Annotated in this window: 56 protein-coding genes and 4 pseudogenes (2 of these 60 cut by a window edge); 31 read left to right on the top strand and 29 right to left on the bottom strand. The window is 65.7% G+C overall.

Going from position 1 to position 54,926, the window contains the following annotated elements; all coding sequences use genetic code 11:
* The 3 genes from ACP99_RS06910 to ACP99_RS06920 form a co-directional block, all read left to right on the top strand.
* Window positions 1–498 carry the final stretch of an ABC transporter substrate-binding protein gene (locus tag ACP99_RS06910; protein ID WP_049985900.1) on the top strand. Its footprint begins 714 nt before the window's first position, so only the last 498 of its 1,212 coding nucleotides appear in the window; the start codon falls outside the window, past its left edge; its stop codon occupies window positions 496–498.
* A 132-nt stretch (window positions 499–630) separates the two neighbouring features.
* Window positions 631–1,410 (top strand): ABC transporter permease, encoded by a 780-nt coding sequence (locus tag ACP99_RS20430; protein ID WP_331280761.1) that lies wholly within the window; start codon window positions 631–633, stop codon window positions 1,408–1,410.
* A gap of 43 nt (window positions 1,411–1,453) precedes the next feature.
* Window positions 1,454–2,203: an ABC transporter permease gene (locus ACP99_RS06920; RefSeq protein ID WP_049985902.1), complete on the top strand. Its 750-nt coding sequence runs from the start codon at window positions 1,454–1,456 to the stop codon at window positions 2,201–2,203.
* 316 nt (window positions 2,204–2,519) lie between these two features.
* On the opposite strand, the gene ACP99_RS06925 is transcribed toward ACP99_RS06920, so the two are convergent.
* Window positions 2,520–2,897 (bottom strand): cupin domain-containing protein, encoded by a 378-nt coding sequence (locus ACP99_RS06925; RefSeq protein ID WP_049985903.1) that lies wholly within the window; start codon window positions 2,895–2,897, stop codon window positions 2,520–2,522.
* Between the two features lie 184 nt (window positions 2,898–3,081).
* On the opposite strand from ACP99_RS06925, the gene ACP99_RS06930 reads away from it, so the two are divergent.
* Complete coding sequence (locus ACP99_RS06930) at window positions 3,082–3,816, top strand: IclR family transcriptional regulator (RefSeq protein ID WP_049985904.1); 735 nt, start codon at window positions 3,082–3,084, stop codon at window positions 3,814–3,816.
* 13 nt (window positions 3,817–3,829) lie between these two features.
* Here ACP99_RS06930 and ACP99_RS06935 read toward each other — a convergent pair whose 3' ends face one another.
* The 4 genes from ACP99_RS06935 to ACP99_RS06950 all read right to left on the bottom strand — a co-directional run bounded on the left by ACP99_RS06935 (window position 3,830) and on the right by ACP99_RS06950 (window position 5,578).
* Window positions 3,830–4,243: a hypothetical protein gene (locus tag ACP99_RS06935; protein ID WP_049985905.1), complete on the bottom strand. Its 414-nt coding sequence runs from the start codon at window positions 4,241–4,243 to the stop codon at window positions 3,830–3,832.
* 9 nt (window positions 4,244–4,252) lie between these two features.
* Window positions 4,253–4,486: a DUF2249 domain-containing protein gene (locus ACP99_RS06940; protein WP_049985906.1), complete on the bottom strand. Its 234-nt coding sequence runs from the start codon at window positions 4,484–4,486 to the stop codon at window positions 4,253–4,255.
* Between the two features lie 80 nt (window positions 4,487–4,566).
* On the bottom strand, window positions 4,567–4,839 hold the full coding sequence (locus ACP99_RS06945; RefSeq protein ID WP_049985907.1) for a DUF7521 family protein: 273 nt from the start codon (window positions 4,837–4,839) through the stop codon (window positions 4,567–4,569).
* A gap of 100 nt (window positions 4,840–4,939) precedes the next feature.
* A complete protein-coding gene (locus tag ACP99_RS06950) occupies window positions 4,940–5,578 on the bottom strand; it encodes a helix-turn-helix domain-containing protein (RefSeq protein ID WP_049985908.1) in 639 nt (212 codons plus the stop codon).
* Window positions 5,579–5,698: 120 nt separating this feature from the next.
* Between ACP99_RS06950 and ACP99_RS06955 the strand changes: the two genes are divergently transcribed.
* Window positions 5,699–6,376, top strand: coding sequence for a halocyanin domain-containing protein (locus ACP99_RS06955; RefSeq protein ID WP_049985909.1), 678 nt, complete (start codon window positions 5,699–5,701; stop codon window positions 6,374–6,376).
* A 22-nt stretch (window positions 6,377–6,398) separates the two neighbouring features.
* On the opposite strand, the gene ACP99_RS06960 is transcribed toward ACP99_RS06955, so the two are convergent.
* Window positions 6,399–6,767 carry a winged helix-turn-helix domain-containing protein gene (locus ACP99_RS06960; RefSeq protein ID WP_049985910.1) on the bottom strand — a complete coding sequence of 123 codons (369 nt, stop codon included), beginning with the start codon at window positions 6,765–6,767 and terminating at the stop codon, window positions 6,399–6,401.
* Between the two features lie 208 nt (window positions 6,768–6,975).
* Here ACP99_RS06960 and ACP99_RS06965 point away from each other — a divergent pair.
* The 6 genes and pseudogenes from ACP99_RS06965 to ACP99_RS06990 all read left to right on the top strand — a co-directional run bounded on the left by ACP99_RS06965 (window position 6,976) and on the right by ACP99_RS06990 (window position 13,643).
* Window positions 6,976–8,126, top strand: a pseudogene (locus ACP99_RS06965) (multicopper oxidase domain-containing protein).
* Between the two features lie 166 nt (window positions 8,127–8,292).
* Window positions 8,293–10,575: a nitric-oxide reductase large subunit gene (locus tag ACP99_RS06970; RefSeq protein ID WP_049985911.1), complete on the top strand. Its 2,283-nt coding sequence runs from the start codon at window positions 8,293–8,295 to the stop codon at window positions 10,573–10,575.
* A gap of 157 nt (window positions 10,576–10,732) precedes the next feature.
* Window positions 10,733–11,092: a hypothetical protein gene (locus ACP99_RS06975; protein WP_049985912.1), complete on the top strand. Its 360-nt coding sequence runs from the start codon at window positions 10,733–10,735 to the stop codon at window positions 11,090–11,092.
* Window positions 11,093–11,356: 264 nt separating this feature from the next.
* Window positions 11,357–12,433 carry a copper-containing nitrite reductase gene (gene nirK / locus ACP99_RS06980; protein WP_049985913.1) on the top strand — a complete coding sequence of 359 codons (1,077 nt, stop codon included), beginning with the start codon at window positions 11,357–11,359 and terminating at the stop codon, window positions 12,431–12,433.
* Window positions 12,434–12,520: 87 nt separating this feature from the next.
* A complete protein-coding gene (locus ACP99_RS06985) occupies window positions 12,521–13,219 on the top strand; it encodes a YqjF family protein (protein ID WP_231554232.1) in 699 nt (232 codons plus the stop codon).
* A gap of 1 nt (window position 13,220) precedes the next feature.
* Complete coding sequence (locus ACP99_RS06990) at window positions 13,221–13,643, top strand: thiol-disulfide oxidoreductase DCC family protein (protein WP_049985914.1); 423 nt, start codon at window positions 13,221–13,223, stop codon at window positions 13,641–13,643.
* On the opposite strand, the gene ACP99_RS06995 is transcribed toward ACP99_RS06990, so the two are convergent.
* On the bottom strand, window positions 13,640–13,945 hold the full coding sequence (locus ACP99_RS06995; protein ID WP_049986181.1) for a cupin domain-containing protein: 306 nt from the start codon (window positions 13,943–13,945) through the stop codon (window positions 13,640–13,642). The genes ACP99_RS06990 and ACP99_RS06995 overlap by 4 nt on opposite strands.
* A gap of 163 nt (window positions 13,946–14,108) precedes the next feature.
* Here ACP99_RS06995 and ACP99_RS07000 point away from each other — a divergent pair, with 163 nt between their 5' ends.
* The 3 genes from ACP99_RS07000 (at window position 14,109) to ACP99_RS07010 (ending at window position 17,680) form a co-directional block, all read left to right on the top strand.
* The gene (locus tag ACP99_RS07000; RefSeq protein ID WP_049985915.1) at window positions 14,109–14,906 is read left to right on the top strand and encodes an SDR family oxidoreductase; all 798 of its coding nucleotides are present in this window, start codon (window positions 14,109–14,111) and stop codon (window positions 14,904–14,906) included.
* A gap of 19 nt (window positions 14,907–14,925) precedes the next feature.
* On the top strand, window positions 14,926–16,422 hold the full coding sequence (locus tag ACP99_RS07005; RefSeq protein WP_049985916.1) for a TrkH family potassium uptake protein: 1,497 nt from the start codon (window positions 14,926–14,928) through the stop codon (window positions 16,420–16,422).
* 133 nt (window positions 16,423–16,555) lie between these two features.
* Entirely contained in the window at window positions 16,556–17,680 is a 1,125-nt protein-coding gene (locus ACP99_RS07010; protein ID WP_049986182.1) for an MFS transporter, read from the top strand.
* Window positions 17,681–17,698: 18 nt separating this feature from the next.
* On the opposite strand, the gene ACP99_RS07015 is transcribed toward ACP99_RS07010, so the two are convergent.
* From ACP99_RS07015 to ACP99_RS07025, 3 genes are all read right to left on the bottom strand, one after another.
* On the bottom strand, window positions 17,699–18,937 hold the full coding sequence (locus ACP99_RS07015; protein WP_049985917.1) for an MFS transporter: 1,239 nt from the start codon (window positions 18,935–18,937) through the stop codon (window positions 17,699–17,701).
* Between the two features lie 90 nt (window positions 18,938–19,027).
* Window positions 19,028–19,438 carry a desampylase gene (locus ACP99_RS07020; protein ID WP_049985918.1) on the bottom strand — a complete coding sequence of 137 codons (411 nt, stop codon included), beginning with the start codon at window positions 19,436–19,438 and terminating at the stop codon, window positions 19,028–19,030.
* Window positions 19,439–19,494: 56 nt separating this feature from the next.
* Window positions 19,495–19,824: a rhodanese-like domain-containing protein gene (locus ACP99_RS07025; RefSeq protein ID WP_049985919.1), complete on the bottom strand. Its 330-nt coding sequence runs from the start codon at window positions 19,822–19,824 to the stop codon at window positions 19,495–19,497.
* A 109-nt stretch (window positions 19,825–19,933) separates the two neighbouring features.
* Between ACP99_RS07025 and ACP99_RS07030 the strand changes: the two genes are divergently transcribed.
* The 3 genes from ACP99_RS07030 (at window position 19,934) to ACP99_RS07040 (ending at window position 21,559) form a co-directional block, all read left to right on the top strand.
* Window positions 19,934–20,419 (top strand): dihydrofolate reductase, encoded by a 486-nt coding sequence (locus ACP99_RS07030; protein WP_049985920.1) that lies wholly within the window; start codon window positions 19,934–19,936, stop codon window positions 20,417–20,419.
* Between the two features lie 223 nt (window positions 20,420–20,642).
* On the top strand, window positions 20,643–21,179 hold the full coding sequence (gene msrA, locus ACP99_RS07035) for a peptide-methionine (S)-S-oxide reductase MsrA (protein WP_049985921.1): 537 nt from the start codon (window positions 20,643–20,645) through the stop codon (window positions 21,177–21,179).
* A 47-nt stretch (window positions 21,180–21,226) separates the two neighbouring features.
* A complete protein-coding gene (locus ACP99_RS07040; protein WP_197052373.1) occupies window positions 21,227–21,559 on the top strand; it encodes a hypothetical protein in 333 nt (110 codons plus the stop codon).
* Here the strand turns inward: ACP99_RS07040 and ACP99_RS07045 are convergent.
* The 7 genes and pseudogenes from ACP99_RS07045 to ACP99_RS07075 form a co-directional block, all read right to left on the bottom strand.
* Window positions 21,556–22,923, bottom strand: a pseudogene (locus tag ACP99_RS07045) (glutamate-5-semialdehyde dehydrogenase); the annotation flags it as partial. The gene ACP99_RS07040 and the pseudogene ACP99_RS07045 overlap by 4 nt on opposite strands.
* A gap of 15 nt (window positions 22,924–22,938) precedes the next feature.
* Entirely contained in the window at window positions 22,939–23,766 is an 828-nt protein-coding gene (proB, locus tag ACP99_RS07050) for a glutamate 5-kinase (RefSeq protein ID WP_049985923.1), read from the bottom strand.
* A complete protein-coding gene (gene proC / locus ACP99_RS07055) occupies window positions 23,763–24,536 on the bottom strand; it encodes a pyrroline-5-carboxylate reductase (protein WP_081927232.1) in 774 nt (257 codons plus the stop codon). The genes proB and proC overlap by 4 nt, the downstream gene beginning before the upstream one ends.
* A gap of 242 nt (window positions 24,537–24,778) precedes the next feature.
* Entirely contained in the window at window positions 24,779–24,997 is a 219-nt protein-coding gene (locus tag ACP99_RS07060; RefSeq protein ID WP_049985925.1) for a YgaP family membrane protein, read from the bottom strand.
* A gap of 266 nt (window positions 24,998–25,263) precedes the next feature.
* Entirely contained in the window at window positions 25,264–25,749 is a 486-nt protein-coding gene (locus ACP99_RS07065; protein ID WP_156105624.1) for an Hsp20/alpha crystallin family protein, read from the bottom strand.
* An 8-nt stretch (window positions 25,750–25,757) separates the two neighbouring features.
* The gene (locus tag ACP99_RS07070; protein WP_156105625.1) at window positions 25,758–27,071 is read right to left on the bottom strand and encodes a hypothetical protein; all 1,314 of its coding nucleotides are present in this window, start codon (window positions 27,069–27,071) and stop codon (window positions 25,758–25,760) included.
* A gap of 287 nt (window positions 27,072–27,358) precedes the next feature.
* Window positions 27,359–28,639, bottom strand: coding sequence for a CARDB domain-containing protein (locus tag ACP99_RS07075; protein WP_049985928.1), 1,281 nt, complete (start codon window positions 28,637–28,639; stop codon window positions 27,359–27,361).
* A 213-nt stretch (window positions 28,640–28,852) separates the two neighbouring features.
* On the opposite strand from ACP99_RS07075, the gene ACP99_RS07080 reads away from it, so the two are divergent.
* Window positions 28,853–29,785, top strand: coding sequence for a DUF4397 domain-containing protein (locus tag ACP99_RS07080; RefSeq protein WP_231554233.1), 933 nt, complete (start codon window positions 28,853–28,855; stop codon window positions 29,783–29,785).
* A gap of 92 nt (window positions 29,786–29,877) precedes the next feature.
* Here the strand turns inward: ACP99_RS07080 and ACP99_RS07085 are convergent, their stop codons facing one another.
* Complete coding sequence (locus ACP99_RS07085; RefSeq protein WP_049985929.1) at window positions 29,878–30,057, bottom strand: DUF7511 domain-containing protein; 180 nt, start codon at window positions 30,055–30,057, stop codon at window positions 29,878–29,880.
* Between the two features lie 314 nt (window positions 30,058–30,371).
* On the opposite strand from ACP99_RS07085, the gene ACP99_RS07090 reads away from it, so the two are divergent.
* The 4 genes from ACP99_RS07090 to ACP99_RS07105 all read left to right on the top strand — a co-directional run bounded on the left by ACP99_RS07090 (window position 30,372) and on the right by ACP99_RS07105 (window position 34,107).
* Window positions 30,372–30,650, top strand: a complete 279-nt coding sequence (locus ACP99_RS07090; RefSeq protein WP_049985930.1) for a winged helix-turn-helix transcriptional regulator — start codon at window positions 30,372–30,374, stop codon at window positions 30,648–30,650.
* 1 nt (window position 30,651) lies between these two features.
* Window positions 30,652–32,112, top strand: coding sequence for a hypothetical protein (locus tag ACP99_RS07095; protein ID WP_049985931.1), 1,461 nt, complete (start codon window positions 30,652–30,654; stop codon window positions 32,110–32,112).
* Window positions 32,113–32,260: 148 nt separating this feature from the next.
* Window positions 32,261–32,638, top strand: coding sequence for a hypothetical protein (locus ACP99_RS07100; protein ID WP_049985932.1), 378 nt, complete (start codon window positions 32,261–32,263; stop codon window positions 32,636–32,638).
* The gene (locus tag ACP99_RS07105; RefSeq protein ID WP_049985933.1) at window positions 32,635–34,107 is read left to right on the top strand and encodes a DUF6541 family protein; all 1,473 of its coding nucleotides are present in this window, start codon (window positions 32,635–32,637) and stop codon (window positions 34,105–34,107) included. The genes ACP99_RS07100 and ACP99_RS07105 overlap by 4 nt, the downstream gene beginning before the upstream one ends.
* A 103-nt stretch (window positions 34,108–34,210) precedes the next feature.
* Here the strand turns inward: ACP99_RS07105 and ACP99_RS07110 are convergent, their stop codons facing one another.
* A complete protein-coding gene (locus ACP99_RS07110; RefSeq protein ID WP_049985934.1) occupies window positions 34,211–34,423 on the bottom strand; it encodes a hypothetical protein in 213 nt (70 codons plus the stop codon).
* A 10-nt stretch (window positions 34,424–34,433) separates the two neighbouring features.
* A complete protein-coding gene (locus tag ACP99_RS07115; protein ID WP_156105626.1) occupies window positions 34,434–36,344 on the bottom strand; it encodes a right-handed parallel beta-helix repeat-containing protein in 1,911 nt (636 codons plus the stop codon).
* Window positions 36,345–36,822: 478 nt separating this feature from the next.
* On the opposite strand from ACP99_RS07115, the gene ACP99_RS07120 reads away from it, so the two are divergent.
* Window positions 36,823–38,292 carry a flippase gene (locus ACP99_RS07120; RefSeq protein WP_049985936.1) on the top strand — a complete coding sequence of 490 codons (1,470 nt, stop codon included), beginning with the start codon at window positions 36,823–36,825 and terminating at the stop codon, window positions 38,290–38,292.
* Window positions 38,293–38,321: 29 nt separating this feature from the next.
* On the opposite strand, the gene ACP99_RS07125 is transcribed toward ACP99_RS07120, so the two are convergent.
* Entirely contained in the window at window positions 38,322–39,668 is a 1,347-nt protein-coding gene (locus tag ACP99_RS07125) for an MBL fold metallo-hydrolase (protein ID WP_049985937.1), read from the bottom strand.
* A 132-nt stretch (window positions 39,669–39,800) separates the two neighbouring features.
* A pseudogene (locus ACP99_RS20810) lies at window positions 39,801–40,939 on the bottom strand (glycosyltransferase family 2 protein).
* 114 nt (window positions 40,940–41,053) lie between these two features.
* Between ACP99_RS20810 and ACP99_RS07135 the strand changes: the two are divergent.
* Window positions 41,054–41,581, top strand: a complete 528-nt coding sequence (locus tag ACP99_RS07135; RefSeq protein WP_081927244.1) for an acyltransferase — start codon at window positions 41,054–41,056, stop codon at window positions 41,579–41,581.
* Between the two features lie 52 nt (window positions 41,582–41,633).
* Here the strand turns inward: ACP99_RS07135 and ACP99_RS07140 are convergent, their stop codons facing one another.
* Together ACP99_RS07140 and ACP99_RS07145 are read right to left on the bottom strand one after the other, a co-directional pair.
* Window positions 41,634–42,584: a Gfo/Idh/MocA family protein gene (locus ACP99_RS07140; protein ID WP_049985938.1), complete on the bottom strand. Its 951-nt coding sequence runs from the start codon at window positions 42,582–42,584 to the stop codon at window positions 41,634–41,636.
* Window positions 42,585–42,753: 169 nt separating this feature from the next.
* Window positions 42,754–43,851, bottom strand: a complete 1,098-nt coding sequence (locus ACP99_RS07145) for a DegT/DnrJ/EryC1/StrS family aminotransferase (protein WP_049985939.1) — start codon at window positions 43,849–43,851, stop codon at window positions 42,754–42,756.
* A 222-nt stretch (window positions 43,852–44,073) separates the two neighbouring features.
* Here ACP99_RS07145 and aglF point away from each other — a divergent pair, with 222 nt between their 5' ends.
* The 3 genes from aglF (at window position 44,074) to ACP99_RS21170 (ending at window position 45,347) form a co-directional block, all read left to right on the top strand.
* Window positions 44,074–44,811 (top strand): UTP--glucose-1-phosphate uridylyltransferase AglF, encoded by a 738-nt coding sequence (gene aglF / locus ACP99_RS07150; protein WP_049985940.1) that lies wholly within the window; start codon window positions 44,074–44,076, stop codon window positions 44,809–44,811.
* 63 nt (window positions 44,812–44,874) lie between these two features.
* Window positions 44,875–45,168 (top strand): HalOD1 output domain-containing protein, encoded by a 294-nt coding sequence (locus tag ACP99_RS19890; protein ID WP_197052374.1) that lies wholly within the window; start codon window positions 44,875–44,877, stop codon window positions 45,166–45,168.
* Window positions 45,169–45,218: 50 nt separating this feature from the next.
* The gene (locus ACP99_RS21170; RefSeq protein ID WP_269319653.1) at window positions 45,219–45,347 is read left to right on the top strand and encodes a hypothetical protein; all 129 of its coding nucleotides are present in this window, start codon (window positions 45,219–45,221) and stop codon (window positions 45,345–45,347) included.
* A 205-nt stretch (window positions 45,348–45,552) separates the two neighbouring features.
* On the opposite strand, the gene ACP99_RS07155 is transcribed toward ACP99_RS21170, so the two are convergent.
* Window positions 45,553–45,834, bottom strand: coding sequence for a winged helix-turn-helix domain-containing protein (locus ACP99_RS07155; protein WP_049985941.1), 282 nt, complete (start codon window positions 45,832–45,834; stop codon window positions 45,553–45,555).
* A 10-nt stretch (window positions 45,835–45,844) separates the two neighbouring features.
* Entirely contained in the window at window positions 45,845–46,399 is a 555-nt protein-coding gene (locus tag ACP99_RS07160; protein WP_156105629.1) for a DUF7344 domain-containing protein, read from the bottom strand.
* 289 nt (window positions 46,400–46,688) lie between these two features.
* On the opposite strand from ACP99_RS07160, the gene ACP99_RS07165 reads away from it, so the two are divergent.
* From ACP99_RS07165 to ACP99_RS07180, 4 genes and pseudogenes are all read left to right on the top strand, one after another.
* Window positions 46,689–47,687, top strand: a complete 999-nt coding sequence (locus ACP99_RS07165; RefSeq protein ID WP_081927248.1) for a DUF1616 domain-containing protein — start codon at window positions 46,689–46,691, stop codon at window positions 47,685–47,687.
* Window positions 47,660–48,268, top strand: coding sequence for a metal-dependent hydrolase (locus tag ACP99_RS07170; RefSeq protein ID WP_197052375.1), 609 nt, complete (start codon window positions 47,660–47,662; stop codon window positions 48,266–48,268). Before ACP99_RS07165 ends, ACP99_RS07170 begins: the two co-directional genes overlap by 28 nt.
* Window positions 48,269–48,474: 206 nt before the next feature.
* A pseudogene (locus ACP99_RS19055) lies at window positions 48,475–49,479 on the top strand (DegT/DnrJ/EryC1/StrS family aminotransferase); the annotation flags it as partial.
* Window positions 49,480–49,555: 76 nt separating this feature from the next.
* A complete protein-coding gene (locus tag ACP99_RS07180; RefSeq protein WP_231554234.1) occupies window positions 49,556–50,500 on the top strand; it encodes a Gfo/Idh/MocA family protein in 945 nt (314 codons plus the stop codon).
* Window positions 50,501–50,549: 49 nt separating this feature from the next.
* On the opposite strand, the gene ACP99_RS07185 is transcribed toward ACP99_RS07180, so the two are convergent.
* The 3 genes from ACP99_RS07185 to ACP99_RS07195 form a co-directional block, all read right to left on the bottom strand.
* Entirely contained in the window at window positions 50,550–53,537 is a 2,988-nt protein-coding gene (locus ACP99_RS07185) for a PKD domain-containing protein (protein WP_049985945.1), read from the bottom strand.
* 234 nt (window positions 53,538–53,771) lie between these two features.
* A complete protein-coding gene (locus tag ACP99_RS07190; protein ID WP_049985946.1) occupies window positions 53,772–54,767 on the bottom strand; it encodes a GNAT family N-acetyltransferase in 996 nt (331 codons plus the stop codon).
* A protein-coding gene (locus tag ACP99_RS07195) for an alkaline phosphatase family protein (protein ID WP_049985947.1) crosses the window boundary here: on the bottom strand, window positions 54,764–54,926 show its final stretch. Its footprint extends 1,469 nt past the window's final position; the window shows 163 of its 1,632 coding nt (coding positions 1,470–1,632); its start codon lies beyond the right edge, outside the window — the gene reads right to left on this strand; it ends in the stop codon at window positions 54,764–54,766. The genes ACP99_RS07190 and ACP99_RS07195 overlap by 4 nt, the downstream gene beginning before the upstream one ends.

Genomic DNA, 54,926 nt, shown 5'->3' on the forward strand with positions numbered 1-54,926 from the left:
CCTGGAATCCAAGAGCTCTACGACGAGGGATCTCATCAGGCGGTTCTCGATCGGCTTCGCCAGTTTGGACAGAACGTTGAACTCTGGACCGGCTCCTTCGCTGAGATCGAAACAAGCCTCAAACAGGGAATCATCAATCTCTCGATGTGGTACTCCGGGATGGGCAACGCCGCAGCGGCCCAACAGGAACAACTCGGGTTCGCAACGCCCGAGCGGACCGCTGGCTACCTCGACCACTACTGCCCGGTTCGGGGATCCGAAAAGACGCAGATGGCTCACGACTTCCTCAACCACATGATCGACCCCGCCGTTCAGTCCGAGTGGGCCAAGACCGGCTACGTCTTCACAACCAACCAGGAGGCCACGTATCCGGAGCGGACACAAGGTCAGTATCCGAGCAGCAGTTCGGAGTGGGAAAAAATCAGTATCGCAGATTTCACACAGTTGAGCGAGTACTCCTCGATGTTCTCGAACGAGTTCCAAGAAATCAAGGGGTAACGTATGGCAGCTATCGAACAAACGGATACCCTATCCGCGCTGAAAACGGTTCGCGAGCGCGTATACCGTCCTGAGTTGCTAGTCGCACCGCTGGTCCTCTTCGAGCTGGCGTTCTTCGTCGTACCGCTGATTATGCTTGTTCGGGTTTCGCTCTTCGAACAAACGACTTCAGGGGCCTATGTCGCCGGCACGTTCACGTTAGCTAACTACCAAGAGGTGCTCTTCTCGCGCCACTTTCAGGAAATCTTGTTTTTCTCGTTCAAATTCGCGGTCCTGGTCACCGCTATCGCGACTGTGCTCAGCGTCTTCTTTGCGTACGCCATTTGGCGAGCCGACGGTATGCTGAAGAACGCGCTCCTCTTCATTGTCGTGGTGACGCTGTTGACGACGCTCGTGGTCCGGTTGTTCTCGATCCTGATCATCCTCTCACCGAACGGACCGTTCAACCAGCTACTGGTCGCGATACAGGTGTTGCGTGAACCTACCCTGCTCGTGACGAACCTCTTCGGCGCGACAGTCGGACAGGTGTACACGATCTTTCCTTACACAGTCCTCTCGATCTACAGCGTCCTTTCTATCCTGGATTGGACCAAGGTGGAGGCTGCCCGCGACCTCGGTGCGACCGAGATTGGATCGTTCCGAGAGGTCGTACTCCCGCAGATCACTTCGGGGATTCTCGTCGGTGCTGTGATCAGTTTCGCTTGGTCGTTCGGTGCCTACGCCGCGCCGTTCCTGCTCGGATCCTCCGGTCAGGACACGGCCGCGATGGAGGTGTATCGCCTGATGGTCACTCGGTTCAACTGGCCGCTGGCGACCGCGCTCTCGTTCGTCGTCCTCTTGGTCGTGCTTGCGTCAGTGAGCCTCCTGTTCTTCGTGACGGACGACAACTTGGGTGATGCCTATGGTGCGTAGACGAACAGTTCAGACCGCGGCGTTCCGACTGGGATATGGGACGATGTTCCTGTTGTTGGTCGCTCCGTTGGTCGTGCTGATTACGACCTCCTTCGCCGGCTCGACCTCGTTCCAATTCCCGCCGCAGGAGTTGAGTCTCCAGTGGTACGTCGAGTTCGCACAGAGCCAGACGTGGATCACCGCCGTCAAAAACAGCATCATCGTCGGTACGGGAACGATCATCCTCTCGACGACCCTTTCGCTTCTGGCTGCCTTCGGCGTCCGGCAGAGTGACGTTACGTGGGTCGCTCGACTGGTTCCGGTGACGTTAATGCCGCTCTTTTTGCCGCCGGTGGTACTCGGAGTGGCGTTGCTTTCGTTCTTCGGGAGCTACAATCTGCATCAGACCTACGGGAGTATTATTGTGGCCCACGCACTCTGGGCAACGCCGATTTCGTTCCTCATTATTCAGTCGGTGATGACTCAAGTAAACTGGGGACTACAGGACGCAGCACTCGATCTCGGCGCTTCGCCGCTTAAAACCAAATTTGAAGTCATCTTTCCGCAGATCAGACAGGGGCTCTTCGCGTCTGCGCTGATCGCGTTCATCATCAGCCTCCAAGAGTTCATTATGGCTCTCTTTCTGTCGGGCCAAGATACTCGGACTATCCCTGTTCTCGCCTGGACCGCTATCAGTCAGATGCTGGATCCGATCGTGAACGTGGTTTCGACGCTGCTCATCACGCTCGTCGTAGTCGCGCTCGTCCTATCTGCATTCTCGATCGGATTAAACCGCCTCGCACGGCAACTCTGAGGTTTTAGGTCGTCATTTTTTTATGTTGGCCGCGGTATCGAACGTGGGATAGTGGGTGAGACGACTGCTGCTCGGGAATTCTGTTTATGAGCCACGGATTCGACATATTATAAATATATTTCTAATTTAATATTATATTACATACCTATAGAATTGATATATTAAACATACTATAAATGCAGATTAGAATACATTACATCTATTACATCCCAATAGTACAAGTATACGTACTAATCTATTACATAATTTCTATGTGATATTTGAAATCGTATTTGTTTAGTTATTTAATAATGTTGAGTGTTATGCGACCGACGCGTTACTCGCGGACGGTGATCTGATCGGCCCCTTTCGGTACGACACAGAGAAACGACCCGCGGTCGTCGCCGTCGTTTCGGTACCAGTGTTCGACACCCGCGGGAATCAGGAGTGAATCACCCGCCGAAACCGTGTGGGTCTCCTCGTCGATTCCGACTTGGTATTCGCCCTCGACGACGAACTGTTCGTGTTCGACCTCGTTGGTGTGCCGCGGGACGCGTGCGCCCGGTGCGAGGACGAAACGCCGCATATTGAAGTTCGGCGTCCCGTCCTCGTCGCCCAGCAAGACGCCTTTCCGGAGGCCCTCGGCCAACTCGACGGTGTCGTATTCGACGTCCGAGGCCCGGCGGAGGATCGGTTTCGGGTCAGTAGTCGTCATCACTCGTTGATTCGTGGGCGACACCTTGGGTTTGTTCACTAGATCATCAGCCGGTGCCGTAAGCGACGAAGGCAGGTCTTCGGGGATGCCACACGAACGGCACGTGGTGCAGACAGGAAGTATATCCGAACCCGACCTGTCGCCTCAGGCGGAGGTTTATTTCAGTCGGTCACGACGCACCCGTATGACCGGGAACCTCGTCGGGGCCGACGAGACGCTCTTTCGGATCGTCGAGGCGATGGCCGGGGCCGATTCGATGGGCGTGACCGAAGTTGCGGCCGAACTCGACCTCACAAAGAGCACGGCGCACAGGCACTTACAGACGCTCGCGGCGCACGGGTACGCCGTCAACGACGGCGGAACGTACCGCCTGTCGCACCAGTGGTTCCACCTCGGCACCGACGTGAAGTCCCGCAACCCGTTCTACCTGGCGTCCCGGCGGGAACTCGTGGTCCTCGCGGAGCGAACGGGACAGACGGCCTGGGCGGCCATCGAGGAGATGGGCGGGCTGATGTTCGTCAACGGAACCGGGGCGCGTCCCACGCACAACCCCGACCTGCTCGTCGGCAACTGGTCTTCGATCACGGAGACGGCCGCGGGGAAGTCGATCCTCGCGGCCCTCCCCGAGGAGCGTGCGGCCGAGATCATCGAAAACGCGGACGAGGCCGAGAAATCCCCGGAGGACGTTCGAACCGAACTCGAATACGTCCGAAACCGCGGCTACGCGATCAACCTCGGCGAACGCATCTCGGGCATCTACGCAATCGGGATGGCCGCCGTCGTCGACGGCACCGTCTACGGGGCGATGTCGCTTTCGAGCCCGTCCGACGACCTGATAACGTCCGACCGCGAGAGCGCGTTGGACGCCCTCTCGGCGGCCGTCGAACGCGTCGAACGGAAGCTCGCCGAGAAGAATTGACCGAACGCGCCCGTCAGGTGTCGTTCCCGCGGAGGTACGCGAACTGGGCGTTCAGTTCCCGACGTCGCTGCCGCTTTATCACCGTCTCGTCGAGGACCGAGCCGACGACGGCGACGCCGAGTGAGAACTCCGTCTCCGCCTCCACTCTCGTCCCTCCGTCGACGGCGGTCACGGTGTAGGTGGTGTCCATTTCCTCGAAGATCCCCTCCTCTTGGCGGTACGCCAAGTCGGCGTCGGGGTCGTCGAACAGTTCGAGCGAGAGCTCGATGGTGGCCGGCCCGACGGCGTTTTCGATCGTGAGGTGCGATCCCTCGCGACGGACCGCGTCGAACCCCGCCGCACGCATAAACGGCTCGACCTCCCGCATCCGCTGGCGGACCGTAGCCGCGTCCTCGTCGAGGACCGCCGTCACTGAGACGCTCGTCATCGATTCGGGCTACTTCTTCGGGAGTTGGGCGACGAACTCGCCCGGTCCACGCCGTTCGACCTCGTACCCCTCGGCGTCGAAGGAATCGACTTCCGCCTGCATCTCGTAGAACAGCGGTTTCGGGTCGTGGTCGTTGACCAGTTCGAGCGTCTCGCCGCTCGCTAAGGACTCGAACGTATCGTGAATTTTCGGGTGTCGGTCCGCCGGCGGGACGTCCCTGAGATCGAGGGTCGTTGCTGCCATACGAACGAAGGTCGGTGTCGGACCCACGAGTTTCTTCGGACGAATATGTTCGGACCTCGACGGTCTGTCCGCGCACACCGCTACTCGACGTACAGCGAGTAGAGGATGACGCCGAACCCGGCCGTGGTGAAGAGGCTCTCGACGACGAGCGCGACGCTTGGATCCAGCGGCGAGAACTGGTCGACGACGCCCGCGAACAGGGCACCGACGGTCACGACGCCGAACCCAATGGTGAGCGCCCGGAGCGCGGCCGATCGGGTCCGCCGAAACGCCCTGAACGAGTAGAGGGTGATCGACCCCCCGAGCACGAGCGTCAGCGTTTTCAGCGCGACGGCGACCGGTGTCACGCTCATTCGATCCGCCTCCCTGACGCTGTCCCTGCTGCGTACATATAGTGGATGCCGATACTCGGCGGCGTGGCGTGTGTTTCGCGCCGAACATATTCGCCCTCGCTCACGCCGACTCGTCCTCGGTCGAGACGAACTCCTTGATGACCTTTCCCTCCGCGCGGTGGAGTTTCTCGCTCGTCGTCGACTTCGCGAGGCCGACCGCCTCCGCCAGTTCGGTGAGCGTGCTCGTCCGCGGCGTGTCGTAGTAGCCGCGCTCGACAGCCGTCTCGAGGAGGTCGTACTGCTCGTCGGTGAGGAGCGTCTGCGTGTCGATAGACTGCGTGATCGAGACGAGGTCGAACGGGATCCCGAACTGTTCGAGCAGCGCGCCGAGCTCGGAGAGCTTCTCCCGAGAGGCGGTCAGTTCGACGGTCACTTCGCCGTCGACGATGGTTATCGGGAGTTCCAGCGGGATCCCGGCTTCGCTCAGCGAGCGGATCAACAGCGGTTCCGTCGTCTCGAACTGCACGAGGGCTCGATCGGCCTGTGCTTCGAGGATCGTCACCGACGTGACGCTCTCGTAGCCGTCGATCGTCGTCACGATCGGCTCGATGTCCGCGGCGGTCACCTCGACGAGACCGACGCCGGCGTCGCCCGAGGGCATCGCGGCGAGCACCGTGAACTCGGCGTCGGGGTACTGCGAGGAGAGCGCGGAGACCCACACCTGTTCTGGGAGATCCAACGAGAGTGTCGCTCGGGGCATACCAGATGCTTGATCGAGCGCGGAGAGTAAAGTACCCACGAATATGTTCGCCACCGACTCACTCCGCCGGGAACGGCCGCGTCGTGTTTTCTGCGCGGGAGTCCACGCTCCGACTGTACTATGAACACGACGGACAATCGCGTCGAAGGCGGCAGCGAGCGGACACTCTCACGTCGCGGTGCGCTGCGGGCGCTCGGCGGGGCCGCGGCTGGCGGGGCGGTGCTCGGAGCCAGCGCGACAGGCGCACGGGCGCAGTCGTCCGGTGAGGACCTCGACTCGTGGCTCGGGGACGTCTCGAACTACGACGGCGTCGACGACCAGACGGGCAGCGGTTCGGTGGAAGTCGAAGTCGGTGCCGAGGCGAACGGCGGCGCGTTCGGGTTCGGCCCGGCCGCGATACGGATCGATCCGGGGACGACGGTCACGTGGTCGTGGACCGGGAAGGGCGGCTCGCACAACGTGGTCGACACCGACGGGAGCTTCGAGTCGGACCTCGTCGACTCCGCGGGCCACACGTTCGAGCACACCTTCGAGAGCGAGGGCACGTACACCTACTCCTGCGTGCCGCACGAGTCGATGGGGATGAAGGGAGCCGTCGTCGTCGGCGGCAGCGGCGGGGGCAGTGACGGCAGTGGAGGCGATGGAGGCGGCTCCGGGGCGGACCTCGCAGCCCCCTTCGGCGACGACGCGACGCGGAACGCGGGCGGGCTCGCGCTCGGCGGTGTGTTCGCGGCCGCGTTGGCGTCGCCGGGGCTCTTCGGCGCGTTCCTCTGGCTCAAAGAGCGCGGCGAGGAGTGACCCGCCGCCTCGGGGCCCGCGGTCAGTCCGGGCTGGTTTCCGCCCTGACTTCGCCCCACATGTCCGAGAGCTGGTCGGCGGCCGAGCGCGACGGCGAAACGACACTCAGTTCCAACTCGCCGTCCGAGCGCCTGACGACGACTTCCTCGAAGTCGATCACGTACCGCGCGGCGTCTGCGCGCTGTTGCTTCCGAAGGAGACCCGCTTCGACCATCGCTTCGAGCTTCTGATACGCTGTCGAACGGGGGATGTCGCACGCCTCGGCGATCTCCGCGGCCGTCAGTGGCCGGTCGAGAGACCGGAGGACGGTCCAGCACTGCTCGCTCGCGAGGGTGTCGAAAACCGTCTCGAAGTCGGGTTCGAGCGCGTTAGCGAGGGGGTTCGAGGACATCTCAGATCGTGTGGGTTCCGGCGCGGTCGGTTCGATATGCGGCTCTGTCGTCTGCGTTTGTAAACACTCCGCTCCGTACCCCACGTCGCATAGGCTGGTCTTGCCCCTCGGACGGGTTGCGCTCTGTCCCGAATATGTTCGATCCCGTCCACGGCCCCAAGAACCGAATCGACCTTATAGGGGGATTACTCCCCGAGGCCAACGTGTAATGACCACCTACGGTGCACCCGGTTCGACGATGTCTCGTCGCGAGTTCCTCGCTGCCAGCGGGAGCGCGGGACTCATCGGCGCGGCTGGCTGTACGGCACCGACGAACGAGCGGACGCGAACAGCGATGGGAGACGACGGAACCGCCGCAGCGACCCAGAACAGCTCACTCCCGGAGACCAGTCCCCCTGAGGTCGTCAACGTCGACGAACAGGGCGGGTCGGTGACGCTGAAATCGCGCCCCGCGCGACACACGGCGCACCCGCTGGAAACGATGGGCGGCCCGGTCGACATTCCCCAAGTGTGGGCGTTCCAGACGGAAGACGGCGACCCGAGCGTCCCCGGTCCGATCCTGCGAACGACCGAGGGCGAGGATATGGAGGTCACGCTGGACAACACTGAGGGGATGCGGCCGCACACGCTGCACTTCCACGGCGTCCGGAAGGCGTGGGCCGACGACGGCGTTCCCACGACGACGGGGATCCGCGTCGACCCCGGAGAGAAACACACCTACACGATCCCCGCGAACGTGCCCGGCACGCACCTGTATCACTGCCACTACCAGACGCACCGGCACATCGAGATGGGGATGTACGGGATCTTCCGCGTCGACCCCGAGGGCTACGAGCCCGCCGACCGGGAGTACTTCATGACCGTCAAGGACTGGGACTCCCGACTGCCGCGGCAGATGGCCGGCGAGGACGTGCGCTACGACCCCCGGAACCGCAACCCCGACATCTTCACCATCAACGGCAAGAGCGCGCCGCGGACGCTGCACCCCGAGGACGGGTCACCGATCATCGTCAGCGAGGGCGATCAGGTCCGGATCCACTTCGCGAACAACGGCTACATGAGCCACCCGCTTCACATCCAAACCATCGGTTCAAGCGGGTCGAGAAGGACGGCGGGCAGATTCCGGAGGCCGCCCAACACGAGATGGACGTCACCAACGTCGCGCCCGCGGAACGACACACGATCGAGTTCACCGCCGACGCCGAGCCGGGTATCTACCTGCTGCACTGTCACAAGGTGAACCACGTGATGAACGGCGGCTTCTACCCCGGCGGGATGCTCGGCGGCGTCGTCTACGAGAGCGCGATGGACACCGACATCTTCGCGCAGTTGATGGAGTACGCCGGCTACGAGGGATAGAAGGGACGGAGGTCGACGAATGCGACGTCGGCAAACGTCCTTCGCCGACGTCACGATCGGCGCGGATTCTCGCCGCGTTCGATCGGCCGAACATATTCGTCCGCACTGAGCCGCTTCGGGAACGGGCGGGACCGCTCTTTTGTGGGTGGCGTCTACGACCGCCCGTATGCAGATACGACGTAAGACAATCGCGAAAGTGATCGCCGTCGTGTTCATCTTCAACCTGGTGGTGATGGGCACGGGTGCGTGGTTCGCCTATCAGGAAGCGCCGCCGATCCCCGAGGAGGTCGTCGGTCCCGACGGCGACGTCGTCGTCACCGGTCAGGAGATCCGCGACGGCAAGCGGACGTTCCAGCGGAACGGGCTGATGAACCACGGCTCGATCCTCGGTAACGGTGCCTACTACGGGGCCGACTACACCGCCGACGCCCTGGAGTTGAAGGTCCAACACATGCGCGATTACTACGCGCAGGAGCGCTACGGCAGCGCGTACGCCGACCTCAGCTCCGAACGTCGAGCCGCGATCGCGGACGTGGTGAAGCAGGACCTCGAGGAGTCCTACGAAGGCGGCGCGATCGAGTACTCCGAGGCGGAGCTGTACGCGCACGAACAGGTTCGAGAGGAGTACGTGCAGCGGTACCACGAGGGCTCACACGAGCGAGGGGTGGGCGCGGGCACGATCGAGTCCGCCGAAGACGCCCGACAGTTCGCGGACTTCGCGATGTGGACCGCGTGGTTCTCTCACACCGACCGCCCGGGAAGCTCTCACTCCTACACCAACGACTGGCCGTACCAGCCCGGAGCGGGTAACGACGCCACGCCTGCCGCGATGACGTGGAGCGTCATCGCGATGGTGCTGCTCGTCGCCGGCGCGGGTGCCGGGATCTGGCTCTACCGAGCCGTCGAACTGCCAGAGCCCGAAGCGGCGGGCCTCTCGGTTCCCCAGCCCGGAGACGTCAGCGTCTTCCCGAGCCAGCGCGCCGCGCTCCGGTTCGTTCCGGTCGCCGCCGGGCTGTTCCTCGCGCAGGTCCTCTTGGGCGGCTTACTGGCGCACTTCTACATCGAACGCGCCGGGTTCTTCGGCGTCGAGGAGATCTTCGGCGTCCACATCCTGCAACTGCTCCCGTTCTCCATCGCGAAGACCTGGCACATCGACCTCGGGATCCTCTGGATCGCCGCGACGTGGTTGGGCGCGGGGCTGTACCTCCCGCCGCTCCTGACCGGACACGAGCCGAAGCGGCAGTCGACCTACGTCAACGGCCTGTTGGCCGCGATCGTCGTCGTCGTGGTCGGCGGCCTCGCGGGGATCTGGCTCGGATCGAACGGCTACTTCGGCGATCAGCTCTGGTGGCTCCTCGGCAACGAGGGCCTCGAGTACCTCGAGGTCGGGAAGATCTGGCAGTTCGGCATCCTCGCCGGGTTCGGCATCTGGGCCGTGCTGGCGATCCGTGGACTGAAACCGCTCTTGGACCGCGAACCGGTCTACGGGCTCGCGCACATGATCCTCTACGCCGGCGGATCGATCGCGCTGCTGTTCACCGCCGGGTTCCTCTTCACGCCCTCGACGAACATCGCAGTCACCGAGTTCTGGCGCTGGTGGGTCGTCCACATGTGGGTCGAGGGGGCCTTCGAGTTCTTCATCGTCGCCATCATCGGGCTCACGCTCGTCTCGATGAACCTACTCTCGCGGCGCAGCGCCGAGAAGGCCGTGATGCTGCAGGCGCTGCTCGTGATGGGGACCGGCGTCATCGGCGTCTCGCACCACTACTGGTGGGTCGGGATGCCCGATATGTGGGTGCCCATCGGGAGCGTGTTCTCGACGCTCGAACTCATCCCGCTGGTGTTCATCCTCTACGAGGCGCTGGGGCAGTACAGCGCGATGACGGTCGACGAGTTCCCCTACCGGCTCCCGTTCCTGTTCATCGTCGCCAGCGGCGTCTGGAACTTCGTCGGCGCGGGCGTCCTCGGCTTCTTCATCAACCTCCCGCTGATCAACTACTACGAGCACGGGACCTACCTCACCGTCGGCCACGCCCACGCCGCGATGTTCGGCGCGTTCGGGTTCCTCGCGCTCGGGATGGTGACGTACATGCTCCAGCTCTCGATCGATCCCGAGCGCTGGGACGGCTCGTGGCTCCGGGCGGCGTTCTGGTGCTGGAACGTCGGCCTCGCGCTGATGGTGTTCGTCTCCGTCCTGCCGGTCGGCTTCCTCCAGTTGGAAGCCGTGTTCACGCAGGGGTACGCCGCGGGACGAAGTCTGGCCTTCTACAACCAGCCGCTCGTCCAGAACCTCTTCTGGGCGCGACTCCCGGGTGACACCCTGATCATCGTCGGCACCGCGATCTACGCCGCTGACCTCCTCAGAAAGCGCTTCGTCCTCCGCCGCTCGGAGGACGACCCGTCAGTCGAGGATATGGCCGTCGCGGAGGGCGTCCTGAGCGACGACTGACGCCGACGGACGAACCGTTTCGCCCGGGTGATCTTTGTGCGTTCCACCCCCCGAACTCCCCCCTCCTGTGTGCCGTCTACTCGTCCATACTGGTGCATATGTGGCCTTCCGAGCGTACGGTGGCGTTAACAAAACGCCCGTCCGACGCAGATCCGGTATGGCGCTCATCGACTCCGCGATCGTGTTCGTCGTCAGTCTCCTCGTCGGCGGGCTCGGCATCTACGTCGGCGCGCGCATCGTCACGGGCGAATCCGACTACACGTACGCCATCGTGACCGCGTTGCTCGGTGCGATAATCTGGGCCGTCGTCGGCCTCCTCTTCGGCTGGATCCCGCTTCTCGGACCGCTTCTCGTCCTCGTCGCCTACGTCGCGGTGCTAAACTACAGGTACCCCGGCGGGTGGCTCAAAGCCGTCCTGATCGCGCTGGTCGCGTGGCTCGCGACGGTCGTGGTCCTGTACGTCCTCGCCGTCCTCGGGTTCGGCGGCTTCGAGGCCGTCGGTATCCCGGGCGCGTGAGACCGGGTCATCACCGCCGGATCGACGTCGCCTCGGGATCTGAGCCGTCAGCGCGTCCCCGAGGCTATCGGTGGGTGACGGCTCGAACAGCGCCGCTGCAGCACCGGTACTCGTTCTGACTATCCCGAACCGATTCGTACAGCAGAGGCGCGTCTGAGTAAACGTTCGACCCTGAATATGTTCGTCCGGTGTACAGGTGCGAAATAATCGCCGCCCGCTTATACCCGGTTCGGGGGCCTTCGTCCAACTGGAGGATGAAGGACAATGCTCGCTACGACCCGGCGACGGACGTTGAAAGCACTCGGCCTCGGAGGGGCCGCATCGCTCGCAGGCTGCGTTAGCTCCGCACCGACAGCCAACAACGCGGCCGCGACCCAAGAACCGACGGAGGCCGCCGCGGCGCAGTCTGTCGACGTCGACAGGATCGCCGCCGACCCGACCGACATTCCCGATCCGATCGATCGGGACTCGCCCGCGGAGGTCGACGTGACGCTGCACTCCGAGGAGGCGGTCGCCGAGATCGAGGACGGAGTCACGTTCACCTACATGACCTACAACGGGCAGGTTCCCGGCCCGTTCATCCGCGTCCGACAGGGTGACACGGTGAACCTGACGTTCGAGAACGACGAGTCGAACTCGCTGCCGCACAACGTGGACTTCCACGCGGTCGCCGGTCCCGGCGGCGGCGCGGAGGCGACGACGACCGCGCCCGGCGAGTCCGCCGAACTCCGGTTCAAGGCGACCTACCCCGGAGCGTACATCTACCACTGCGCCGTCCCGAACATGGACATGCACATCAGCGCGGGGATGTTCGGCATCATCCTCGTGGAACCGCCGGAGGGGATGCCCGAGGTCGACCACGAGATCTACATCGGCCAGCACGAGCTCTACACGGACAAACCGACCGGCGAGGAGGGCCACCACAAGTTCGATATGGACTCGATGCGCAGCGAGGAGCCCTGCTACGTGCTGATGAACGGCGAGAAGTACGCCTGGACGCCGAACGGGTACGGCCCCGCGGTGACCGCCGGGACCGACGAGACCGTCCGGGTGTTCTTCGTCGACGGCGGGCCGAACCTCTCCAGTAGCTTCCACCCGATCGGGAGCGTCTGGGAGACGCTGTACCCCGACGGATCGCTTAGCACGGAGCCGCAGACGCACATCCAGACGCGGCTCGTCCCGCCGGGCAGCACGACGGTCGCGACGATGAACTCGCCGGTCCCTGGCGACTTCAAACTCGTCGATCACTCGCTGTCGCGGGTCGCGCGCAAGGGCTGTATGGCGGTCGTCCGAGCGGAAGGCGAGGAGCGGCCGGACATCTTCGACGCCGACCCCGCCTGACCCGTCTCGGGCGCTGCGACCCGCCGTTGCCCGCCGACCGACCGCAGCGAGGCAAAGGTACTTTTCCGCGAGGATCCGAGAGCCGCTATGGTCCCCTTGGAGATGGGCTGGCGGCACCTGTTGTTCGAGAACTGGCCGGTCGATCCGGACCTGCTCGACGCGCACCTCCCGGCCGCGTTGGAGCCAGACCAGTTCGACGGCTCGGCGTGGCTCTCCGTGATCCCGTTCACGAACGTCGACGTCAGACCGAAGGGACTCCCTCACCGCCTCGGCGTTCGACTCCCCGAGATCAACGTCCGAACGTACGTCACCCGCGACGGCGTCCCCAGCGTCTACTTCTTCAGTCTGGACGCCCAAGGGGTCGCGAGCGTCGTCGGCGCGCGGCTGTTTCAGCACCTGCCGTACTACTACGCGCGGATCTCGCTCACCGGCGCGGACGGCAGCGTCGACTTCAGCAGTCGCCGCCGTCACCCCGGGGCGCGGCCCGCGCGCTACGAGGCCACCTACGGACCGACCGGCGAACCGTTCGAGGCACCCGCAGACCCCCTCGCGGCGTTCCTCGTCGAGCGGTACCGGTTCTACACCGAATCGCCCGCCGGCGACCTCCGGTACACCGACGTGAGCCACCATCCGTGGACGCTGTACCCGGCCGAGGCGAGCGTCGAGACCGACACGTTGCTGTCGGCCGACGGGTTCGATCGACCCGAGGAGGAGCCCGTGTACTTCTACAGCCCGGGGCTCGACGTCGTCGCCTCGCGGAGCAAACGGGCAGCCGAGGAGGTGTGAGATGGCCGACAGCGACCCCGATACCTCTGAGCACCCTGTCGTCCTCTTCGACGGCGTCTGTAACCTCTGCAACGGCGTCGTGAGCTTCCTGATCCCGCGCGATCCAGAGGGTCAGCTCCGGTTCGCGTCGCTGCAGTCGGAGGTCGGCCGCGCGCTCCTCGCGCGCCACCACCTCCCGGCCGACGACCTCGAAACCGTCGTGCTCGTGGATGGCGACAGCGCGTACACGAAATCAGACGCGGCGATCCGGATCGCGGAGCTGCTCGGGTGGCCCTACCGGCTTCTCACGGTCGGGTGGGCCGTCCCGCGCGGCGTACGCGACGGGCTCTACGACCTCGTCGCCGAGAACCGCTACGAGTGGTTCGGACGGAAAGATCAGTGTATGGTCCCCGACGAGGACGTCAGCCACCGGTTCCTCGATTAGTCGTCGGCGCGTCGGGCGAGGACGAGAAGCGCCGTGCTGGGTTCGCGCGCGACCGGAGAGATCTCGCGTTCCCCGGCGAAGCGAGCGACGTCGCCGACGTCCAAGGAGTGCGTCTCGTCGTCGAGGTCGAGGTCGACCGCGCCGTCGACGACGTAGAACACGATGTCCCTGCCGGGGTGAGTGTGCGGTGCGATCCGCTCGTCGGCGTCGAGCGAGAGCCGGACGGTCTTGGGTTCCGCCCCCGGAAAGACGGCTGCGTGCGGGTCGCCTTCGAGCGCCGAGAGGGATTCGACGGTAGCCATAGTCGGACCGAACGCGGCCAGCGTCCTAACCCTCTCGACGAACATATTCGCACCGTGGTCGTCGGAACGACGCGCCCCACTCGTCGGCGACCCCCGTTCGAGCCCGGTGACGCCCCACACCCGCGCTGTCAACGCTTTTGTTCCCGCCCCGACATCGACGGGTATGGACCTACACCTGGAGGGCGACTCGGCGCTCGTGACCGCGTCGAGCAGCGGCCTCGGGAAGGCCTCCGCGCGGGCGCTCGCTGCCGAGGGGGCGAACGTCGTGCTCAATGGACGAGACGAGGAACGCCTCGAAGCGGCCGTCGCTGAGGTCCGCGAGGACGCGGCCGCCGAGGCGAGAGTCGTCGGCCACGCGGCGGACCTGACCGACGCCGAGGCGGGCGAGTCGCTCGTCGAGCGGACCGTCGAGGAGTTCGGCGGCCTCGACCACCTCGTCACGTCCGCGGGCGGACCGCCGGCGAAACCCTTCCTCGAAACGACGGACGAGGAGTGGTACGCGGCGTTCGACGGGCTCGTGATGAGCGTCGTCCGGACCGTCAGGGCCGCCGAACCGCACCTCCGCGAGTCCGACCACGGAACCGTGGTCACCATCGCGTCGGTGAGCGTCAAGGAGGCCGTCGACGACCTCGTGCTCTCGAACGCCGTTCGGGCTGGCGTCGTCGGACTGGAGAAGACGCTCTCGAAGGAACTCGCCCCGGAGATCCGTGCGAACGCGGTTCTCCCGGGGACGCACGAGACCCCCCGCGTGGAGGCGCTCGTCGAACAGGGCGTGCGGGCGGGAGCGTACGACTCCTACGAGTCGGGGCTCGCGGATTGGGCCGGCGAGATCCCCGTCGGTCGGATCGGCGACCCGATGGAGTTGGGACGGACGGTCGCCTTCCTCTCGTCGCCGCAGTCGGCGTACATCTCGGGCACGGCGATCCCTATCGACGGCGGCGAGAGCGCGTCGAATCTATGAACACGGGGGCGGGGTTCCGATGACGCTCCGGGTCGACTGGCGCGTCAGCGTGGGCCTCGTCGGGACGATCCTCAAGTGGCTCTGGGTCCCGCTCTCGATGCCGCTCGCGGTCGCCCTGTACGACGGGACCCCGCTGCTGCCGTTCCTGATCCCGATGGCGGGCACCGCCGCCGTGGGTGCTGGCCTCGAACGGCTCCCGGAGACGCGCGAGCTACGGGCCAGAGAGGCGTTCCTGATGGTCGCGCTGACGTGGCTGAGCATCGCGCTCGTCGGGACGGTGCCCTTCCTGCTCGCGGGCAACGGCGTACTCGCCGCACCGGTCAACGCGCTCTTCGAGAGTATGAGCGGGATCACGACGACCGGCGCGACCGTGATCGTCGACTTCGGGGCGCACTCGCGGGCGATTCACCTGTGGCGCTCGACGCTGCAGTGGCTCGGCGGTCTCGGGATTCTCGTCCTCGCGACCGCGCTGCTCTCACAGCTCTCCGTCGGGGGCGCACAGCTGATGGAGACGGAGACGCAGACGCAGGACTTCAACAAGCTGACGCCGCGGATCTCCGAGACGGCGGCGGTCCTCTGGAAGCTCTACGTCGGCCTCACGGGCCTGATGATCGTCGTCCTCGTCGGGCTCCGCCTCGTCGGACTCGCCCCGGAGATGACGGTCTTCGACGCCGTGGCCCACGCCTTCACGGCGGTCTCGACGAGCGGGTTCTCTCCCCGCGGGGACAGCATCGCGGCCTTCTCCCCGGCGGTCCAGTGGGCGGTGATCCCGTTTATGGCGCTCGGTGCGACCAGCTTTATGCTGCTGTACTTCGTCCTGCAGGGGGACTTCTCGCGGCTTCGTCAGAGCGACGAGTTCCGGTTCTACCTCACGGTTCTCGGCGTGTTCACCGTCGGCATCGCCGCAGTGCTCCTCACTAGTGCATCACCGGTGTTCACCGCCGAGGAGACGCTCCGGCACTCGCTGTTTCAGGTCGTCTCGATCGTGACGACGACGGGCTATGCGAGCGTCGACTTCGACCTCTGGTCGCCGGCGGCGAAGCACCTGCTGTTCGTCGGGATGTTCATCGGGGGGATGGCCGGCAGCACGACCTGCTCGATCAAGGCGCTCCGCTGGCTGGTCGTGCTGAAGGCGTTCCGTCGGGACCTGTTCGTCGCGACGACGCCGAGCGCGATCCGTCCGGTCCGGCTGAGCGGGCGGGCCGTCGACGAGGAGACGGTCCGAGACATCTACGCGTACACGCTGGTGAGCCTCGTCTTCTTCATCCTCGGCACCGTGTTCGTCGTCGTCGACGCCTCGCGCGTGCAGGTCGCCGTCACCGAGTTCGAGGCGATGAGCGCGGTCGCGGCCACGTTCTTCAACGTCGGCCCCGCGTTCGGAATCGCCGGACCGCTCGCCAGCTACGAGCCGTTTCCGACGTCGACGAAGCTCGTGATGGTCTTTCTGATGTGGATGGGCCGAATCGAAATCATCCCGGTGCTCGTCCTCTTGACGCCCTCGTTCTGGCGCTCCTAGCGTCCGACGCCGCACGGTTCCCCCTACCCCGTTTTCGGCGCGAATCGGAACGCACGTAACCGTCCGTCGACGAGCCAGAGACGTGACGGCTTCGACGACGTCGACGAGCGAGACGGCGCGGTACGCGAGGCGGATGCTCGTGACCGTGTCGCTGGGATGGGCCCTGCTGCAGACCGGTCGGTACCTCCTCTCGCCGCTGCTGCCGACGATCATCGTCGACCTCGGCATCACCGAGGCGACCGCCGGCATCGCGCTCGCGGTCTTCCAGGGAACGTACGCGCTCGTCCAGTACCCGAGCGGCGAGTACTCCGATCGGTGGAACCGAACGACGCTGATCGTGCCCGGCCTCGCGATATTGGTCGCTGGATTCGCGCTGTTCGGTCTGACGACGGGGCTGGCGATGTTCCTCGTCGCGGCGACGATCACGGGCGTCGGAAAGGGCCTGTTCGCGATCCCATCGCGCGCCCTGCTTTCGGACCTATTCACGACGAACCGGGGGCGGGCGCTCGGCATCTACGCCGCCGGGACCGACCTCGGGGGCCTCGTCTCGTCGGGGATCGCGGTGCTCGCGCTCACGTACGCGACCTGGCGGACGCCGTTCTTCCCGGTCGCGCTCGCTCTCGCGGTCCTCGCCGTCGTCTTCGCGTCGGTGACGCGGGAACCGTACGAGGTCGGGAGCAGGTCGCTGGAACTCCGGAGCACGGTCGCCCGGTTGGTGCAGAGCGCCAGCCAGCGCGAGACGATCCTCGCGTTCTCGCTGTTCTACTTCATGGTCGGCGGGTTCATCAACTTCGCACCCGCGTATCTCGCGCAGGCGAAGGGGTTCTCCGACAGTCTGGCCGGACTGACGTTCGCGATCGTGTTCGCCGTCGGCTTCGCGGTGAAACCCACCGCCGGCACGCTCGGGGATCGGTTCTCGCGCCGGGGGATCGCCGTCTCCGGCCTGTTGATCGCGGCGGCCTCGCTCCTCGCGCTCGTCGCCGCCTCCTCGAACCTCGCGATCTGGGCGGCGGTCGCGCTACTGGCGCTTGGCTATAAGACGGGGTTCCCGCTCGCCGACGCGATCATCCTGGACGGCGCGCCCGCCGACGGGATGGGTGCAGACCTCGGAGCCGCGCGGGCGATCTTCCTGAGCGCGAACGCGCTCGGCCCCGCCTACGTGGGGATCGTGGCCACCTACGTCAGCTACGACGTCGCCTTCGGCGGGTTCGTCGTCTGCCTCGTGGCGGCGGCGGCGCTGCTGTTCAAAAGCCAGTGACTCGGGTTCTCGGTCCGCTCACAGCGTCGCCGGTTCCGGGGCGCGCCACGCCAGTACGAGACCCGTAACCGCGAGCAGCCCGACGAAGAGGAACGCGATATCGAACCCCGCGCTGTCGACGATCGCGCCGCCGACGATCGGCGAGAGGAACGCGCCCGCCAGCCCGACGCTGGTCTGAAACGCGACCGCGGTGGCCGCGACGTGGGGGTCGACGACCTCGCGGACGTACGTGAACGAGAGCCCGAGCGTGAGTTGGATCGCGAAGCCCGAAAGCAGCAGCGCGCCGATCAACAGCCAGATCGAGCTCAGGTGCGTGAACCCCAACACCAGCGGCGCGGCGACGGCGAACGAACCGACGAGGACCGGTTGTCTGCGACCGCCGAACACCCGGTCGGAGAGGAGCCCGCTGCTGATCCGCGCGAGGACGCCGACGGCCGGAAAGATCGCCACGAGTCCGCCGCTCACCGCGAGTGAGAGCCCCACTTCTCGGGTCAGATACGTGGAGCCCCAACTGTTGACGAACAGATACAGCGCGTAACTGAGGAACCCGAGCGCGCCGACGAGCCAGACGGTCCCGTTCCCGAGGACCGACGCGAAGGCGCTCACCGAGGGCGCGTCGCTGCGGGCGGAACCGAGGCCGCGGCTCGCCGGTAGGAAGACCAGCAGCCCGAGGAGCGCGACGCCGGTGAACGCGAGGAAGATGGCCGGCCAGCCGAACCGGGCCGCGATGAGCGGGCCCGTCCCCTGACCGATCGCGAAGCCGACGGGGCCGCTCGCGGTGAAGATGCCGACGGCCGTCGCGCGGTGCTCGGCGCTCACGGCGCGGCTGACGATGTCGATGCCGGCGTTCCAGACGACGACGTACGCGACGCCGCCGACGGCCCGCGAGGCGATCACCGACCAGTAGTTCCCCTGCCGACCGGCGATCCAGCCCCACACGCCCGCGACGAACAGCGCCAGCACGGCGAGGGCCATCGCTCGTCGGGTGTCCGTGCGGTCCAACACCGCTCCAACCGGGAGGCTCGCGACGACCGCCGTGCCGAACATGATGCTGACGAGGAGGCCGGCGACCGACGAACTGACGCCCAGCGACTCCTGGATGATCGGCGTGACGCTCGCGGGGACGATCTCGTAGGCGGCCAGTCCCGCGGACATCAGGCTCGCTCCGGCGACGAGACCGACCGTCCGCCAGTCGGTCCCGTCTCTCCGAGACGAATCAGGTCCGTTCTGTCCGCCGCTTTCTGATCCGGTACTCATCAATAGCGGAACGTGTTCGCTACCGTCTCTAGAAGCCACCGATCGGTCTGCACAGGGACCGACGGCGGTACGCGTCCCACCGACCGGTCGCTATCCGTCGATCGCGACGACTTCCTGCTCGAACCGCTCGCCCCGCCAGCGCCACGACCCCACGAACGGACGACCGTCGACCGCGCAGATCACGTACGAGTAGCCGGTCCACGTCGCACGGTCGGCGTCGACGGCGCTCGGCCGGGGCGGTCCCCGCGGGTGTGTGTGATAGAATCCGACGACGTCGAGTCCGCGGGACTCGATCAAGTCGATCCGCTCGAGGAGCGCTTCGGGGTCGAGTTCGTAGCGGCTCTGCGGTCGATCCGCGACGTTCGCTATCGGGTGCGATTCGGACGCGAGGCTCTCCTCGTCCCCGTGTTCCCCGGCGAGAACGCCGCAGACTTCCTCGGGAGCGCCTTCCTTGGCGCGGTCGACGATCGCGTCGTAGACGCTTCGGCGGATCGAGAGCACGGTGAAGCGTCCGCGCCCGAGGACCTAAACGTTCCCGCCGCAGACGCAGTCGCCGCTCACTCGTCGTCGGTTTCGAGATCGTAGCTCCACGCCTGGTACCCGCCCGACATACTCCGGACCGACGCGGACTCGCCGATCGACTCGTAGCTCTCGATGAGTCGGGCCGCCTGGATCGACGACTGCCCGATCGGACACGCCACGACGACGTCGTCCGCCCAGTCGATCTCGTCGACGCGGCGCGGCAGCTCGTGCATCGGCACGTTCTCGGCACCGGGGATGTGTCCCTGCGCGAACTCCACGGGCGAGCGGATGTCGATGATCTGGACGCGCTCGTCGGCGTCGAGCTTCCGTTTTACTTCCTCGGGGGTGATCTCTTCGACGGTCATTTCCGTGGGGTAGTTACTCACGGCACTAACTCATTTCGGAGCGCAGTCGTCCGGATCCCAGCTCGCGGGAGGACCGCAGTTTAGTACCGCGCGACCGTAGTCGACGCCGATGGAACTGGTCTCAGTCGCCGCGGTCGCCGAAAACGGCGTGATCGGGCGCGACGGCGAACTCCCCTGGGAGAGCATTCCCGCGGACAAGCGACAGTACCGCCGGCGCGTCGCCGACGCGCCGGTCGTCCTCGGCCGTCGGACGTTCGAATCGATGCGAGAGGACCTCCCCGGCAGCCACCAGATCGTGCTCAGTCGGTCCGAACGCACCTTCGACGTCGACACGGCGTTTCACGCCGGGAGCGTCGAGGAAGCGGTCGCTATCGCCGAGTCGCTCGGTGCCGACGTGGTCTACGTCCTCGGCGGCGCGAAGATCTACGAGCTGTTTCAGCCGCACGTCGATCGGATGATCCTGAGCCGCGTCCCCGGCGCGTACGAGGGCGACGTCCGCTATCCCGAGTGGGACGAGTCGGCGTGGCGGTTGGCGTCCTCCGAACCGTGGGAGGGCTTCACCCTCGAAGAGTGGGTGCGAGGCGTACCCGTATAACGCGGCTTCGAGACGTGACTCGATAGGTTGCGAACAGTCGGTACGGGTCGCGTGGACCGCCTCGCCGGCAGGCAGTCGCGTCGTCGGTTCCCCCGTCGGCCGTGCCGAACAACCGCGTTCCGACGCGGGGCGAGCGTCAGCGCACGCGGGCACTGGCCGCGGGTTGGTATATGAACGTACGTCTCCGCGTCAGGTACATACGAATCGGCGTCCAAACGCGGGTATGACCCTCGAAACAGCGACGTTCGGCGGCGGGTGTTTCTGGTGTACCGAGGCGGCGATGAAGGAGTTGTCGGGCGTCGAGTCGGTCACGTCGGGGTACGCGGGCGGCGAGACCGAGGACCCGACCTATCGAGAGGTCTGCTCGGGATCGACGGGCCACGCCGAGGTCGTTCAAGTCGAGTTCGACCCCGACCTGATCTCGTACGTCGACTTACTGGAGGTGTTCTTCGCGACGCACGACCCGACGCAGTTGAACCGTCAGGGGCCGGACGTGGGGACGCAGTACCGCTCGATCGTCCTCTATCACGACGACGAACAGCGGCGAGAGGTCGAGGCGTACGTGGACGCGCTCGACGGGGAGTACGACGACGCGGTCGTCACCGAGATCGAACCGCTCGATCGGTTCTGGCCCGCCGAGGAGTACCATCAGGACTACTTCGAGAAGAATCCATCAGACGCCTACTGCCGGATGCACGCCGCGCCGAAGGTCGAGAAGGTCCGCGAGCGGTTCGAGGAACTGGTGCGGACCACCGGGTGACCGACGCGGGCGAAACTGTTTACCCGCCGCCGCTCGGCCGGGTGCCTATGGCTCCGAACCTCTCGGTACTGAGAGCGTACCTCGATCACTTTCTCCCGCGCGACGTCGTCGGTCCCGTCGTGATCGTCTTCTCGCTTGAGGGCGTCATCGACGGGGTATTCGGCCTCTACGTCCCCGAAGCGTACGCGACGCTCGGGTGGGGATTCGTCTTCGCGCTTTCGCTCCTCGCCGTCGCGTACTGGGGGTCCGTCGACGAACCGGCGCTGGAAGAACTCCACGAGCGGATCGACGAGATCGAGGAGGCGGAAGCGGCGGAAACGAGCGGCGGCGATCGGGACGGTGACGCCGACGGCGACGGCGGTGCCGACGGGGAGGTCTAGGAACGGTCGCCGGCGAGTCGACCCGGAATCCACTCGCCCTCGAAGTCCTCGTGGAGGAACGGTTTCGCGTTCTCCCCGGCGTAGGTTGCGACCAACTGCCCGTCACCTTCGAGGTGGTACTTGTACGTCGTCAGCCCTTCGAGTCCGACGGGACCGCGGGCGTGGGTCTTCCCGGTGCTGATTCCGACCTCCGCGCCGAGACCGAAGCGGTAGCCGTCGGCGAACCGCGTCGAGGCGTTGTGGAAGACGCTCGCGGCGTCGATGCTCCGCATAAACCGCTCGGCGTGGTCGGCCGTCTCGGTCACGATCGACTCGGTGTGCTTCGAGCCGTGCGCGTTGACGTGATCGATCGCGTCGCCGAGGGAGTCGACGACCTTGACCGCGAGGATCAGATCGCCGTACTCGGTGTCCCAGTCGGCGTCGGTCGCGGCGTTCATCTCGGTGATCTCGCGGGCGCGCTCGTCGCCCCGGAGTTCGACGTCGGCCTCGCAGTAGCGGTCGGCGAGTCCGGGCAGGAAGTCAGCCGCGACGGACTCGTGGACCAGCAGCGTCTCGACAGCGTTGCAGACCGCGGGGTACTGCACCTTCGCGTCGAAGGCCACGTCCGCGGCCATCTCGAGGTCCGCGTCCTCGTCGACGTAGACGTGACAGATGCCCTCCGTGTGTCCGAGCACCGGGATCTTCGTGTTGTCCTCGACGTAGCTGACGAACTCGGAGCTGCCGCGGGGCATCAGCAGATCGACGGCGTCGTCGCGTTCCAAGAGGGTCTCGACGTCCTCGCGGGCCTCGATGAGCTGTGCCCAGCCGTCGGGCACGTCTTCGACGGCGTCGACGATGATGTCGTAGAGGACGCGGTTGGAGTGTGCGGCCTCGCTGCCGCCCTTCAGGATGACGCTGTTCCCGGACTTGAGGCTGAGCGCAGCGATCTGCACCAGCGCGTCGGGACGGGACTCGAAGACCGTCCCGAGCACGCCGATCGGGACCGCGAGCTTGTACAGTTCGAGGTCCTCGTCGAGCCGCCGCGCCGCGAGCGTGCGGCCGAGCGGGTCCTCCTGCTCGGCCACGCTGCGGACCATCCCGGCGATGCTTTCGAGCTTCGACTCAGAGAGCTTCAGTCGGTCGACGAACGCCTGGGTGTACTCGCCCGCCTCGAGGAGTTCCTCGCCTGCTTCGACGTCCTTCGCGTTGGCTTGGAGGACGGCGTCGCTGTTGGCCTCGATGGCGTCGGCGATCGCGTACAGCGCGTCGTTGCGCGTCGACTCCGAGAGGTTCGCGAGTTCGAGCGCCGCGGACTGTGCTTCCGTCACTTTGGTCTCGGCCGATTTCTCGGTCGTGGTGGATTCGGTCATCGTTTGCTGAGTGTGGTGAGTAGCGGGCGTTCAGTGGTCGTTGATCGGAATAAAGATGGTCCCGACGGGCTGTTCGGTGGCGATCCGTTCGAGCACGTCCGGCTCCGTCGAGCGCGCGATGATCGCGGGGTGACCGTGCTCGCTCATCGACCGCGCGCCCTGCACCTTCGTTCGGATGCCGCCGAAGGAGTCGCTGGCGCTGCTCTCGATGATTCGCTCGACCTCGTCGTAGTTCCGGCCGACGGCCTCGATGAGCTCTGCGTCCCCGTCGTGCTTGGGGTTACCGGTGTAGACGCCGCCGACGTCTGTGAGCGTCACGAGCAGGTCGGCGTCGACGCCGATGGCGATCGACGAGGAGATCATGTCGTTGTCGCCGATGCGGATCTCCTCGGTCGCGACGGCGTCGTTCTCGTTGACGATCGGGACGACGCCCCACTCCAACAGCGTGTCGATCGTGTTCTTGAAGTTGGTGAACCGGTCGGTGTCGTCGAGGTCGTGCTCGGTCACGAGGATCTGGGCGACCGTCAGCCCGTAGCGCTCGAAGCTCTCGGTGTACCGACGCATCAGGTGACTCTGGCCGATCGTCGACAGCGCCTGGGACTCCTCGACGGTGTCGTCGGGGGCGAAGCCGATCCGGCCCTTGCCCGCGCCGACCGCCCCCGAGGAGACGAGGATGACGTCCTTTCCGCGCTCGACGAGTCCGGAGACGTCGTCGACGAGCTTGTCGAGCTTCTCGTCGTCGAGGTTCGACGTCTCGTCGGTGAGCGAGTTGGTTCCCGCCTTGACGACGACCCGCCCGGCCGACGCGGCGAGTCGGCGGGCCTCTGTGACCTCCGAGGAGGTGACGGCCTCGCTCATCTCTCCGCTTCCTCTGCGAGTTCCGCCGAGCGCCGCGAGGCGGCGCTCAGCGCGTCGCCGACGCGTTCCTCGACGTCGCTGTCCCACAGCACTTCCATCCCCTCGATCGTCGTCCCGCCCGGCGAGCAGACGGCGTCGACGAGGTCGTCGATCGACTCGTCGGAGCGGAGGACTGTCTCGGCCGCCCCCTTGAACGTCTGTGCAGCGAGGACGCGGGCGTTCTCGGCGTCGAGGCCCTCCTCGACCGCGCGCTTCTGCATCGCGCCGATGAGGTAGAACACGAACGCGGGGCCGCTGCCGTTCAGCGCCGTCGCGACGTCCATCAGGTCCTCGTCGATGACGACGAACTCCCCGAGGTCCGAGAGCATCTGTTCGACGGTCTCGTCCGGCTCGTCCCACGCGACGGCCGCCGCCATATTGCGCGTTCGCGCCGCGAGGTTCGGCATCACGCGGACGACCGTCGCTTCGGTCTCGGCTTGGACGACCGAGCGGGAGACGCCCGCCGCGATCGTCACGAGCGTCTGTTCGGCGCGGAGTTCGAGGTCCTCGAGCACCAGCGGGACGATGTCCGGCTTGACGGCGACGACGACGACTTCCGAATCGCGGACGTCGTCGATGTCGGTCGTCGTCCGATCGGCGTACTCGTCGATCGCCTCGAAGGCGTCCGGGTCCACATCGTAGGCGGTGATCCGGTACCCACCGGCCTGTGAGAGGCCGGTGATGAGGGCACCGCCCATATGTCCGCAGCCAATTACGCTGACGTCGATCATACGTACACGTACGCGATTGCGCCGATATACGAACTTTGGTTTCCGGCCGCACCGTCATGGGGTGAAGCGGAGCAGTAGTGAACGGACCACACATCTGTAGACCGGCGTAAACGCGGGCATTAACCGGGGTGGTAGAAAATGTTCATCAATTGTGTTCACCGTGTTCATTCACAAGAATCACACACTGCGTCTCACGTCGACATCTCCCGATTGGGCGCGTCGAAACGAGTGGGGAAAAGCGGTTATCGCATACCGCACGTGTCGACGCCGATGAGAGAGTACAGGCCACAGCGGCCGGTCACTCCCGTCGCCAGCATCGCGATTGCGATCACTCCGAGAAGGAGCGAGAGGATCGGCGGCGCGGCGACCGCGTTAGCGAGAATACCGATCGAGACGAGACCGGCGACGGCACCGGAGGCGATGCGAACGAGGCTGTCCGTTTGACCGACGTTTCGTTCCATACTGCAGTATTGGTCTTTCGGCACATAATTGTTCTTGCCGGTGACCCGTAGCTTGCCGGAGAGTCTCCAGCCACTAAATTAGTCTAATATTATATATTACTCTAGTATTTTCATCGAATAAGAATAGTTGATTCTGCTCTAATACCATATTCATTGGTCTATACTGGATTTTAATATATTTCAGTTAGATCCAAATATATCATATAATATTTACATTATTAAAATAAACGTGGATAGGAAGATTCGACGTAGCGCCGCCGACGGTGCTACGCCGAACGGATGTCGATCTCGCGGTACCGTTCGCTCGCCTTCTTCGGGACCGTGATCTTACACACGCCGTCTTCGAACACGGCGTCGATCTCGTCCATCTCGACGTCCGTCGGGAGCTGGATCGTCCGGTCGATCTGGACGAATCGCTCGTTGACGAGGACGTTCCTGCCGTCTTCGACCTCCGAGGGCCGTGTCGCGCCGATGTGGAGCGTCCGCGGGTCGCCTTCGAGTTGGATCTCTTCGGGCTTGAACCCCGGCAGGTCGATGAACACCCAGATCTCGTCGGTGTTCTCGATGAGATCGACAGCGGGAACGGGCGTCACCGGGGGGCTGGTCGCCGCGCCCTGGGTGGGTTCGGCAACCGATTGCGACCCCTGCGTCTCGGTGACCATCGCTCCCGGTGTCTGACCGGGTAGCTGTTCGACCGGCCAGCCGCCCGATCCGCCGTACGGCGTCTGCGTTTCGTACGGTTCTGAAGACATCTCGATCCTCACGCTCCCTGGAGCCGAGGGATGCTCTGTTCGATAGAGCCGTTCGTCCGCTGGATCCGGCTCAGGATCTCCTGTACCTCCGGCTCGTTGGAGTGCTGCTGGAGCTCCTGACTCGCGCCGTTGATGGTCTGCTGGAGCTCTCTGACGGCGGCCGTCGCGAACGGCGACTCGCGCAGCATGAAGTGCTTCGTCATCTGCGCGCAGTCGTGGACGTCCTCGCACGCTCGCGCCGCCGACCCGTTCCCGCGTTGGGCGAGGCGGGTCTTCGCCCAGCCGAGCACGTTGTTGAGGTGGTTCAGTTCCTCGACGGCCGCCCGCACTTCCTGCGGGACCGCCTGCTCGTACTGGCCGCCGATGAGCATCGTCTGCTGTCCGGCAGACGCGCTCGGCTCGGACTGTCCGAGCTGCTGCTGGCTCGACTCCTCGAACTGGCCCGAGATACCCTGCTGCGCCGACTCCTGGCCGAACTGTCGCTGCGACTGTTGCGGCTGGGTCAAGGGAATCTCCGAAGGCTGAGTCTGCATCGCCGCGGCCGGCTGTGCCTGCATCGTCGAGGAGGGCTGGGTCTGCATCGCTGCGACCGGGCTCACCTGTACCGGTTGGGAACCCGTCTGCGACGCGCCGCTGACGGATTCGGGCGTCTGCATCGCTGCCGCCTGTCGCTGGGCCCCCGGCTGCTGTTGACTCGAGAGCGATTGCGGCTGGGCCGCCGGTGACGGCGCGTACTGCTGCGTCGCGGACGGGAGCGCGGACTGTTGGCTAGCCGGCTGCGACTGCCCCATCGAACTCCCCGCTTGCGGCTGCGATTGCTGGCCCGCCTGCTGTCCCGCGATCGACTGTTGCGGCTGCGCCTGCTGGAACGGCGACAGCTGTGACGCCGGCTGCTGGAAGGACTGCGGCGACGCCGCGGGCTGTTGCTGCTGCGGTGACGCAACGGGCTGCTGCGTCGGGATGCTCTGCTGCTGCTGCGGAGAGGCCGCCTGCTGCGACCAAGCGGCCTGCTGCGGTTGGAACTGCGATTGCTGCTGCGGTTGTCCGGCCGACTGCTCGGGCTGTGTCTGTTGTGGTTGTGCCTGTTGTGGCTGGACCTGTTGTGGTTGCGCCTGCGGCTGTTGGGTGGGCGACTGAATCGGCAGTTGCGTCTGAACTGACTGTTGCGGCTGCTGGGAATACGCTTGCGGTTGGCCCGCTTGTGTTAGTGGCTGTCCCTGCACGGGCGAGAACTGCCCCCCTGTCGGCTGTCGGGACGGCGACTGCTGATACTGGCTCTGATACTCCACCGATGGCGGTTGGGATTGGCTCGGATCTACCATAGTCACTCCCCGAGGGTGAACTCGGGACATCGACAACCTTGACCCGTAGTCAGTATTGTAATTCAGCGTGTATCAGAATTTCCGGTATCCGTACTGAAACGTTCGCTATCGCGTGTTTTCGCCTTCTCGAACGAAAGCTGAAGTTACTGCTGAAGAGGAGGTCAGCGACGCCGGCGGATACGTCGGATTACTGTGCACGTGAGACAGCCTACCCCTGTTCGAGTTGTCATTTTGCACCGTGCGACACCGCCGCACGTCTGGAACGTGAGACCGGAATCCGGAAGCCGTTACCCCCACCTGGTCACGGCGAGTGCGCCCGCCACCAACGCGAAGACCAGGACGGGGAGGCTCGGATCGAAGCCAGACGACGAGGACTCCGGTGCAGCAGTGGTGCTCTCGGTCTCGACTGGCTCCGGCGTTGACGTCGCAGTGGTCGGATCTTCGGTCGTCAGCGTGGGTTCGAACACGGTGACCGATCGGGTGACGTTGTCCTCACCGGCGTTCACGACCGCGGTGATTTCACCGGTCGTCCACGTGTTGCTCCGGTACTGCAATGTCACGTTCGACGTTTCGTTCAGCTCGACCTCGGTCCGCTCCTCGTCGATGAAGTGACCGTCTATCGTGAGTCGAACGGGAGCCGTCCCGGAGATGTCGCCCACGTTCCCGACGGTCGCGGTGACGTTCAGCGGTTCACCCGCGGGGATCCGTTCGGGAACGGAAACCGACTCCACCACGAACTCCGGCTCCGGCTGGCGGAACTCGACGCGCTCGCTCACGACGTCGTCGGAGGTGTTCGCCGTAATCCGGTGGGCTCCGGCGTCGTCGACCGACGTGTTGAGCACCGTCGACACCGTTGCGGACTCGCCTTCGGGGAGTTCGACGATCGTCTCGTTGACGGTGTCGCCGTCGAGAGCGAACCAGACGAGTTTCTCGCCAAGATCGTTCCCGGTGTTCTCGACCGTCGCGTTCATCCGGACGGTGTCGCCCGCCATAACCGACTCTTCGACGTGCATCTCGGTGATCTCGAAGTGGGGATGCCCGTCGGATCCGCCGGCGCTGTACCCGCCGGCGTTCCGCTGTCCGCTGTCGGCCTGGGCCGGTTCCTCGATGGTCACCGTCCGCGTGTACCGGTCGTCGGGCGTGTCGACGCGAAGCGTCCAGTCCTTCACGTTGTCGCTCTTGCTCACGTACGTGAGCGTCACCGTCTCGGACTCGCCGGGCGCTAATTGGAGCTCTGCGTCGTCTTTGTAGTACTCGTCGAGGTGGAACCACACCTCTTTCTCGCCGGATTCGTCTCCGACGTTTTCGACGGTGACAGTCACCTCTACCGTCTCACCCGCCTTGATCGGCGTGTTCGTCTCGACGTCCTGTATCTCGAAGAACGACCCGTTTCGCTCCGGTTCGGTGTCGTTGGCGGCGACGTTCGGGTGAACTCGATCCGGCCCGCTCTCCGCTGACGTCACGACCGCGGCACCGGCGACAGTCGACCCCAGGGCGACCACCAACACGAGCGCACAGGCGACCAGGACCGACCGCGATACCGACGTTTGTGGTGATAAGTTGACCATACGAGTGAAATCCACGTCGTACCGCAATAGTATGCGTTCGTTTGTTGATATATGAGCGTCCTACGCCGAACGCGAACCCCCGCGCACGGTCCGTCAATGAGCGGTGGTACAGCTAACAAAATCTGGGAGTAGTGAGCGTTTATCCAGCCAAAGGGAGAGAACCTCGGCATAGGTGGAAAATAGCGTCTTACGTCTCCTGTCCGAGGCACCGATATGGTGCAAATGCACCTCAACAGACGGCAGTTCGTTGGCACAGTCACCGCAGTTACGGGCGTCGGCCTCGCTGGCTGCAGTGACGGCGGAGCCAACGGCGACGGAGACGGCGACGGTGTCGCGACCGACGGGACAGGAACCGACGGTTCGCCCGCGGAGACCGACACCGAGACAGCCACAGAGACGGAGACAGACACCGAGGGGGAACCGACCGAGGAGGGCGACGGCGACGCGCTCGTGCGAGTCGTACACGCCTCCCCGGACGCGCCGAACGTCGACATCTACGTCGACGACGAATCGGTGCTGACCGACGTCGCCTTTCGCACGGTCAGCGAGTACCTCCCGCTCGCAGCCGGATCGTATCAGGTGCGGGTAACGGCCGCCGGGGACGAGGAGACGGTCGTCTTCGACGAGGAGGTCTCGCTCTCGGCGGACTCGGCCACAACGATGGCCGCGATCGGCGAGCTGGAGGCCGAGTCCTTCGAGGTCCGGGCGATCGAGGACGACGTCTCCGCGCCGGCCGAGGGAGAATCACGGGTACGCGCGTTCCACGCCTCGCCCGACGCGCCCGCCGTAGACGTCGCCGTCGAGGGCGAGGACGAGCCGCTGATTTCGGAGCTGGAGTTCGGTGCCGCCAGCGAGTACGCCACCGTGCCAGCAGACGCCTACACGCTGGAGGTCAGGGCCGCGGGCGAGACCGAAGCCGTCGCGACCTTCGACGTCGACCTCGCGGGGGCGACCGGGTACACGGCGTTCGCGATGGGCTATCTGAATCCGGACGAGGCACCGGTCGACGAACCGTTCGACCTCACGCTCGCCACCGACACCGCGGAGGGCGAAGCGGCCACGACCACGGAGGGAGAAACCACAACGGCTGACGGGACGGGTACGGCTGAGGAAACGGAGACGGAAGCGGAGACGACCGAGGCGTGAGCGACGAGTAGGGCTGCCTCACGCGTCAGTGGGGAGCCTTCGAGCCGATCCCGGAGAATAGGTCACCGCGGCCGCTCGGACGGCCCTCGGAGCTAGCGGCAGTCCCGGAGGTGGAGGTAGGATCCCTCCCGGGCAGTGATCCACTCGGTCGTTCTGTTCGAATCTGGTGGATCCAACGGGTGTATCGTACACTCGTTCGGTGCGTTCTCGTACTCGACGATCGTCGCCCGAAGGGGAGAGAGCCGCTCGTCCAGATTCGCTTCAGATGACATTTCGAAGAGGACTGCGCGAGGAGTGGAAGTTGTAATTCAGTTCCTACTATTCGGGCGATCCGGGGGCCACCACGGTACTTGTGGATTGCTTCGGACTCCTTGACTTTACAGTATTATGGATGTAATACCTTATTTGTAAAGCGGAGCTTTCGCCGGGGCTGACCGGCCGCTGTGTCGACTCGGTCAGGGGCGTGCCCGGGCGGTGCCGAGCCGGCGAACGCGCTCCCCCGAGAGTCGGGTTCGTCGCCGGGTAAAGTGCCCAAAGAGCTGTAGCAGGTGAATACCAAAGACCGTTCTAGGGGAACGGAAACGCGATGTCATCACAGTGGGACGCGATCGGGTTCGTCATCTCCTCGAAGTACCGCTTGGCGGTCTTGAACGTCCTCCAAGACGGTCCGGCGACGACGACCGAGATCGCGAGCGCCGAGAGCCTCTCGCCGTCGCACATCTCCCGCGCCCTCCGCCGCCTCCGCAAACGGTCGATCGTCGAGCTCGTGGTTCCCGAGGAGCAACGGAAGAACCGTCGGTACGACCTGACGGAGAAGGGCGAGCGGATGTGGCGCAAGATCCAGACCGCGGGACTGGCCGAGTGAGATGTCCGACCGAGAAGGACGAGACGCTCGCCAGTCAGGTGCACCGCGGTCCTCCGCACCCGAGGAGCGCTCCACCCCGGTCGGACTGACGCGCCGGAGCGTCCTCCGACGGGTAGCGGCCGGGACCGCGGGGATCGCTTCGGTCGCCGGATGCGGCGGTCGCAGAGAGCGGGATCGGACCACCGACGAGTTGGTCCCGCCACCGTCGCCCGGAGACGACGTCGCCACGGCGACGCCCGTCCCGCCGCCGTTCGATTCGGTGACCGACCTCTCGGAGTTCGACGTCGATCCCACAGGCGGCGCGATCGGGAATGCTATCGAGGAAGTCGCAGACGACGGCGATCTCTTGGTACTGCCGGAAGGCACCTTCACGATCGAGGAGAGCCTCGATCTCTCCGGGCTCGACCGGTTCGGACTCGTCGGCAACGAGACGACCCTCGTCCCGACAGAGGGCGCGTCGGGGACGATCTTCTTCATCAGTGCCGAGGGCACGATCCACGTCAGCGACCTCCGGTTCGACTACAGTGCCAACGGGGTCGGCAGCCGCGCGCTCGACGTGCGAGCGCCCGGCGAGATACGTATTCGCGACGTCACCGTCAACGGACGGCTCGACGGCGGTCGCGGTGCGGTCCGCATCGACGTCACAGACCCCGACGGCACGGGCTTGGTGGAACGACTGCGCCTGCCGGACGGCTCGGTCTCCGGCGAGCGGGTCACGGGCTGTTACGTCGGTGACGACAACCGCGGGGAGATCACGTTCGCGGACTGCCGAATCGTCGGGTTCAGCGACAACGGGCTGTACGCCGATCCCGCCGTCGGTCGGATGGTCGTCGACGGCGGATACTACGCGAACAGCGGGATCTCGAACGTCCGCGTGTGCGCGGGCAGCGTCGTCAGAAACGTCCACGTCCGGTGTGACGATCACTCGCGCGGGTTCGATAACATGCGCGGGATCCGGTTGAACAACGCCGAACCGCGGGCCGACGTCGAGCCGACGCTGGTGGAGAACTGTCGGATCGAGATGATCGACGTCTCGTCGAGCGACGGCGGCATCATCCTGACTTCCGCGGTCCCGTCGATGGTCGTCCGAAACACCGAGATACGGGTCGACGCCGACGGCGTCAACGGGATCTGGGCGAAGACGCCCGCGGAGTCCTTACGCGAACACGACGCGGAACTGTGGGTCGACTGCGAAGACCTGACAGTGACTGGCGACGCCGACGACCAGTTCGCGGTCAAGATCGACGGACGAGGCGGCTCGACGCTGACGGGGATCGACGTATCGCACGCGGCCACGAACCGTAACGGGATCGGATTTCAGGACTCCTACGACAACGTCATTCGGGACGCGACCGTCGAGGTCGGAGGCATCCCGGTCCTGCTTCAGGAGGCGACTGTGGAACTGTTCGACACGAACGTGCAACCGACCGAAGTGGAGACGCTGACCGAGGACGAACAGTGAGGGACGCGAACAGCGACGGCACACAGTTGGAGTGCTCGTCCCCGGGTAAACCACACTATAACAAAACGGGTCTTCGGAATACAGAGCGGTACGTCGAGAGTGCTGCGTCCGTCCCGGTATGGGGGACGGACGAACGCGATAGATTGTGATGATGAACTCGAACGCATCTCGTGAACGGTCCGGGGCGACGCATCGACAGAAAGCGACGCTGATCGGTGGGTATCTGGCCCTCTCGGTCGGGCTGTTGTTCCTCGCGCGACCGCGGCCGGCCGAGTACGAACTCTCGATATACGCCGAAGTCCCCACGGCGTTCTGGCTCGGAGTGGGTGTCGCTGTCGTCGTCGCCGTCGCGTTAGCGCTTCGGGAGCGGAACTCGCACTCGCGAACCCGTGACGCATCGCTGCTGCTCGCGATGCTCGGCGTGCTCTCGATCGTGAGCCTCCCGCTCCTCCAGTCGTACCACTTCTACGGCGCCGGCGACTCGCTGAGTCACCTCGGGTGGGCACGCGAGATCCAAGCCGCGTGATCCCGCCGGACGGCATCGTCTACCCCGGGCTCCACCTGCTCTCCGCGCAGTTCGCCGTGGTTGTCGGAATCCCGATCCGGACCGCGATGCTGACGATCGTCGCGGTCTTGATTCCATTACTTTTCGTCGGCGCGTTCGGCGCGTGTGCGTACCTCGTTTCGCAGAACCTCCGAACCGGGGCCGTCGGCACCGTCGTCGCCGCGACCCTCGTTCCGGTCAACAACGTCAGCGTCCACCCGGTCCCGCACGCGTCGAGTCAGGCGATCCTCCTGTTCCCCGTCGTGTTGCTCTCGCTGCTCCTGTTCCTCGATTCCGACGAGGAGGGGTTCGCGCTCGCGACGCCGCCGGGGGTACTCCTGCTCTTGGTTTCGGTCGGGTTCCTCTTCGTGCACCCGCAGGAGGCGATGACGTACCTCGCGATGCTCGGTGGCATCGTGAGTCTCCAGTTCCTCGCGCGTCGCTATCGGTCCTCCCATCCGATCGCGTCGTTCCGGCCGCCGTACGTGCACACGGTCGTGCTCGGCGTGTTGTTCGTCGGCTGGATCCGCCGTCAGGGACGCGCGCGCTCCCGCCTGACGTCGGTTCTGGAGAGCCTGCTCTCGCGGGACCCGTCGGTGTTACAGGAGACCAGCTCTCGGAGCGCGTCCCTCACCGATCTCGGCGGGAGCCTGCTGGAACTGTACCTGAAGCTGTTCTCGGTGACCACGCTGTTGCTCCTGCTGGCCGGGGTACTCGTCCTCGCGCTGCTCGTCGGCGTACTCGATCACAGTGAGAACCGCCGGAACGCGTTTGCCGCCCTCTTGACCGCGGGGCTCGTCTTCCCCGCAATCGGGTTCGTGCTGATCTTCATCGCCGATCAGGGCGACCACTACTTCCGCTTCCTCGGGTTCATTATGGTCACCGTGAGCCTCCTCGCGGTGCTCTCGCTGTCGATACTCGCAGACCGGCTCGAAGGCTCCGCCGGCAGACTCGGCGGGCTGTTGACGAGACAGCGGATCTGGACCGCGATGAGCCTCGTGTTCGTCGTGTTGATCGCGCTCCAACTCGCGACGCTCCACCCGTCGCCGTACATCTATCAGGGGAACGACCGCGTGACCGAGACAGTGATGGACGGCTACGAGCGGACGTTCCAGTACCACGACGGACAGACGGAACTGACGGGCGTTCGCGACGGACCCAGTCGCTACGTCGACGCGATTTACGGGACGGAGACGGCTTCCGGTCTGGATTTCCCGGGGTACAGCGACGCCGTTCCCGAACCGGTGTTCAACACCAACGTGACGTCGCACTACGAAGAGGACCGGTATCTCATCGTCTCCACGAAAGACCGCAAGCAGGAAGTCGACCTCTACGACGGGTTCCGCTACGGCTCCGCCGGGTTCGAGGCGCTGAACACCGAACCGGGGTCGAACCGGATCCAGGACAACGGCGGGTACACGCTCTATCGGCTCCGCGGGACCGACGAGTAGCGTGGAGGCGTCGCGGCTTCCCGGGTCGGACGAAATAACGCGTCAACGCGGACGTGAAAAAGAACCGCAAAAGACGGCCGAGTCCACTCCGACCGATCGTGGCTCAGCGGTTTTCGAGCGTTTCGCACAGCGCGTCGGCCGACGCCACGATGTAGGCCTCGCGGTCGAACGCGTCCTCGTCGGCGGGAACGAACACGACTTGGTCCCCGTCACGGTAGGAGACCCGGTGAACCTCCCACTCGTGGAGGTCGTAGCCGAGGTCTCTGGCCGGATCGGGGTCGGCCGCGAGTCGCTTCCAGCTGTCTGAGGAGTTCACAGCCGCCTCCTTACTGGCCGTCGATCGTGACGGCGGCGGACCCGTCGAACTCGATCTCGACGATCTGACCGGTGTAGCGGTAGCCGTCGATACCCTTTCCGAGGATACCCTCGACGGTGTCGCCGTTGACGAAGTCCTCGAGGTTGTCGATCCGACTCTCCTCGGGGGTCGTGCTGATCGAGGAGTCTCTCGTGACGTCACCGGAGACGCGGAAGGTGTACTTCGCGACGCCGTCGGCGACCGTCCCGTCGAAGACCACGGTCTTCTGGGGGGACTGGGAGGTCTCGTCGTCGGTCGAGTCGTCCGATCCCGAGGAGTCGGATCCGCCGTCGTCCGACGTCTCGTCGGTCTCCTCGGCCGCGAGGAGTTCGTCCGACGTCACCGTCTCGCCGTCGGCGATCAGGCTCATCTGATCGACGTCCCCGGTCGCGGAGAACTGCTCCATGACGCCCTCGTAGTGGAAGGCGTCGCCGCTGGCGCTGCCGCCGCCGGTCGAACCGGTGGCCGTCCACGTGCCGTCGCCGTTCTCCGTGACTTCGTCGGCCGGCGCGGCGGTGTCGGCGCTGTACTGATCGCGGTCGTACAGTCCCGTGATCTCGCCGGTCGTCGTGAACTCGTAGTCGACGCCGTCGGAGTCCTGCGAGAGGATGACGAGTTCGGTCCCGTCGGTGCCGACGGTCGACTCCGAACCCGACGAGTCGTCGGATCCGGAGTCGTCGGACCCGCTGTCGCTCGTCGAGTCGTCGCCGGACGTATCGTCGCTCGTCGAATCGTCGCCGGACGTATCGTCGCTCGAATCGCTATCGGACGCGTCGGCGTTCTGCGGGTCGTCGCCGGTCGGGACGGGGCAGTCGTCGCCGACGCAAACGCCGTCGAGGTTCGACGGGTACTCCATACTGCCGTCGCCGGTGATCGAGACGTCGCTGGCGGTCCAGTCTGCGGCGGCGTCGCCCTTCTCGAGAATCGCGTCGGTTCCGGTGTTGTTCCGGATCAACGTGTTTGTTATGCTGCCACTACCGCCCTCTGCGCCGTGGTGATGCACGATCGGACCGCCCGCACCCTCGTACGAGTGGATCACTTCACAGTTCTCGATGGAGATGTTGTCTCCCGGTTCGCGGATGCGGATACCGCGCATATTGATCGCGCTCCCCTCGTAGATGTGCGGGGCCTCCTGATCGTTGAGGACCAGACAGTTGCGGGCGACGCTGTCGGTCGACCCGAGGCGGATCCCGGAGATGTTGTTGTTGTGGACGAAGCAGTTCTCGACGACGACCGGGCCGTCCTCCCCGCCATCCTGTCCCGGTGAACCCACGTAAATACCGTTGTTCGAGAAGTTGGCGACGTAGCAGTTCCTGATCTCGAGCAACCCGGCGTGCTCGCCGGGGGCGTAGAACCCGATCCCGTTACCCGGGTCCTTGACGCCGTCCGGGAGGTTGAAGTTGTCAATCAATACGTGGCCATCCGGTCCGGCCTGGAGCCGGAACCGAGCCTCCTCGTCGTCGTCGAGCTCCGCCGCGCCGCGCAGCGTGATGTTACGCACTTCGACGACGCCCTCTTCGGCCTCGATCCTCTCGCGGTACTCGCCAACCTCGTTGGTGAAGATGACCTCGCCCTGTCCGACCACGGCGGCGTTGCTCTTGGCCCCGCCGAGCCCGGAGCCGTGGTACTCGTACTCGCCCTCGGGGATGTGCACTTCGACGCCGTCGTCGAAGTACTCCTCGAGGTAGTCGTCGATTACGTCGCCCTCACTGAGGCCTTGCTGCCCGAGGTCGACGACCGAGTCCGTCTCTGCGGACTGGGCGCTCTGAGCCACCGTGCTGCCTGTTATGGACGCCATACCGACTGCCCCGCCGAGGAGCTTGAGGTACGATCGGCGTGCGAATCCTGAACTACTGTCGTCGTTGCCATGGCCTTTCGCCATATCCGGGTAGAGAGCGATTACTACAAAGAGCGTTTTTGTAGGTTCGCTGTACGAGCGAGTAGGTTATGCGTACTTAGCTAACGGATTGTTAGCCGCTGCCTACGGATGGTTGTGACCTGCTTGTGGGATGGTTGTGACTCGGAGGGGTAGCGGCGGCGCGCGCGGAATTTCGAGTAACCCGTCGATAACTCGAGTAGGTCCACAATGTCGAACCCGAGGCGGAGAATAGGCCCATCGTACCCAGTCAGAGACCCGTTTCCCGCGGGTCTGACCGAGTGCCGGTCCTCCGCGTGGCGGCTCGCTCCGCCACAGTAGCCTCCGAATACTCCGGTCGAACGTCCGTCGAGCCGACGCCGACGGGGGATGCGAGCGCGGAGAGGCGACCGCGTCGAGTACGTTCAATATAACAACCAGCCTCGAAGGGGACCGTACCAGCAATGACCCGCGAACAGTGGCAGTCGGTCCCGACGGACAAATAATGTCGATCGCAGACCGGCTCGCCACGGGCGTGAAAGCGACGCTCGGCGCGAACCTCCTCTACTCGGCGGCCAACGGGGTACTGATGATCGTCCTCGCGCGGTACCTCCTCACGCCCGACGCCTTCGGGCTGTTGCACTACGCGCTCTCGATCATCGCGTCCGTGGCGATTCTGGGGACGCTCGGGCTCCCCTCGGCAGCGGCACGCTACGTCACGGAATTCTCCGAGACCGCCCCCGAGCGAGTGCGATACGTGGTCCGGTTCGCGCTGGGAGGGATCGTCGTCCTCTCGATCACCGTCGGGACCGCGCTCACGGTGGCCGGACCGCAGATCGCGACGCGGTTGAACGATCCCGCGCTCGCTCCGTTGCTCGTGCTCGGAGTCGGATACGTCGTCACGAACGCGCTGTACTCGACGTTCAACAGGCTGTTTCAGTCGGTGAACCGCGTCGACTGGAGCGCGCGGCTCAAGACCGTCTCGGGGGTGGCGCGACTGCTCGGTGCGGTCGGCTTCGTCCTCGCGGGGTTCGGCGCGGCCGGCGCGCTCGGCGGTTACCTCGTGGGCTTCGGCCTCGCAGCGGCCCTCGGCGCGGTGGTGTTTTACCGCCGTTCGTACGCTCAGTTCCCGCCGTCGGGCGACGTCGGGTCGGGACTCCGCCGACGGATCCTCGAGTACAGCGTGCCCCTCACGGCCACCCGGGGGGCGAACATCCTGTATCAGCGAGTGGACACGTTCCTCGTCGGCTCCCTCCTCGGACCGGCGGCCGTCGGCTACTACACCATCGCGAGGCAGGTCTCGGAGTTCGGCGCGATCCCCGCGAACTCGGTGGGCTACACGATCTCACCGACCGTGGGCGAACAGTACGCCAGCGAGGACCTCGCACGCGCCCGCCGCGTGTACGAGATGTCGCTCCGTCACATCTTGCTCCTGTACGTTCCCGGGGCGGTGGGGCTCGTGCTCGTCGCCAGACCCACCGTCACCCAGCTTTTCGGATCCCAGTACACCGGGGCCGTCCCCGTCCTCCAAGTGATGGCCGGGTTCATGCTCGTCACGGCGATCAACAAGGTGACGAGCGACGGGTTGGACTTCCTCGGCCGCGCCCGAGAGCGAGCGATCGCGAAAGTCGTGACCGCGGTGGTGAACGTCGGGTTGAACGTCGTCTTGATAACGACGGTCGGCGTCGTCGGCGCGGCCATCGCGACCGTGATTACCTTCTCGGCGTACACGCTGACGAACGTGTACATCATCCACGACGAACTCGATCTCGACGTCCGGGGGCTGGGCAGACTGCTCGTCGGTGTGACCGCCATCACCGCCGTGATGGCCGGCGTCGTCCGCCTGCTGGTACCGCTGGTCTCCGGAATCGTGTCGCTGTTGCTCGTCGTCGGCGTCGGCGTCGTTGTCTGGGGCGTGCTCGCGACCCTCGGAGGGCTGCTCGACGTCGAGCGGATCCGGACGGTGCTCTCTTAGCGTTCTCGTCGGGTAGAAAACCCCTTCAACTACGCGTGGAACGAGCCCAGGCAGTTGTACAGTTGCCGCTCGTAGATGTCGGGCTGCTTGCTGATCCCGAGGTGCGATCCGATCTTCGCGTCCGCCCAGTGGACCTCGTCGGGTCCCGAGAGGAGGCGAGCGAGAAGCCGCGGATCGAGCTCGAACTTCACGTAGCCGTCGTACGCCGAGAGGTCCGGATCCGTGACGAAGTCGTACCCGTCACCGGTGAACGAGAGTTCGACGTACTCCTCGGGTCCGAGACCGATCAGTGCGGTCGTCTCCGTCTCGTAGCCGAGTTTTCGCCGCTTGCGCTCGAACCGCTCGAAGGCCGGGGGAATCTGCTCGCGAAGCGCTTCGACCGACGGCATCGGGTCGTGCTCGTAGGTGAACGTGCGGTTCGCCAGTTCGGTCTCGATGTACTCCCGTTTGGCCGCCTGATCGATCGGCTCGTAGGGCTCCGAGACGCGGCCGGTCGCGAGGTCGAGGTGCTCCCCCGAGTTGAGGAACACGCACTGGTGTTCGTCGGGATCGACGTGCGCCTCGAACCACTCCAACGCCTCGATACGGGGGGGATTCGCCGTGTACTGATTCAGCGGGGCGAGCCGTCCCGCCAGGACGTACTCGCCGGCGAACGGCATGTAGTAGTCCGGGTCGAAGATGTCGATGAACTCCGTCGCGAGTTCGTGTTTCTCCTCGATCACCTCGTCGCGCGCCCGGATCTTCTCCTGGTGGGTGTAATCCTCCATACACTGCGGGTAGAACTGCGCGGCGCTGTACTGGTGACACACCAGATCGACGTCGTCGTATCTCTCGGTCACCTGCCGCATACTCCGCTCGACCATCGGGTACGGACAGTCGTTCATGTTGACGACCGTGTACTCCCCGTCGTCGAACACCGCCAGGGAGTCGACCTGCGTCGATCCGAGTTCGGGGCTGCCCTCGACCCACGAGCAGCCGAAGTAGTTGCCGCACACCTCGGGATCGCAGGCGTCGGCCGCGAGGATGTTGACGTGGAGGTCACCGGCGAGGTGCGTCCGTTCGTTGTGGTCGAGTTCGATCACCTCGAACCCGAGCGCCGCGATCTCCTCTCGCAGGTAGTCCCAGCGGTAATCGTGGATCAAGACCGGGATGTCCGTGTCCATCCGACGGAGCGTGGCGGGATCGAAGTGGTCGGGGTGGATGTGGGAGACGTAGATGTAATCGACGTCGTCGAAGTCCTCGGGTTCGACGTCGAGCGGCGGGTAGTGACACCACGAACCCTCGAACGCGCCGTCGACGAGCCAGGGATCGCACAACACCGACGCGTCCGCTGTTTCGACCACGATCGCAGCGGAGCTGAGATACGTTATCTGCATACGGTTCGGCGTCCGAGCGGGACGGTATTTAGTATCGACCGATTACGGAACCCGCGCTGGATAACGTCTGGTTACCGGTCGAGGTGTAGTCACCGGAGACAGTCGTAACGCGACTGGACTCGGAAAGGACGATCACTCCTCGTATCGCACTTCCAGTTCCTCGTTCTCCCGCAGGTCGAAGATCATCGCGAGGATCATCGCGATCCAGCCGACCACGACCAGCAGCACGCTGGACGTCGTTTCGTCACGGCCGCCCGATCCGCGTTCTTCGTCCGAATCACGCCCGCGGATCCGCGAGGACACCGCACGCAACAACGAGAGCGACCCGTACGCGGTCGCACTCGCCCCGACGCCGTACAGTAGCGTCAGCGGGTGGAACCTGCGGACGAGGTACTTCACGCGCAGTCGCCAGAGGAAGTCCCGCAGGAGCATCGCGGAGACCCGCGGGATGTAGGTGTGGTACCGGATGCTGCTCGTCTCGTCGCCGTAGTTGGCTCGCCGCGGCACGTCGCCGATGCGGAGTTCCGCGACGTTCAAGCGGACGAGGAGGTCGTTACAGTACCCGTACCCCTCGTACATCCGGTCGATGTCGACCGCCTCCAGCGCCTCCCGCGAGATCGCGGTGTAGCCGTTCTGCGGGTCCATCGTCCGCCAGTACCCGCTCGCGATCTTGGTCAGGAAGGTGAGGATCCAGTTGCCGAGCAGCCGCCACGACGACATATCCTGTCGGTACTCTCGGTTGAGGAGTCGGTTCCCCTTCGCGTAGTCGACCTCGCCGTCGACGATCGGGTCGAGGTATCCGGACAGTTCCTCCGGTCGCATCTGCCCGTCCCCGCCCATCACGGCCACGATGTCGAGTTCGTCCCGGAGGGCGTGCTGATAGCCGGTCTTGATCGCGCCGCCGACGCCGCGGTTCCGCTCGTGTTGGATCGGGTAGACCGGGTGTCGAAGGCACCGGCGTCGTCGGCTGCCTCGTTCGGGACGTCGCGGTAGTCGGCGCTGAGAGTCCCCCCGTCGCTGCGGTAGTCGGTTCCGGGTGAGCGTTCCGGGTGCTCTTCCGCCGCGTCGGCAGTCCGGTCTCGGTCGTCCGTTCCAGCGCTGTTGACGCGTTCGGCCGCAGACTGTATCTCCGCCCACGTTCCGTCGGTCGAACAGTCGTCGATCACGTACGCACGGTCGACGAAGGGCGGCAGCGTCTCGATCACCCTGCCGACGAAGCCCTCCTCGTTGTACGCCGGAACGACGACGCCGACGGTGTGGTCTTTGTACATAGCTGTGAGATCCGCCTTCGCGTACTTCGCGGCGGCCTATCGTTATGCGCTCTCAACGGAACGTCGCCCCCGTAACGGGTCTATACCTTAGTTGCTCGGTGGCCGTTCCACCGTATGAGCGCTGACACAGGCGCGGATTCTGAGACCACAGAGCTCCCGCGCGTGATCGAGAACTGCCGGATCGGCGACGGCACCGAAATCGCACCCTTCGCGGTCCTCGACGACTGCACGTTCGGCCGCGACTGCCGCGTGTGGCGGTTCGTCAACTGCTACGGCGCGACGTTCGGCGACGAGGTGATGGTCGGTTCGTTCGCGGAGATCCAGTCCGACGTCGTCGTCGGCGACCGGACGCGAATCCAGTCACACGCGTTCGTCCCGTCGCTGACCGAGTTCGGCGACGACGTCTTCTTCAGCCACGGCGCGGCGATCGTGAACGACGTCTACCCGCCCAGCGGCGACTCCGACGAGTGGGAGGAGACCGTCGTCGGCGACGGTGCCGTCGTCGGGACGAACGCGACGCTCTTGCCCGTCGAAATCGGTGAAGGAGCGCTTATCGGAGCCGGGGCGGTGGTGACCGAGGACGTCCCGCCGAACGCGATCGCGGCGGGGAACCCCGCGGAGATCGTCGGCTATCGGGAGTGAAAGGAACAGATCGAGGCGGTCGGCGGCGCGGCTCCGAGATCGATTCGCGGCGCTACTCCTGTGAGGCTCGCCCGCGGGCGGGCGACCCCGCGACAGCGTCGACGCGGAGCGTCTCGTTCCGGTCGGCGGACCGCTCGGCGAGTTCCAGCAAGTCGACCGCACGCGCGCCGACGGAGCCCGGCGCGCGCAACGTCGACTGACCCTGGGAAGCGGCGACGAACTCCTCGATCTCCGCGCGGAGCGGTTCGGCCGTCGGAGCCTCGAACACCTGCTTTCCCTCCTCGCGCGCACTGAGGGAGCCGTCGCGCTCGACGATCCGACTGTCGTACAGTTCGAGTACGGTGTCGTCGAGGTAATCGATGTAGGCGGCCTTCTCCGAGCCGACGACGACGAGGTCCCGCCGCTTCCCGAAGACGGGCACCTGCCAGGACTCGTTGATGACGCTCGTCGCGTCCTCGTACTCCAGTACGACAGTGGCCGTCTCGTCGATTCCCTCGCGGACGATCGAGTCCGTCGAGCAGTAGAGCCACTCGGGCTGGTCGTTCAGGAGGTAATTGGAGACGTCGACGTCGTGGACGGCCAGCGAGTACAGCACGCCGGTTGTCGCGCGCGGGGCCCGGAACGAGAACCGGTTGGTCGCGAGGTACTTCACGCGGCCGAGTTCGCCGCGGTCGATGCGGCGTTTCAGCTCACAGAGCGCGGGGTGATGCCGGAAGATGTGGCCCACAGCGAGCGTCCGGTCCTCCTCGTCGGCGGTGGAGACGAGGTCCCACGCCTCGGTGCTGTCGAGCGCGAGAGGCTTCTCGACGAGGACGTCGATCCCGTCTTCGAGCAGCGTCGTCGCGATCTCGTGGTGCGTCGGCGACGGCGTCGAGACCGTCGCCGCGTCGACGCCGAGCGCCGCGAGTTCGGCGTAGTCTGTGACCGCGCGCACGTCGTAGCTCTCGGCGAGTTCCGCGACGCGCGACTCGTCGACGTCGCAGAGCGAGACCTCGTCGATCACGCCGCGTCGGCCAGTTCGGCGGCCACGCGGGCGTGGTTGCTTCCCCAGTATCCGGTGCCGATGACGGCGTAGTGCATCGGCGGGAACTACGCTCGCACGGAGATTGTAATGGAGAATGTACCCGACGCTGTCGAAAAAGGCGAGCGCGACCGGTGGCATAGGCCGCGACTTACTGATAGAACTCCTCGATCGCCGAGCAGACGTAGTCGACTTCCGCGTCGGTGAGCCGCGGGTGCATCGGCAGCGAGAGGATCCGATCGCAGAGCGACTCGGTCACCGGGAGTTCGGGCGTCTCCACGCGGGAGACGATCGCCGGATGCTGGTGTGCCGGCGTGGGGTAGTGAACGCCGGTGTCGACGTTTCGATCGGCGAGGAAGTCCGCGAGCGCCTCCCGGTCCGGGACCTGGATCACGTAGAGGTGGAAGACGTGCTCGACGTCCGCGGGGACGAACGGCGTCGTCACCGCGTCGACGTCGGCCAAGCGGTCGGTGTATCGCCGCGCCGCCGCCCGTCGCCGCTCGCTCCAGTCTCGTACCCGGTCGAGTTGGCGCAGTCCGACGGCGGCGTTGGTCTCGTCCAGCCGGTAGTTCAGTCCGAGCCGCCGGTGGACGCCCTCGTCGCCGCGGCCGTGGTTCCGGAGCATCCGCATCGTTTCGGCGAGGTCGGCGTCGTCGGTGATCGCCATCCCGCCGTCGCCCCCGACGGTCATGTTCTTCGAGGGGTAGAAGCTGAACGCGCCCGCGTCACCGACCGTCCCCGCGGTCGCGCCGTCGCGCGACGCGAAGTGCGCCTGACAGGAGTCCTCGACGACGAAGAGGTCGTGTTCGCTCGCGATGGCATCGATCGCGTCCACGTCCGCCATCCCGCCGTAGATGTGGACGGGGATCACCGCGGCCGGGTTGTCGGCCGCCGCGACCGCGGTCGCGAGTGAATCGGGGTCCATCGTGTACGTCTCGGGGTCGACGTCGACGAAGACGGGGGTCGCACCGAGCGCCAACACCGGGCTGGCGCTCGCGAAGAACGTGTGCCCCGGGACGAAGACCGAGTCGCCCTCGCCGATTCCGGCCGCCTCCAGCGCGAGGAGGATCGCCGCGGTGCCGCTGGAGACGGCGACGGCGTGGTCGACGCCGCAGGTCTCGGCGAACCGGTTCTCGAACCGTTCGACGAGCGGCCCCTTCACGAACCGCCCGCTTTCGAGGACGTCGACGACGGCTTCGATCGTGTCTTCCGCGACGCGAATATCGGTGAAATCGACGCTGTCGACCATCGTCTCCGGGTCACGGTCACCGTGGATTGTAATGGATCGACTGCGACCGGGAAGGCCCCGACTAACGCGGAGAGGGGGCCGGAGACGCCCGTCGAGAATATTCGAGCGGGCGCGCGGCCGACAGTAACGACGCCCGGGACCGCGACAGTGAGGAGTGCGAACGAGGGCGGACGCGCCGAAACGAGGGCATAACAAACCGGCGTCCGACCCGCCGGTGCAGATATGCAAGCCGTCGTACTCGCGGCCGGGAAGGGGACGCGACTCCGCCCGCTGACCGAAACCAAACCCAAGGGCCTCGTCGAAGTGAACGGCAAGCCCATCCTGACGCACTGCTTCGAACAGCTCACCGACCTGGGTGCCGAAGAACTTCTCGTGGTGATCGGTTACCGCGGCGACGACGTCGTCGAGCACTACGGGGACAGCTTCGGGGACGTGCCGATCACCTACGCCCGTCAGGAGGAGCAGTTGGGGCTCGCACACGCGCTCAACACCGTCGAACCGCACGTGACCGACGACTTCATGTTGATGCTCGGCGACAACATCTTCCGGGCGAACGTGGAGGACGTCGTCCGCCGGCAGCGCGAGAGCCGCGTCGACGCCGCGTTCCTGGTCGAGGAGGTCCCCGAATCGGAGGCCTCCAGATACGGCGTCTGCAACACGAACGACTACGGCAAGATCGTCGAAGTCGTCGAGAAGCCGGACGATCCGCCGTCGAATCTGGTTATGACAGGGTTCTATACGTTCTCGCCGGCGATCTTCCACGCCACGCGTCTCGTACAGCCGTCGAGCCGCGGCGAGTACGAGCTTTCGGACGCGATCGATCTGTTGATTCGGTCCGGACGCACGATCGACGCGGTCGAACTCGACGGATGGCGGATCGACGTCGGCTACCCCGAGGATCGCGCCGAAGCCGAGCGACGGTTGCAGCAGCGAGCCGAGCAAACGACGTCACGCGTATGACAAGTGTCATACGAAAGCGGGAATTATATGTACTAGCACTCGTAACGCAGCGTTGACGCTTGAATGAAATCTGCACAACCAGACTGCCTCTCGGACACTGCGGTGTCGACGAATAGTTCAACGTTCCAGTTCGAGCCCGAACGCGAAACCGTCGTGGTCGATATTGTCGAAGCCGTTTCGGCGGTCGCCGGCGTTGACCCACTTCATTTCGAACCGCGCTTACACGATGTCGTCGATGCTGACGCTTTGGTCGAGTGCATTCAATCAGGCGGTGACGACGTGAGCGTTTCATTCGAGATGGGGGCATACGATGTGACAGTCCGGGGGTGTGGAGAAATCGAAGTCGTCGAATCGTGACCGGGGGGCAGCGGTATATTTATTACCATCTTCATTGAATTTAATGATGGATGTCAGAATGGTTCACTGACGAGGAGATGGAGCGCATCGTTCGGTTTGCACAGACGTCTGGGTACGCTCGGGACCCGACGATGCTGCTGCCGGAGGAAAAAAGCAGAGCCGACGAGGGGGCGGAGTGAGACGGCGCACGAGGCGTCGCATCGACGTTGAGCGAGCGTCGCGACGGTAGTTGAGCAGGCACCGTTACGGTGGGTGACCCGAACGGCGAACGGGGGGTGAGTCCGAGGGGCGAGCAATTTTTTCGTGGCATTACTGGAGTAGGAGAACGAGTGGGACGGACTGCGGCGTCGACGTCCCGTTCGGACGGGTCGACTCTGCGACGGGTCACTCGTCGAGCAAGCCCTGTTGCTCGATCTCCTGCCAGAGGTCTTCACCGCGGTCGGTGATACCGTAGACGCGACCCTTTCGGCGGTCCTCGGAGACCAGAAGGTCGACGAACCCTCGGTCGCGAAGGCTCGTGAGCGCGTGTGAGACTGCGGCGATCCCGATGTCCTCGTCCTCGGCGATCTGCGAGGGAGTTGCCGGTCCCTCGGCGAGCCGACACAGTACCGCCACGCGGTACTGCGAGCTGATCACGAACCCGATGTGGTCCCACGTGTCGGTCATCGATACTCACTCATTGTCTGTTCGATTCATTTTCAAGCGGGATCACTGCCGCGGTGGTAAGTATTCGGTTCGCATACAAGTAGTGCAGGAGGCTCACGACGACGAGCACGACGAGGAAGGCCACGGAAACGTACTCAGACCGGACGAGGGCGGAGTTTACTACCATAGAGAGCAGGTAGCCGACGATGCCCACGACGGCGATCGACGCGTAGATCAGCTGCCACGGGACCGACTCGCGTTCCTCCTCGAAGTACTGTGCGAGCTCGTCTACGTGACGTGTCGAGTAGACCATCCCCGACTCCGAGTCGTACCGGACCACGTCGGCCTCGGCGAGTTTCGGAATGTGGGTCTGATACAGCGAGACGTACGTCCGCTTCCGTTGCTGTGCGGAAAGCTCGGACGGGTCGAGTCCGTTCTCCTCTGCGGCCAACTCCTCGGCGAGGTCACTGAGTTCGATCCCTCCTCGTTGCTGTTGTAAGCGTCTGAGCACGAAGCGTCTACGTGCGTTGCTCAACAGATCGAATGCGGTGTCCTGCGACAGCGTTTGGGGCTCGTGTGGTGACATCAGAATCTCGCGACCGCGGGAGCAGTGCTTCAATCGTTCCGGAGGTATCCGCTTTGTTAGATGTTCGTTATCCACGGACGGCGACGGAGAGAACGCGGTAGTTGGACCATTACAATGCCGATTTCACGGCGAGCACCCAGTACATGACACAGCGCGTTCGCTGCGACGCAACGGCGGCCAGAGTGCGAGCGGGATCCGGTCGCGGTGATCGGACGAGACCGCTCGATCGACAGTGGGCAGAACGAGGACGGCAACCGAGCCGCGAACGCGCCCCGACCGTACTCGGATAATGCGCGGGGACGGAGTGGGGCACGGCTCGTCATTCGGGCCGGTGAGCTACGCGCCGATCGATCTCCTCCTCTCGGGGCTGGTCGGGACCGGGATGTACCTCGTCATCGTCGTCGGAACCGACGGGCTACTGCGGCTTCTCGCCGGCGGGATTCTCCTGTGGATCCTCCCCGGGTACGTGACGCTCGCGGCGCTGTTTCCCGGCCGCGGTATCGAGACCCGATCCCGGAGTTCCGAGCAGCGATCGGGGATATCGCTCCGGCAACGCGGCGTGTTGACGCTCGGCGTGAGCCTGTTCGTTCTCGTCTTGATCGGACTGGTGATCGGGACGGTCGCCTCGGCGATCACCGCGGGTCTCGTGAGCGGTGCGGTGTTGGTCTACGTGCTCGCCGTCGGCGGGATCGCCGCCATCAGACGGTACCGGATGCCCGCCGGCTATCGGGTGTCCCTGCCGGTCGAATCTTGGTACGACGAGGTCGTGACGGCGTTCACGCGCGGGTCGGTGGCCGACCGCGCGCTGACGGTCGGTGTGGTCTGCAGCGTGCTCCTGACGGTCGGGATGTTCGGCTTCGCGATGAGTGCGGGCCCCGCCGGGCAGTCCTACACCGACTTCTACGTGGTGACGCCCGACGGCGACGGTGAGTACACCTCCGCCGGGTACCCGGAGAACCTCACCGTCGGACAGGAGGCCACGCTCGCGTGGGGCGTCCACAACGCCGAGTCCGAGCCGATGGACTACACCGTCGTCGTCGTGCTCGAACGCGTCGTCGACGCCGACGGGGAGTACAGAGTGATCGAAAGCGAGGAACTGGATCGAACGTCGATACGCGTCGCCGACGGAGAAGAGACACTCCGCAACCACACGGTCGCCCCGTCGATGGTCGGCGAGGACCTCCGGCTCGGGTACTACCTCTACCGCGGTGACGCCCCCGACCGCCCGCGCCCGGACACGGCGTATCGGCACTTACACGTGTGGACGACGGTCACTCCCTCGGCCTGACGATGTGGCCCTGGGAACACGCAGCCGTCGGCTACCTCGCGTGGTCGCTGCTCGTTCACGCGGTCCGGCGTCGACCACCGACCGGCGCGGAGGCCGTCGTCGTGGTCCTCGCGTCCGTCTCGCCCGACCTCGTCGACAAGCCGCTGGGCTGGGAATTCGGCGTCTTCAGCTCCGGGTACGGGGCCGCTCACTCCGTCTTTTTCGCGGTCCCCATCGCACTCGGAGTGACTCACTTCCTGAGCGAGCGCGGAAAGCGGGGCGTCGGCGCGGCGTTCGCGGTGGGCTATCTGAGTCACCTGCCGGGCGACCTCCTCGTCGGCTACCTCACCGAGGGGCGGCTCCCGATCGAACGCGTGCTCTGGCCGGTTCGGACCGTCGAGACCACCTACACCGGCGGATTTTCGGGGACGCTTCTCGAATATCTCAGACGGTACGTCGCCGACATCCTCGAGGGGGACGCCGGGACGGCGGCCGTCGTCGGAGCCGTGGCGCTGTTTTCCTGCGTCGCCGTGTGGCTCGTCGACGGTGCCCCCGGCGTCAGCGAACTCCGCGCCGCGGTGACGCCGAACACGCGAAAGTGACCGACTCGGAACGACAGGGCAAGGCACGCACGGCGACCCGAAGCCGCCACGTACCGACGACACGCCGGCTATAACAAAGCCCGAATCGGCGCGTTATCCGGGTACGTTCTACAGACGACAATGTCACCGCCTCAGCCAACGTTCCGAAGGGATGCCAGCACCGCTAGCGGACGCCCACGGCCGGGCGAGAGAGTGGAGAGCGGTGGATGAGCGTTCCGATAGCCGCCCCCGATCTCGGGCTCGGCGCGCTCAGCGACGTGATAGAGACAGTCGAGACCGCGCGGCTCGCCGACGGCCCGGCGGTGCGAGCCTTCGAGGCGGCCGTCGCCGACCACGCGGAGGCGGATCACGGGGTCGCGACCTCGAACGGAACGACGGCCTTGCACGCCGCGCTCCGCGGCCTGGAGATCGGTCCGGGCGACGCCGTCGTCACGACGCCGTTTTCGTTCGTCGCGACGGCGAACGCGGTTCGCCTCTGCGGGGCAGAGCCCGTCTTCGCCGACGTCGACCCGGAGACGCTGAACCTCGATCCCGACGCGGTCCGCGCGGCGATAGCGGACCGCGACGGCGCGGTCGACGCGATCCTCGCGGTGCACCTGTACGGGCTTCCGGCCGAGATGGACGAGCTGCGATCGATCGCCGACGCGCACGGGGTTCCGCTTATCGAGGACGCCGCGCAGGCACACGGCGCGAGCTACCGCGGCCGACCCGTCGGCTCGCTCGGCGACGCCGCGTGCTTCTCGTTTTACCCGACCAAGAACATCACGACCGGCGAGGGCGGGATGGTGCTCACCGACGATTCGGCGGTGGCCGACCGGGTCGCGCGGTTCGTCAATCACGGCAGAACGGACCGCTACGAACACGCGACAGTCGGGCACAACTTCCGGCTGACGAGTCTCGGTGCGGCGATCGGCACCCGTCAGCTCGAACGCCTCGACGACTTCGTCGAGGTTCGTCGCCGAAACGCCGCCGCTTACGACGACGCGCTCGCCGATCAGCCGTCGGTCTCGGCCCCGCCGACTCCGACGCGAACGCGCCACGCGTACCACCAGTACACCGTGCGGTGTGCTGACCGAGACGCGCTCGGAGACCACCTCGCTGCCGCGGGGGTGGACACGAGCGTCTACTACCCGACGCCGATCCACCGCCAGCCCGCGTACGCCGACGTCGAGGCGAGCGCGCCGGTGGCCGAGCGGGCCGCCGAGCGCGTGCTGTCGATTCCGGTCCATCCGAAACTGGACCGCGCCGAGGTCCGGACGATCGCCGACGCCTCGCGGGGTTCGAGCCGTGACGATCGACGTCGGCGTCGTCGGCGTCGGGAGTATGGGTCGACATCACGCCCGGGTGTACCACGAACTGCCAGACGTGAACCTCCTCGGGGTCGCCGACGAGGACGAATCGACCGCCGCGGCGGTGGCGACCGAGTACGACGCCGAAGCGGCGTCGACGGCGGCGCTGTTGGAGCGGGTCGACGCCGTCTCGATCGCGGTCCCGTCGAGGTTCCACCACGAGATCGGACTCCGGGCGATCGAGTCGGGCGTGCACGCGCTCGTGGAGAAGCCGATGACCCCGACGGTCGCGGAGGCGCGCTCGCTCGTCGACGCCGCCGCGGAGGCCGGCGTCACCCTCCAAGTGGGACATGTCGAGCGGTTCAATCCGGCCGTGATCGCGGTCCGAGACTTCGTCGAGGACCTCGACCTCGTCGCCGTGGAAGCCAGACGGCTCGGCCCGCCGGTCGGCGACGGGAGAGACGTCAGCAACGACGTCGTCTTCGACTTGATGATCCACGACATCGACGTGATCCAGTCGCTGGTCGACGGCGGAGTCCGGACGGTGGCGGCGACGGGCAGCCCGGACCGGGAGTACGTGAACGCCTCGCTGCAGTTCGACAACGACATAGTGGGGTCGCTGACGGCGAGCAGGGTGAGCCAGCGGAAGGTTCGGGAGCTCACGCTCACCGCGACGGACTGCCTGGTGACGGTCGATTACAGCGATCGGGCGGTCTGGATCGACCGTCGGACGCGCCCGACGTACCTCACCGACGACGGGGACCTCCGCTACCGCAGCGAGCGCGTGGTCGAGCGGCCGACGGTGGACAACGGCGAGCCGCTGAAAAAGGAGCTTCGGGCCTTCGTCGATGCGGTCAGGAACCGGACGACGCCGGTCGTCACCGGGGAAGACGGGATCGACGCGCTCTCGCTGGCGACGCGAATTCGCGAGGCGATGCAGTAACGCGCGCGGCGGGGCGGCAATCGGTCGGTCGCCGACCCCGCCTCACGGTTCACTCGTTCTTCGATCGAGCGGCGTACGCGGCCACGAGTCCCGCGAGCACCACGGCGAGCAGCGCCACCGGAAGTCCGAACCCGTCGACCGCACCCAGCGTCTCGGTGGGGCCGGAGGTCGCCGTCGTCCCGGACGCGCCGTCGCCCGCGGCGTCGGCGTCACCGCTGCCGACGGTGACTTGCGCGGACCGATCGCCGACCGATACGTCGTAGGTCCCGGCCGCCTCGAACCGCTGTTCGAACCGGACCTGCTCGGTCTCCCCGGGCATCACTCGAACCGTCTCGACCGCGGCGACCGACCCGGACACGGAGAGTTCGGCGCGGTAGTCTCCCGGAATCGTGCCGTCGTTTCGGACCGTCGCGACCACCACCGCGTCGTCGCCGACGTCGATGCTGTCGCGCTGTAACTCGATCGCGGTGAGCCGTAGGTCGACCTCAGCCGGTCGAACCCGTACTGTCGTCGACCGCTCTCCCGCTTCGACGTCGATGACGCCCGGTTCCGAGACCGTCGCCGAAACCGTCCGGGTGACGTTCTCGCCGGGTGGAACGGTCGCGTCCACGACGCCCCGCTCCTCGCCGTCGACGGAGACCGGGATCGACGCGTTGCCGGCGAGGTCGCCGGCGTTGCCGACGGTGACGTTGATATCGAAACTGCGCTCTGCGACCGCATCGGAGGCCTCGATGGCCGTCACCGAGAGGTCCGGTTCTGCCGGGTCGGGGGCGCTGGATCCGCCGCCACCGCCTCCGGAACTGCCACCGCCGCCTCCTCCGCCACCACCGCCTCCGCTCGGTGCGCCGCCACCGCCCGGCGGGCCGCCGGGATCGCCGGCGGAATCATCGGTGTCCTCGCTCTCGTCGCCGTCACCGTTTCCGTCGCTATCACCAGTATCGTCGGCGACCTGCACCGAAACCGACGCGGTCGCCGTCCCGTTCTCTCCCGTGACAGTTAGGATGACGGTGTAGGTCCCGGGCTCGTCGTATGTGTGTGTGACTTCCGGCCCCTCCGCCGTCCTGTTCGCGACTGACTCGTTGCCGTCAGTTTCGTTACCCTCCTCGCGCCCGGCGTCGACGAGCGTCCACTCGTAGCTACCGACGTCACCGGTCGAGTTGCGTCCGTCGAACGTCACGGACTCGTTGACCGTCGGTTCGTCAGGTCGGGTTTCGACGACCGCAGCGAGCGGGGCCGCGACCGATACCGTCGCCGAGGCCGTGTCCGACCGATTCGTGCCGTCGGTGACGACGACCGAGACGGTGTGGGTCCCCGGCTGGTCGAACGTCGTCTCGAACGTCGAGGCGGTGGCGTTCGCGACGGGCTCGCCGTCGATCCGCCACTCGTAGGTCAGGTTGCCCTCCGCGGCGACGGAATCGCTCGCATCGAACGCGACCGGTTCGCCGGCGTCCACCTCGTCGGGCCCGTCGAGCGCGGCCGTCGGGCTCGGTAGTTCGACCAGTACCGTCGCGTTCGCCTGCGCCGAGTCTCCGCTCTCGTCGGTGACGGTGAGCATCACCGCGTACTCGCCCGGCGACGAGTAGTTGTGTTCGACGCTGCTCTCGTTGGTTTCCGAGGAGTTCCCGTCGCCGAACGACCACGCGAACGACGAGATCTCGCCGGTCGAACCAGAGGCGTCGAGCGTCACCGTCTCACCGACGTCGACCGGCTCCTCGGGGACGCCGAGCTCCGCCGACAGCGGTTCGCTGACCAAAACCGACGCGTTCGCTGTACCGGCGCGGCCGACGCCGTCGGTCACGACCACCCCGACGGTCCGCTCGCCGGGGGAATCGAACGCGTACTCGAACGCTGATTGGTCGGTCGTCGCCACCGTCTCGCCGTCGACCCGCCACTCGTAGGTAGCCGGCGGTTCGTCGACGGTGCTCGCGTTCGCGTCGAACTGGACCGCTTCGCCCGCCGTCGCCGTGTCGGTGACGTTCAGTGCGGCCGCGGGCGCGTCACCCGCGCCGACGTCGACCGCGGCGGTGGCCGTCCCGGTGCCGTTCGCGTCGTCGACGGCGGTCACGGAGACGTTGTACGTTCCCGGGGCGTCGAAGTCGGTTTCGAGCGTCGGCTCCGTGGTGACCGAGTCGGTCGTCCCGTTCCCGGTCAGGTCCCAGCGGTACTCCTGTATCTGGCGCACGGAGGTGGTCGCTGAGGCGTCCAGCGTGACCGCGTCACCGACTCCAACCGCCGCCGGCGTCGCGTCGAGCGACGCGTCGGGGCCCGGTCGGTCGGCGCAGGACCCGACCCAGACGTACACGGGCGCTTCGAGACTCGACAGCTGGCGGCGCTCGAACCCGTCGTCGGTGTTGTCGATCGCCTGCCACGAGGAGATCACGCCCTGTTCTCCCTCGAACTGAGGTTCGAGCGCCGCGTCCTCGTTGAACGCCGGGTCGATCCGGATCGCCGAACCGGGTTCGAGCCCGGTGAACGCCGCGCCGTCGTTCCGGCCAGTCGTCCAGACCCAATCGAGTTCGCTCTCGCTGCCCGCGTGGCTAAACTGATCGGTTTGGTTTTCGTAGTCGTCGTCCTCGACGGTCCACTCGCCGTCCGTCGGCAGACCGCTGACGTCGAAGGAGGCCACGCCACCGTCGGTCCCGGAATCGTTCGCGTCGCCGGGATACCGATCGTGGACGACGATCATACTCAGGCCGTCGGGACCGTCGTGGAACAGCAGAATACTCGTGTCGTTCTGCTGGTACTGGACGGTCCCCTCGGAGCTATACGGACTGGATCCGCCGCTGTAGTCGTAGAACTCCGCGGCGGTCTGCTCGGTCGAGACGGGATCGACGACCCGGCAGACGCCGTCCTGTTCGACGGCGACGTCGCCGTGCTCGTTGGCTGTCGAGACGCCCGCGGTGAGCGAGACCACGAGAACCACCGCGAGCGCGCCGACGATCAGCCAGCGCATCCGGAAGCGCTCCCGGATCGGTCGGGGTTCCGCTCGACGGTCCGACGAGCCGCGGTTCTCCGTCGGTCGAGCGCGTCCACTCATCGCCGGGGCTCCGAACGGTGGATCCGCTCACGGTGCGTCGGGACGACGGGAGAGCGGTTCTCGAAGCCGGTGGAGCGCGCTGCGGTCGATGGCGGTGTAACGATGTCGATAATCATAGTATGAATTGCTGAACCGTCGAACGGGGAGTCCCGGGCGTACAAACGCCCTGCTGCGGACATTGTTATACTCGGTGAAAACCCGTGAAACGAGGGTAATGGGAGGCTTATCGGCCGGTCACCGCAGTCGATCGTACGCGGCGGCGACGAGGGAGGGCGGCACCGGACTGCGGGTCAGTTCGTAGTAGGTCGCGACCTCGGGGGCGAACTTCGATTTGTACTCGCAGAGCCGCGGTTCGTTGGCTCCGACGAGGTCGTAGCGGTCGACCCCGCGATCGATACCCGATTCGATGAGGTGCCAATCGAGGAGGTCGTGGGCGGGGACGGGAGCCTCGAAGTCGACGACGCTCTGCCAGCGGTAGAGGGCGTCGTCGTCGACGAGCACGATCGCGCCGCCGGCGAACTCCCCCGCGGCCGTGCAGACGTAGGCGGCCACGTGCTCGGGGAGCGCGCTCGCGAGGTCGGACGCGAAGGCGGTCGTCACGCCGTAGGAGATGCCCTGTTCCGCGTGGCGCGCCTGCGCGAACTCGATCACGTTCGTGATCTCGGGGCGGCCGGCCTCGTCGATCTGATAGTCGCCCTCCGCCGTCTTTCGAACGTTCGACCGGAGGTCGCTACTCGCCGCAGAGAGGACCTCGTCGGCCGGCCTGTCGATGTCGACGTGGTAGGTGTATCGGGGAGTGGCCTCGAACCCGGCCCAGAGGAACGGCCGCGGATCGTGGTACGACGGCGGCGGGCGGACGTTCACGTACCGCGGGCGGATCTCCTCGTCGAGGTAGTCGATCGCGCTGTCGACGAACCGGCGGTGGGTCTTCTCGTGGGTGCGCTGTTTCACCCCGGGCGTTCGAAACACCACGGGGCCGAGGTAGGGGATCTTCCGTCCGGGCGGCGGCGAGAACGCCGCCGAGAGCGGCCCCTTCCGGAGTTCGAAAACCGGGAAGAGCCCCACGGGCTCCTGGCCCTTGTACCCGACGAGCGGGTAGAGCGTCGTATCGGTGTGGTCGGCGAAGACGTCGAGGGCCTCCCGGCGGTGAAACGGCGTGCTCCCGTCGGCCCGATCGACGAGGGAGTTCCACTCTGTGTCGTCTTCGAGGGGACGAACGTCGATACTCATTCCAGGTACCCGAGGTCCGCGAGTCGCGTTTCGACGTCGGCGTCGCGCGTCGGAACCTTCTCCCCGCGATAGGGCGGATACGACTCGCTCCCGGGGTCCTCGACGACGGGCAGCACCGCCCCGTCCATCCGGTCGCTGACGGGGACGCCGAGCGTCGCG

Origin of the sequence: Halobellus rufus (assembly GCF_000739575.1) — an archaeon.
GTDB lineage: Archaea > Halobacteriota > Halobacteria > Halobacteriales > Haloferacaceae > Haloquadratum > Haloquadratum rufum.

What these genes read in the sequence shown, in the direction of transcription:
- ACP99_RS06935 (WP_049985905.1), bottom strand. Translation starts at nt 4,243, where the DNA reads ATGACGAGCGTCTCAGTGACGGCGGTCCTCGACGAGGACGCGGCTACG.
- ACP99_RS07065 (WP_156105624.1), bottom strand. Translation starts at nt 25,749, where the DNA reads ATGTCTTCAGAACCGTACGAAACGCAGACGCCGTACGGCGGATCGGGC.
- ACP99_RS07000 (WP_049985915.1), top strand. Translation starts at nt 14,109, where the DNA reads ATGGACCTACACCTGGAGGGCGACTCGGCGCTCGTGACCGCGTCGAGC.
- ACP99_RS07185 (WP_049985945.1), bottom strand. Translation starts at nt 53,537, where the DNA reads ATGAGTGGACGCGCTCGACCGACGGAGAACCGCGGCTCGTCGGACCGT.
- ACP99_RS07135 (WP_081927244.1), top strand. Translation starts at nt 41,054, where the DNA reads ATGAGCGCTGACACAGGCGCGGATTCTGAGACCACAGAGCTCCCGCGC.
- ACP99_RS07060 (WP_049985925.1), bottom strand. Translation starts at nt 24,997, where the DNA reads ATGGAACGAAACGTCGGTCAAACGGACAGCCTCGTTCGCATCGCCTCC.
- ACP99_RS07005 (WP_049985916.1), top strand. Translation starts at nt 14,926, where the DNA reads ATGACGCTCCGGGTCGACTGGCGCGTCAGCGTGGGCCTCGTCGGGACG.
- ACP99_RS07070 (WP_156105625.1), bottom strand. Translation starts at nt 27,071, where the DNA reads ATGGTAGATCCGAGCCAATCCCAACCGCCATCGGTGGAGTATCAGAGC.
- ACP99_RS06985 (WP_231554232.1), top strand. Translation starts at nt 12,521, where the DNA reads ATGGTCCCCTTGGAGATGGGCTGGCGGCACCTGTTGTTCGAGAACTGG.
- ACP99_RS07040 (WP_197052373.1), top strand. Translation starts at nt 21,227, where the DNA reads ATGGCTCCGAACCTCTCGGTACTGAGAGCGTACCTCGATCACTTTCTC.
- ACP99_RS06940 (WP_049985906.1), bottom strand. Translation starts at nt 4,486, where the DNA reads ATGGCAGCAACGACCCTCGATCTCAGGGACGTCCCGCCGGCGGACCGA.
- ACP99_RS07095 (WP_049985931.1), top strand. Translation starts at nt 30,652, where the DNA reads ATGTCCGACCGAGAAGGACGAGACGCTCGCCAGTCAGGTGCACCGCGG.
- proB (WP_049985923.1), bottom strand. Translation starts at nt 23,766, where the DNA reads ATGAGCGAGGCCGTCACCTCCTCGGAGGTCACAGAGGCCCGCCGACTC.
- ACP99_RS06945 (WP_049985907.1), bottom strand. Translation starts at nt 4,839, where the DNA reads ATGAGCGTGACACCGGTCGCCGTCGCGCTGAAAACGCTGACGCTCGTG.
- ACP99_RS07145 (WP_049985939.1), bottom strand. Translation starts at nt 43,851, where the DNA reads ATGGTCGACAGCGTCGATTTCACCGATATTCGCGTCGCGGAAGACACG.
- ACP99_RS20430 (WP_331280761.1), top strand. Translation starts at nt 631, where the DNA reads ATGCTTGTTCGGGTTTCGCTCTTCGAACAAACGACTTCAGGGGCCTAT.
- ACP99_RS06930 (WP_049985904.1), top strand. Translation starts at nt 3,082, where the DNA reads ATGACCGGGAACCTCGTCGGGGCCGACGAGACGCTCTTTCGGATCGTC.
- ACP99_RS07125 (WP_049985937.1), bottom strand. Translation starts at nt 39,668, where the DNA reads ATGCAGATAACGTATCTCAGCTCCGCTGCGATCGTGGTCGAAACAGCG.
- ACP99_RS07190 (WP_049985946.1), bottom strand. Translation starts at nt 54,767, where the DNA reads ATGAGTATCGACGTTCGTCCCCTCGAAGACGACACAGAGTGGAACTCC.
- ACP99_RS21170 (WP_269319653.1), top strand. Translation starts at nt 45,219, where the DNA reads ATGTCAGAATGGTTCACTGACGAGGAGATGGAGCGCATCGTTCGGTTT.
- ACP99_RS06970 (WP_049985911.1), top strand. Translation starts at nt 8,293, where the DNA reads ATGCAGATACGACGTAAGACAATCGCGAAAGTGATCGCCGTCGTGTTC.
- msrA (WP_049985921.1), top strand. Translation starts at nt 20,643, where the DNA reads ATGACCCTCGAAACAGCGACGTTCGGCGGCGGGTGTTTCTGGTGTACC.
- ACP99_RS07100 (WP_049985932.1), top strand. Translation starts at nt 32,261, where the DNA reads ATGATGAACTCGAACGCATCTCGTGAACGGTCCGGGGCGACGCATCGA.
- ACP99_RS07010 (WP_049986182.1), top strand. Translation starts at nt 16,556, where the DNA reads ATGCTCGTGACCGTGTCGCTGGGATGGGCCCTGCTGCAGACCGGTCGG.
- ACP99_RS19890 (WP_197052374.1), top strand. Translation starts at nt 44,875, where the DNA reads ATGAAATCTGCACAACCAGACTGCCTCTCGGACACTGCGGTGTCGACG.
- ACP99_RS06925 (WP_049985903.1), bottom strand. Translation starts at nt 2,897, where the DNA reads ATGACGACTACTGACCCGAAACCGATCCTCCGCCGGGCCTCGGACGTC.
- ACP99_RS06975 (WP_049985912.1), top strand. Translation starts at nt 10,733, where the DNA reads ATGGCGCTCATCGACTCCGCGATCGTGTTCGTCGTCAGTCTCCTCGTC.
- ACP99_RS06955 (WP_049985909.1), top strand. Translation starts at nt 5,699, where the DNA reads ATGAACACGACGGACAATCGCGTCGAAGGCGGCAGCGAGCGGACACTC.
- ACP99_RS06995 (WP_049986181.1), bottom strand. Translation starts at nt 13,945, where the DNA reads ATGGCTACCGTCGAATCCCTCTCGGCGCTCGAAGGCGACCCGCACGCA.
- ACP99_RS07090 (WP_049985930.1), top strand. Translation starts at nt 30,372, where the DNA reads ATGTCATCACAGTGGGACGCGATCGGGTTCGTCATCTCCTCGAAGTAC.
- ACP99_RS07115 (WP_156105626.1), bottom strand. Translation starts at nt 36,344, where the DNA reads ATGGCGAAAGGCCATGGCAACGACGACAGTAGTTCAGGATTCGCACGC.
- ACP99_RS07015 (WP_049985917.1), bottom strand. Translation starts at nt 18,937, where the DNA reads ATGAGTACCGGATCAGAAAGCGGCGGACAGAACGGACCTGATTCGTCT.
- ACP99_RS06960 (WP_049985910.1), bottom strand. Translation starts at nt 6,767, where the DNA reads ATGTCCTCGAACCCCCTCGCTAACGCGCTCGAACCCGACTTCGAGACG.
- ACP99_RS07155 (WP_049985941.1), bottom strand. Translation starts at nt 45,834, where the DNA reads ATGACCGACACGTGGGACCACATCGGGTTCGTGATCAGCTCGCAGTAC.
- ACP99_RS07030 (WP_049985920.1), top strand. Translation starts at nt 19,934, where the DNA reads ATGGAACTGGTCTCAGTCGCCGCGGTCGCCGAAAACGGCGTGATCGGG.
- ACP99_RS07085 (WP_049985929.1), bottom strand. Translation starts at nt 30,057, where the DNA reads ATGTCATCTGAAGCGAATCTGGACGAGCGGCTCTCTCCCCTTCGGGCG.
- proC (WP_081927232.1), bottom strand. Translation starts at nt 24,536, where the DNA reads ATGATCGACGTCAGCGTAATTGGCTGCGGACATATGGGCGGTGCCCTC.
- aglF (WP_049985940.1), top strand. Translation starts at nt 44,074, where the DNA reads ATGCAAGCCGTCGTACTCGCGGCCGGGAAGGGGACGCGACTCCGCCCG.
- ACP99_RS06950 (WP_049985908.1), bottom strand. Translation starts at nt 5,578, where the DNA reads ATGCCCCGAGCGACACTCTCGTTGGATCTCCCAGAACAGGTGTGGGTC.
- ACP99_RS07165 (WP_081927248.1), top strand. Translation starts at nt 46,689, where the DNA reads ATGCGCGGGGACGGAGTGGGGCACGGCTCGTCATTCGGGCCGGTGAGC.
- ACP99_RS06990 (WP_049985914.1), top strand. Translation starts at nt 13,221, where the DNA reads ATGGCCGACAGCGACCCCGATACCTCTGAGCACCCTGTCGTCCTCTTC.
- ACP99_RS07080 (WP_231554233.1), top strand. Translation starts at nt 28,853, where the DNA reads ATGGTGCAAATGCACCTCAACAGACGGCAGTTCGTTGGCACAGTCACC.
- ACP99_RS07160 (WP_156105629.1), bottom strand. Translation starts at nt 46,399, where the DNA reads ATGTCACCACACGAGCCCCAAACGCTGTCGCAGGACACCGCATTCGAT.
- ACP99_RS07075 (WP_049985928.1), bottom strand. Translation starts at nt 28,639, where the DNA reads ATGGTCAACTTATCACCACAAACGTCGGTATCGCGGTCGGTCCTGGTC.
- ACP99_RS07025 (WP_049985919.1), bottom strand. Translation starts at nt 19,824, where the DNA reads ATGACCGTCGAAGAGATCACCCCCGAGGAAGTAAAACGGAAGCTCGAC.
- ACP99_RS06920 (WP_049985902.1), top strand. Translation starts at nt 1,454, where the DNA reads ATGTTCCTGTTGTTGGTCGCTCCGTTGGTCGTGCTGATTACGACCTCC.
- nirK (WP_049985913.1), top strand. Translation starts at nt 11,357, where the DNA reads ATGCTCGCTACGACCCGGCGACGGACGTTGAAAGCACTCGGCCTCGGA.
- ACP99_RS07120 (WP_049985936.1), top strand. Translation starts at nt 36,823, where the DNA reads ATGTCGATCGCAGACCGGCTCGCCACGGGCGTGAAAGCGACGCTCGGC.